The organism is Streptomyces sp. NPDC001858, from assembly GCF_053594615.1.
In genome coordinates this window covers 1-57,671 of sequence record NZ_JBSFEV010000026.1, presented here as the reverse complement: position 1 = coordinate 57,671, position 57,671 = coordinate 1, and the positions used below count along the sequence as shown (strand labels likewise).

The following is a 57,671-nucleotide window of genomic DNA, read 5'->3' as shown; positions in this document are numbered from 1 at the left end:
GCGGCGGTGCCGAGGTTCACGCGCGTGCAGCCGGTGGCGAGGGCGGCGGCCAGGGTGTCGTCGTCGCGGATGCCGCCGGACAGCTCCACCTTGATGTCCATCGCCTTCGCGACCTCGGCGATCAGCGCCCGGTTGTCGCCGGTGCCGAACGCGGCGTCCAGGTCGACCAGGTGCAGCCACTCGGCGCCCGAGCGCTGCCAGGCGAGGGCGGCCTCGAGCGGGGAGCCGTAGGAGGTCTCGGTCCCGGACTCGCCGTGCACGAGCCGGACGGCCTGGCCGTCGCGGACGTCGACGGCGGGGAGGAGTTCGAGCTTGCTCACAGTGTTCCGATCCAGTTGGTGAGGAGCTGGGCTCCGGCGTCGCCGGACTTCTCGGGGTGGAACTGCGTGGCCCACAGGGCGCCGTTCTCCACGGCGGCCACGAACGGCTTGCCGTGCGTGGACCAGGTCACCTTGGGGGCGCGGATGGCCGGGTTCAGCACTTCCAGGGACCAGTCGTGGACGGCGTAGGAGTGCACGAAGTAGAAGCGCGCGTCCGCGTCCAGTCCGGCGAAGAGCTCGGAGCCCTCCGGCGCGTCCACGGTGTTCCAGCCCATGTGGGGCACGATGTCGGCCTGGAGCGGGCCGACCGTGCCGGGCCATTCGTCCAGGCCCTCGGTCTCCACGCCGTGCTCGATGCCGCGCGCGAACAGGATCTGCATGCCGACGCAGATGCCCATCACCGGACGCCCGCCGGACAGCCGCCGGTCGATGATCCAGTCGCCGCGCGCCTCCCTCAGGCCCTTCATGCAGGCGGCGAAGGCGCCGACGCCCGGCACCAGCAGCCCGTCGGCGTTCATGGCCGTGTCGAAGTCCCGCGTGATCTCGACGTCGGCCCCGGCGCGGGCGAGGGCGCGCTCGGCGGAGCGGACGTTGCCGAAGCCGTAGTCGAAGACGACGACCTTCTTGGGTGCGGTGCTTTTGCTCAATTCCACACCTCCAGCCTCATCACGCCGGCGACGAGACACATCGTCGCGCCGATCGAGAGCAGCACGATCAGGTTCTTCGGCATCTCCTGCTTGACGAAGGAGTAGATGCCGCCGGCCAGGAAGAGGCCGACGACGATCAGGATGGTCGACAGTCCGGTCATGGCTTAGAGCGCGCCCTTCGTGGAGGGGAGGATGCCGGCCGCGCGCGGGTCGCGCTCGGAGGCGTAGCGCAGGGCTCGGGCCAGCGCCTTGAACTGGCACTCCACGATGTGGTGCGCGTTGCGCCCATAGGGCACGTGCACGTGCAGCGCGATCTGCGCCTGGGCGACGAAGGACTCCAGGATGTGCCGGGTCATCGTGGTGTCGTACTCGCCGATCATCGGCGCGATGTTCTCGGGCTCGGTGTGCACGAGGTACGGGCGGCCGGAGAGGTCGACGGTGACCTGGGCGAGGGACTCGTCCAGCGGGACCGTGCAGTTGCCGAAGCGGTAGATGCCCACCTTGTCGCCGAGGGCCTGCTTGAAGGCGGCGCCCAGCGCGAGGGCGGTGTCCTCGATGGTGTGGTGGGAGTCGATGTGCAGATCGCCGTCGGTCTTGACGGTCAGGTCGAACAGACCGTGCCGGCCGAGCTGGTCGAGCATGTGGTCGTAGAAGCCGACGCCGGTCGACACATCGACCTTGCCGGCGCCGTCGAGGTTGATCTCGACGAGGACCGACGTCTCCTTCGTCGTGCGCTCTATGCGTCCTACGCGGCTCATGCGCTCTGCTCCTTCTTGACTTCACGGACCGCGTCCAGGAACGCGTCGTTCTCTTCGGGGGTGCCGGCGGTGACCCGCAGCCAGCCCGGCACGCCGTTGTCCCGGACCAGGACGCCCCGGTCGAGGATCTGCCGCCAGACCGCGTGGGCGTCCTCGAACCGCCCGAACTGTACGAAGTTGGCGTCCGACGCCGTGACCTCGTACCCGATCGCGAGCAGCTCGCTGACCAGCCGGTCCCGCTCCGACTTCAGCTGCTCGACGTACTTCAGCAGCGTGTCGGTGTGCTCCAGCGCGGCCAGGGCGGTCGCCTGGGTGACGGCCGAGAGGTGGTACGGCAGCCGGACGAGCTGGACGGCGTCCACCACCGCCGGGTGCGCGGCGAGGTAGCCGAGGCGCAGTCCCGCCGCGCCGAAGGCCTTCGACATCGTGCGCGAGACGACGAGATTCGGCCGACCTTCGAGCAGCGGCAGCAGCGAGTCGCCGTGGCTGAACTCGATGTACGCCTCGTCGACCACGACCATCGACGGCTTCGCGGCCTGGGCGGCCTCGTACAGCGCGAGGACCGTCTCGGCCGGGACGGCGGTGCCGGTGGGGTTGTTGGGGGTGGTGATGAAGACGACGTCCGGGCGGTGCTCGGCGATCGCCTGCTCGGCGGCCGCGAGGTCGATGGTGAAGTCCTCGTTGCGGGGGCCCGAGATCCAGCCGGTTCCGGTGCCGCGTGAGATGAGCGCGTGCATCGAGTACGACGGCTCGAAGCCGATCGCGCTGCGGCCCGGCCCGCCGAAGGTCTGCAGCAGCTGCTGGAGGACCTCGTTGGAGCCGTTGGCGGCCCACACATTGGCCGCGCCGACCTGGTACCCGGAGGTGTCGGTCAGGTATTGCGCGAGCCGGGTGCGCAGTTCCACGGCGTCCCGGTCGGGATAGCGGTTGAGGTTGCGGGCGGCCTCGCGCACCCGCTCGGCGATCCGCTCGACCAGCGCCTCGGGCAGCGGGTAGGGGTTCTCGTTCGTGTTCAGCCGTACCGGCACGTCCAGCTGGGGCGCGCCGTAGGGGGACTTGCCGCGCAGCTCGTCCCGTACGGGGAGGTCGTCGATTCCGAAATTCACTTGCTCGCCGGCACCTTCCACTCGAACCGGGCCTTGATCGCCGCGCCGTGCGCGGGCAGGTCCTCCGCCTCCGCCAGCGTCACCACGTGGTGCGCGACCTCGGCCAGCGCCTCGCGCGTGTAGTCGACGATGTGGATGCCCCGCAGGAAGGACTGCACGGACAGCCCGGAGGAGTGGCAGGCGCAGCCGCCGGTGGGCAGTACGTGGTTGGACCCGGCCGCGTAGTCGCCCAGGGACACCGGCGCCCAGGGCCCGATGAAGATCGCGCCCGCGTTCTTCACCCGGTCGGCGACGGCGGCGGCGTCGGCCGTCTGGATCTCCAGGTGCTCGGCGCCGTACGCGTCGACCACCTTGAGGCCCTCTTCCACGCCGTCGACCAGCACGATCGCCGACTGCCGGCCGGCCAGCGCCGGGAGGATCCGGTCCTCGACGTGCTTGGTGGCCGCGACCTGCGGCTGAAGCTCCTTCTCGACCGCGTCCGCCAGCTCGACGGAGTCGGTGACCAGGACTGCGGCGGCCAGCGGGTCGTGCTCGGCCTGGCTGATCAGGTCGGCGGCCACGTGCACCGGGTCGGCCGTGTCGTCGGCGAGGACCGCGATCTCGGTCGGGCCGGCCTCGGCGTCGATGCCGATCTTGCCGGTGAAGTAGCGCTTGGCCGCGGCGACCCAGATGTTGCCTGGGCCGGTGACCATGTTGGCGGGCGCGCAGGACTCGGTGCCGTACGCGAACATCGCGACGGCGGTGGCGCCGCCGGCCGCGTAGACCTCGTCGACGCCGAGCAGCGCGCAGGCCGCGAGGATCGTCGGGTGCGGAAGGCCGTCGAACTCGGCCTGTGCCGGGGAGGCGAGCGCGATGGACGCGACGCCGGCCTCCTGCGCGGGCACCACGTTCATGATCACGGAGGACGGGTACACCGACCGGCCGCCGGGCGCGTACAGCCCGACCCGCTCGACGGGCACCCACTTCTCGGTCACCGACCCGCCGGGCACGACCTGGGTCGTGTGCGTCGTACGGCGCTGCGCGCGGTGGACGAGACGGGCGCGGCGGATGGACTCCTCCAGGGCCGCGCGCACGGCCGGGTCGAGCTGCTCCAGCGCCTCGGTGATCGCCCGCGCCGGGACCCGGACGGATTCCAGCCGCACTCCGTCGAACCGCTCGGCGAAGTCGATCAGCGCCGCGTCGCCCCGATGATGCACGGCCTCGCAGATCGGACGCACCTTCTCCAGGGCGGCCGAGACGTCGAAGTCGGCTCGGGGCAGCAGGTCGCGCAGGGCGGGGCCCTCGGGGAGGGCGTCGCCGCGCAGATCGATTCGGGAGATCACGCGGTCAATTCTCTCAGACCGGATTCGGGCGTCGTCCGCGCGTATCAATGGCTGATACAGAACGTGGCCGGAACCCGGAAGACGACGTTCACCTCTAAGCAGGTCGGGCGAAGTCGGCAGCGGTTCGGCAGCACCCCTTTAGGGGCGCGAGGCGCTGACATATGCGGCTCCGCCGCGATGGGGGTCCCCCCGCTCGAGCGCAGCCGAGGGTGGGGGAACGACCGGCCACGACGGCGCCGCAGCGGAACGACGGCACCTCGCGGCACGTCCAGCGGAGCGCTTAGCGTTCGGGGGCCGCCCGGCGGGCATGAACAGCCGTGCGAAACCGGTGAGCGACGAAGAGGGTGAACAGCGTGACGGAGGGGGCGGGCAACCCTACGGGAGACGGCACGGGGGAGCTGCCGGACGACCTGACCGCCGCCGAGGCCGGCATGTGGCAGGCCTTCCGCAACGGCAGCGTGTACGACCTGAGCAGCGGGGACACGGTCGTCGACGATCCGCACGGCGGGCATCCGTGGGGCGCGGCGCGGACCGTGCGGGCCCGGATCGTGGCCTGGCTGCTGCTGGCCGGACCGCCCGCGCTGGCCGGCCGGGTGGCGTCCCTCAAGCTGTCCGGCGTGCAGATCAGCGGCACCCTGGACCTCGCGGGCGGCGCGGTGGTGCCGTACGTGGAGCTGAAGCGCTGCCGGTTCGAGCGCGAGGTGCTGGTGCCGGAGGCACGGTTCACGACCCTGCGGATGGTGGACTGCTCGGTGCCGCGCCTGGAGGCGGCCCGGGTGCACACCGAGGGCGATCTGCATCTGCCGCGCTGCCGCTTCCACAACGGCGTGCGGCTCACCGACGCGCACATCGGCACGGATCTGCTGCTCAACCAGGCGATCGTCTACCGAGACCGCACCGGCCGCTCGATCGCCGCCGACGGCCTGACGGTCGGCCAGGACCTCCAGGCCGAGCTGCTCGAATCGCACGGCGAGCTGAGTCTGCGCAGCGCCAAGATCGGCGTGTCGCTGAGCCTGCGCGGGGCGCGGCTGGCCAACCCGTACACGCGGCTCGCGCTGAACGCCCCGCAGCTGACCGTGGAGCGCTCGCTGTATCTGACCCCGGCGGGCGTCGGCGGCCAGGCGCTGAGCGGCACGACGCCCGCGCGCGGGACGCGCATCCAGCGCTTCGAGTGCCGGGGCGGGATACGCCTGGACGACGGCCGGTTCGGGGACGCCGTGGACCTGGAGCGGGCCCGGTTCACCTTCACGGACGACCAGGAGCTGTCGCTGCGCCGGGTGCAGACGTCCGAGCTGCGCTTTCTCGGGGAGCCGCCGGGGCGCGGCAAGGTCGTGCTGTCCGGGGCCCGGGTGATCAACCTCGTGGACCGGGCGAGCGCCTGGCCGGCCCCCGGCAATCTGCACATGGGCGGCTTCGTGTACGAGAACCTGGTGCCGCAGGGCCCGTTCCCGCTGGCCGAGCGGTTGCGCTGGGTGGCCGCGGCGACCGCCGAGTACGCCCCGGAGCCGTACGAGCGGCTGGCGGCCGTGCTGCGGGCCGGCGGGGAGGACGAGGACGCCCGCGAGGTGCTGCTGGCCAAACAGCGCCGCCGCCGCGAGACGCTGCCGCCGGCCGCGAAGCTCCTGGGGTATGTGCAGGACTGGACGGTCGCGTACGGCTACCGGCCGGGCCGGGCGGCGGTGTGGATGGCGGTGCTGTGGGCGGCGAGCTCGCTGGCGTTCGCGCACGCCGCGCATCCGCCGGTCGACGGCGGCGACGGACAACCGCCCTGGAACCCGGCCCTGTTCGCCCTCGACCTGCTGCTGCCGGTCATCGACCTGGGACAGGTCGGCCAGTGGCAGTTGCACGGCGGCTGGCAGTGGCTGTCCACGGCGCTGATCCTGCTCGGCTGGATCCTGGCGACGACGGTGGCGGCGGGGGCGACGCGGCTGCTGCGCCGGGGGTGACGGGCCCTGCCGCCCGCGGCGGGGGGGCGAGCCTGCTACGCCGAGCCGAGGACCGGCGTGCCTGCCCTCACGCAATCAGCACACGATCAGCGCACATCCGCCCCACGTCACCCCACCAGAAGTCGTTGAACGATCACCTTTTTACTGTCCCTTGACCGTGGGTCGTACAACTTTCCGCAGGTTGCGTGAAGGCTCTGGCGCAATCTGAAGCTGCGGCTTTTCAATGGCGACACCATGGCTCTGCTGCCCCCGTTCATCCGCACCCCCCGGGCCTCCCGGGCGGCACGGAACGCCGCGCCCCACAGCACCGCCGCCGGGCTCCCCGCCGACGACGAGGTGCTCCTCGACGTGCCCGACGAACGTCTCGGCCCCGTGCTCGTCGCCGCCGGCCTCGGCGCCTACGCGCCCGCCGCCGAGCTGATGGCCGAGACCCGGGAACAAGCCCAGTGGGAGTACCGCGACCGGTACGCGACCCGGCTCGCGTCCTTCGCGCTCTCCCGTTCGGAGTGGTTCGAGGACTGGCGTGCCGCCGCCCCGCGCGACCCCGACGTGCTGCTCGTCTCCGCCCAGCTCGCGGTGGACCGCGCCTGGCGCTCGCCGGCCCGCGCGGAACTGCTGCGCGAGGTGAGCCCGCTGATCACGGCCGCCGCGCAGAGCGACGTCCGCGACCCCGTGCCGTGGCGCATCGCCCTGGACCACGCGCGCGGCGCCCGGGCCGGGCACAAGTACTTCGGCGAGCTGTGGGCGGCCGCGGTCCGCCGCGCCCCGCACCACTACGGCTGCCATGTGGCCGCCAAGCGCTATCTGGCCGCGTCCTGGCACGGCTCCCACCGCGAGTGCTTCGACTTCGCCGACCGGGCCGCCCAGGACGCGCCCGCCGGCTCCCTCGTCCAGGCGCTGCCCGCCCGAGCGGCCTTCTCCTACCTGACCGACGGCTGCGGCCCCGACGTGCCGCGCGAGCGGCTGGACGCGGCCGCCGACCGCGCCATCGCGCTCTCCGTGCGCTTCCCCGGCCTCGACCCCTGGCCGGCCGAGATCCGCAACCTGCTGACCTACGTCCTGGCCCGTCTGGACCGCCGCGACGAAGCCCTCGCGCAGCTGCGCCTGATCGGCCCGTACGCCACGTCGTTCCCCTGGGACCGGCTCTCGGACGACCCGCTCGGCCACTTCCTGGCGGTACGCGAGGAACTGGCCTCGGGGCCTTCCGGGCAGCCTCCCCGGCATCCAGGGAATGGGCACGGCGGACGAGCCCGCCCGCCGGACCACTAGGCTTCTGCGTCGTGACCACCGTCCGCCTGCCGCTCTTCCCCCTGAACTCGGTGTTGTTCCCGGGACTCGTGCTCCCGCTCAACGTCTTCGAGGAGCGTTATCGCGCCATGATGCGCGACCTGTTGAAGACTCCCGAGGACGAATCGCGCCGGTTCGCCGTCGTCGCCATCCGCGACGGCCACGAGGTGGCGCCCAGCGCGCAGGGCCTGCCCGACCAGACCGCCGTGCCCGAGCGCGGCCCCGCGGCCGGCTTCGGCGACGACCCGGTCAAGGCCTTCCACGGCGTCGGCTGTGTGGCCGACGCGGCGACGATCCGCGAGCGCGCCGACGGCACGTTCGAGGTGCTGGCCACCGGCACGACCCGCGTCAAGCTGCTGTCGGTGGACGCCTCGGGCCCCTTCCTGACCGCTGAGCTCCAGGAGCTGCCGGAGGACCCGGGCGACGAGGCGGGCGCCCTCGCCGAGGGCGTGCTGCGGGCCTTCCGCCAGTACCAGAAGCGCCTGGCGGGCGCCCGCGAACGCTCCCTGGCCACCGGCGCGGAGCTCCCGGACGACCCGTCGGTGGTGTCGTACCTGGTGGCGGCCGCGATGATGCTGGACACCCCCACCAAGCAGCGCTTCCTCCAGGCCCCCGACACGGCCTCCCGGCTGCGGGACGAACTGACGCTCCTGCGCGCGGAGACGGCGATCATCCGCAATCTGCCCTCGCTGCCCGCGGCGGACCTGACCCGCGGCCCGACGAGTCTCAACTGAAGGTCGAGCATCGAGCATGGCGAAGAAGCAACGGCAGCAGTCCGGGGGCACCCCCGCGACGGTGGCCCTGACGGCGGCGGGCGTGGAGTTCACGGTCCACGCCTACGACCACGACCCGAGCCACCCGTCCTACGGCGAGGAGGCGGCCGAGGCGATGGGCGTCTCCCCCGACCGCGTCTTCAAGACCCTGGTGGCGGACGTGGACGGCGCCCTGACGGTGGCGGTGGTCCCGGTGGCCGGCTCCCTGGACCTCAAGGCCCTGGCCTCGGCGGTCGGCGGCAAACGGGCCGCGATGGCCGACCCGGCCCTGGCCGAACGCACCACGGGCTATGTCCGGGGCGGGATCTCACCGCTGGGCCAGCGCAAGAGGCTCCCCACCGTGCTGGACGCCTCGGCGACGACCCACGCGACGATCTGCGTCTCGGCGGGCCGAAGAGGCCTGGAAGTGGAACTCTCCCCGACCGCCTTGGCGACGCTCACGGCAGCGGTGCTGTCACCGATCGCCCGCGGCTGAGTTCGCTCCGCCCGACAGGGGGTCTCACCCCAGGGGCGGCCCGTACCCGTCCTTGGGCGCGGTGCCCTGCATCGCGTACGGATCGGGATCCCGGGGGCCGAACAACGACGTGAGCCCCAGATGCATCAACAGGGCGGCCAGCGGCCACGCGAGCAGGGCCCCCTTCGCGGCCAGCTTCAGCGGCGCCGAGAACGTGACCCCCTTGCCCGCCGACTGCGCATGCGCGATCACATCGGAGTCGGGCCCGAGCCACACCCCGAGCCGCCAGGCCAGCAGCGATCCCAGGAACCCGCCGAGCGCGAGCGCGACCACGGCCGGCACTCCACCGCGCCGCCGCCAGAGGAACACCGCCACCGCGCTCACGGCGCCGCACGCGAGGGCCAGCAGCGTGAACGTCCCGTCCACCCCGATCGCCTGCTCGCCCTCGGTGTCCTTGAAGTAGACGACCCAGTCGCCCTCCACCACATCGCCGACGAGCGGCACCTTCGGCGCCAGCCACACCCACAGCAGCCCGAGCACCACCCCGACGAGCGTGACGGCCACCGTGATCACGGCGGCTTCCCGCAGTTCGGTCTTCATCCCGGGCCCGTCCTGTCCGTACGAGACGTCGTGGGGCGCGGCGGCCACCCCCGCGTACCCCCCGGACGACGGCGCCGGAGCCGACGACGGCGGCCAGGCCCCCTGCGGAGACGGTTCGTGCGGCGGTGGCGGCGGAGTCAGCGGTGCGGTCACCCTGACATCGTGCCAGGCCCGGCTGTGCGGCGCGTCACCGGACGGCGGCCCGGCGGTACGCCCAGGTGGCGACGGCCAGCGACACCACGCCGACACCCGCGCAGACGGCGAGGTCGCCCAGCACGAACGCCCAGTCGGGGCTGGCCCGGAAGGTCCGCGCGAACGCCTCGACGCCGTAGGTGGACGGCAGCAGATCACGGGCGAAGCGCACCACCTCCGGCATCCGGTCCGGCGGCAGCACGCCCAGCAGCAGCGCGGCGGACATACCGAGCTGCCCCAGCACGGTGGCCAGCTCCGGCCGCGGCGCGAGCAGTCCGAAGGCCGCGCCGAGCCCGGACAGCGCGGCGCCCGCCAGCGGAATGACGAGGGCGAGCACCCACAGATGCGTCAGCGGCAGCCCGAACAGCACGCAGCCGAACACCGCGGTCACCAGGGTCCCCGGCACGGTGAACGAGGCGTACGCCCCCGCCGCGCCCAGCACCACGGCCGCGGGCGGCACCGGCAGCGTCGCGTAGTGGTCGAGCCCTCCGCTGGCCCGCAGCTGCCCGAAGTACTGCGCGAGCAGGTTCAGCGCGACGAAGGCGACGACGAGGACGGCGGACCCGGCCACCACGGCCTCCGCCTCGCGCCCGCCGTCCACGACGCCCCGCATCATGATCAGGATGCCGACCGACTGAAAGGTCGCCACGAACAGCAGCGGGATACGGGCCACCCGCGCGCGGGACAGCTGGGCGCGGTAGACGGCCACGAGCGACGGCCACAGCCGCGCGCGGGGCGCCAGCTCGGCGGCGGGGCGGCGGACCGGCTCCGTCACGGTCCGGGCGGCCCCCGGCAGAACCTCGGCGGGTACGACACTCACGTGGCGCTGCTCCTCTTCCCTACGGTTCTCATACCGTCCCATACGGCCCCGGCGGCCCGCCCACTCACCTCGGCGCCTCTCGGTCCCGCCGCTCGTGCCCGGATCATCGTCGCGATCATCGCCCCACCCGTCGCTCCGCTCACGCCCGCACCAGCCCCTGCCGTGCCGCCCCGCCCAGCGCCAGGTAGACGTCCTCCAGGCTCGGCGTGGCCAGGGTGAAGTCGTCCAGGGCGGCGAAGGCGGCGCCGCCGGTCACGGTGGCGACGATCGCCCGCGCCTCGTCCGGGGCCAGCCGCAGCGTCCAGCGGCGGCCGGACTCCACCGCCCGCTCGCGCAGCGCGGCGACCTCGGGCACGTCCAGCGGCGCGCGCTCGCGCCACACCAGCTCGACCCGCACCTCGCCGGCGACCTGCTCCTTGAGCCCGGTGGGGGTGTCGCAGGCGATGACCCGGCCCTGTTCGAGGACGGCCACCCGGTCGAGGACGGTCTCGGCCTCGATGACGTTGTGGGTGACGAGCAGCACGGTGGTGCCGCGTTCGGCGCGCCGTCGGTCCACGGCGGCCCACACGGCCCGCCGCGCCACCGGGTCCATGCCGGTCGTCGGCTCGTCCAGCACCAGCAGGGGCCGCTCCCCCACCAGCACGGCGGCGAAGCAGGCCAGCCGCCGCTGCCCGCCGGACAGCTTGCGCAGCGCCCGTCCGGCGAGCGGGGTGAGGCCGAGCTCGTCGAGCACCTCGTCCCGCTCCCGGCGCGCCGCGCGGACGTCGAGGCCGCGCAGTCTGCCGGTGGTCTCGGCGGCGAGGGAGACGGTGAGTTCGTCGAGGGCGGAGGACTCCTGCCCCAGGTAGGCGAGAATGCGCGCCGCCCGCTCGGGGTGGCGCACGATGTCGTGCCCGAGGATCTCCACGCTGCCCGAGTCGGGCCGCATCAGACCGGTCATCTGGCGTACGAGGGTGGTCTTGCCCGCGCCGTTCGGCCCGAGCAGACCGAAGATCTCACCGCCCCGAATGTCCAGCCGTACGCCGTCGGTGGCCCGGACCTCGGGTGTCGCGGGAGTGCCGCGCCGGCCGCGGACCGCCGGATACGACTTGGTCAGCCCGCGTACGGCACACACGACCTCGTCCCGGTGCCGCATTGCCGGTGCCACGCGCGTACTCACAAAGGACGAGACTACGGGGTCCGGGACCCCCGCTCGCCGTCGGGGGCGCTCCCGAAGCCCGGTTCAGTCCGCGGCCGGAGCGTGTTCGGCGGCCGTCCGCACATCGATCTCGCGCCAGAAACCCGCCCGGATGGCGTACCGGTCGTGCTCGTCGATCTGGTCGTCCTTGTGCGCGAGCAGTCCGAAGCGGGCCGCGTAGCGGAGCAGCTCGCCGTCGATGCGGTGCGGGATCCGCGGGTACATGCCGGACAGCTTCTGCAGATGGCCCTGGTCGCCGAGGCGGCCCATCCACCGGCGCGCGAAGACCTGGCCCACCTCGTAGGGGTCCCCGCCGACGGTCGTGATGTCCTCCTCGCGGTCGGCCCACCGCTGCTCCGCCGTGGTGACCTGGGCGAGCGTCGGCATCGAGGCGACCTCGGAGGGCTCGGGGGCGACCCCGGGGCGGTCGACCCAGCCCTTGTCGGAGGACCAGCGCAGGGTCGCCGTGGTGGGGTGCTGGACGGCCTGGGCGCCGGGCGCGCGCAGGGCGGCCAGGTCCTTGGGGGTCGGGACGCCCTTGGGGGCGGGGACGCGCTCCTGCGCGCCGTTCTGCGCGGCGGCGGCGGAGGCGTGCTCGGCCTCCTCGGCGGTCCGCTCGGCGGCGGGGGCGAGCCCGGAGTCGGGCAGCGGCGCGGAGAGGATCGCGGCGATCTCGGGCCGGGGCACCGGCGGCGGCGCGCAGATCCCGCCGAGGTCTTTCGCGCGGACGGCCTTGGTGATCCAGGTGCGGTCCAGGACGCGTCGTTCGTCGGCCTCGGCGACGAGGTCCTCGGACTGGTTGTAGTCGCCGTCGGCGGCCTGGACGGCCCACAGGTGGACGGCGACGCCGTGCTCCTTGGCGGCCATCATGCCGGGCAGCAGATCGCCGTCGCCGGTGACGAGGACGACGTCGGAGCAGGCGCGGTTGCGGGCCAGCTCGGTCAGCTCGGCGTGCATCGCGGCGTCGACGCCCTTCTGCGCCCAGCGGCCGTCACTGCGGGTCAGCGCGCCGAGGCGGACCGTGACCCGGGGCATCACGCGCAGCCTGCGGTGTTCGGGCTGGGGGACGCGGTCCGGGGCGCCGTCGAACCAGTAGATGCGCAGCAGCGGCCGTTCCGTCTCGGACTCGGCCTGTTCGCGCAGGCCCTGGACGAGAGCGGCGTGATCGACGGTGATCCGGGATCGCGAGGGCTCTCCGGCGAGGAGACTTGCGGCGGCCCCCAGCAGATACCCGGCGTCCACCAGGACGATGCAGCGGTCCACACGACTCACCCTCTTTCCGGGAGGTTTGCTTCGGGCTTCCTTCGAGTCTGCCCGACCACGCGGAGGTTAACGGCCCGAACTCGATCTTCGGCGTGGCGTTTCGGGAGGTTGCGCTCCGACAACCCCTGTTACAGACGGTAATTATCCAAAATGCGCTGTAAGTCAGCCTATGTGAATCTGGTCGCGGAGCTGGCCCCTCGATCCCCCACAGGAGGCAGATCACCATGGCCAAGAACAAGAAGCAGGAACGCAAACAGCCGCAGTCCGAGCGCGGTCAGCAGGCCGCGCAGCAGTCGTCGATGCAGGAGCAGGCCGAGCAGCGCATCTCCCAGGTGACGCCCGCCGATGTCGCCCGCAAGGGCCGGCAGAAGCGCTTCGGCCACAACTGACGTCCGCACTGCGGGCTGTTGCAGCCCAGGCACACCGAGGGGCGCATCCGATACCGGATGCGCCCCTCATGGTTCTCGGGTCCGTGCGGACTCAGCCCGCCAGGCAGGACGGGCCGAGCAGCACCTTCAGATCGCCGAACAGAGCGGGGTCGGGCTTGACCCGGTGCCGGTCGAGGCGCAGGACGGTGGTCTTCGTCGGGCCCTGGAGCCTGATGCGGACCTCGCTGTCGCCCCGGTGGTGGGTGAGGATCTCCCCGAGGCGGTTGATCATCGGCGGGGTGACCCGGGTGGCCGGGATGGTGAGGATCACGGGCGCGTTGGTGCCCGCGTTCGACAGGTCCGGGACCTGCATCTCCATCGCGACGAGCCGCGGCACGTCCTCGCGCTTGTCGAGGCGGCCCTTGACGAAGACCACGGCGTCCTCGACGAGTTGGGTCGACACGAGCTGGTAGGTCGCCGGGAAGAACATGCACTCCAGGGAGCCCGCGAGGTCCTCGACGGTGGCGATCGCCCAGGCATTGCCCTGCTTGGTCATCTTGCGCTGGAGACCGGAGATGATGCCGCCGATCGTCACCACCGCGCCGTCCGCGTGCTCGCCTCCGGTGAGCTGGGCGATGCCGGCGTCGGCCTTGTCGGACAGCACGTGCTCCAGGCCGAACAGCGGGTGGTCGGAGACGTAGAGGCCGAGCATCTCCCGCTCCTGGGCGAGCAGATACGTCTTCTCCCACTCGTCGGTGGTGAACTCGACGTCGAGTCCGAAGCCGGGCTCGCTGCTGTCCTCCTCGCCGCCGCCGAAGAGGTCGAACTGGCCCTCGGCCTCCTTGCGCTTGACCGCGACCACGTTGTCGATCATCGGCTCGAACTGCGCGGTGAGGCCCTTGCGGGTGTGCCCCAGGGTGTCGAACGCGCCCGCCTTGATCAGCGACTCCGTGGTGCGCTTGTTGCACGCGACCGCCTCGACCTTGTCGAGGTAGTCGGGGAACGAGCCGTACTTGCCCTTGGCCTTGCGGCTCCTGATGATCGACTCCACCACGTTCGTGCCGACGTTGCGCACCGCTTCGAGGCCGAAGAGGATCACGTCGTCGCCCTGCGCGGCGAAGTTGTGCACCGACTCGTTGACGTTCGGCGGGAGCACCTTGATGCCCATGCGACGGCATTCGTTGAGGTAGACGGCCGACTTGTCCTTGTCGTCCTTGACCGAGGTCAGCAGCCCGGCCATGTACTCGGCGGGGTGGTTCGCCTTGAGATAGGCGGTCCAGTACGAGACCAGGCCGTACGCGGCGGAGTGCGCCTTGTTGAAGGCGTAGCCGGCGAACGGGACCAGCACGTCCCACAGGGCCTGGATGGCCTCGTCGCTGTAGCCGTTCTTCTTCGCGCCGGCCTGGAAGATGGTGAAGTTCTTCGCCAGTTCGTCGGGCTTCTTCTTGCCCATCACGCGGCGCAGGATGTCGGCCTCGCCGAGCGAGTACCCGGCGATGATCTGGGCGGCCTTCTGCACCTGCTCCTGGTAGACGATCAGGCCGTAGGTGACGGCCAGGACCTCTTCCAGGGGCGCCTCCAGCTCCTTGTGGATCGGGGTGATCTCCTGGAGCTTGTTCTTGCGCAGCGCGTAGTTGGTGTGCGAGTCCATGCCCATCGGGCCCGGACGGTAGAGCGCGGAGACGGCGGAGATGTCTTCGAAGTTGTCGGGCTTCATCAGGCGCAGCAGCGAGCGCATGGGGCCGCCGTCGAACTGGAAGACGCCGAGGGTCTCACCGCGCTGGAGCAGTTCGAAGGTCGTCGGATCGTCGAGCGGCAGGGCCAGCAGGTCGAGGTCGATGCCCTTGTTGGACTTCACCATCTTGACGGCGTCGTCCATGATCGTCAGGTTGCGCAGGCCGAGGAAGTCCATCTTCAGCAGGCCGAGCGACTCGCACTGCGGGTAGTCCCACTGGGTGATGGTCACGCCGTCCGTGTGCCGCACCCAGATCGGGGCGTGGTCGACGATGGGCTCGCTGGACATGATCACGCCGGCCGCGTGCACGCCCATCTGCCGGACCAGGCCCTCGACGCCCTTGGCGGTGTCGATGACCTTCTTGACGTCCGGCTCGTTCTCGTACATCGAGCGGATCTCGCCGGCCTCGCTGTAGCGCGGGTGCGAGGGGTCGGTGATGCCGTTGAGGTCGATGCCCTTGCCGAGGACGTCGGCGGGCATCGCCTTGGTGAGGCGGTCGCCCATCGCGTACGGGTAGCCCAGCACGCGCGCGGAGTCCTTGATGGCGTTCTTCGCCTTGATCTTGCCGTAGGTGCCGATCATGGCGACCTTGTCGGCGCCGTACTTCTCGGTCACGTACCGGATCACCTCGACGCGCCTGCGCTCGTCGAAGTCGATGTCGACATCGGGCATGGAGACGCGCTCGGGGTTGAGGAACCGCTCGAAGATCAGGCCGTGCGGGATCGGGTCGAGGTCGGTGATGCCCATCGCGTAGGCGACGATCGAGCCGGCCGCGGAGCCTCGGCCGGGGCCGACCGCGATGCCGTTCTTCTTCGCCCACATGATGAAGTCGGCGACGACGAGGAAGTAGCCCGGGAACCCCATCTGGATGATGACGTCCATCTCGTACTCGACCTGCTTCTGGCGGTCCTCGGGGACGTTGCCGTTGAAGCGGCGGTTCATCCCGAGGCGGACCTCCTCCTTGAACCAGGTGACCTCGGTGAAGCCCTCGGGGATGTCGAACTTCGGCATGAGGTTCTTCGCCTCGAACATGCCGGTGGTGTCGATCTGCTCGGCCACCAGGAGGGTGTTGGCGCAGCCCTCCTGCCAGGCGTCCGAGGAGTCGACGGCGTACATCTCGTCCGTGGACTTCAGGTAGTAGCCGGTGCCGTCGAAGCGGAAGCGGTCCGGGTCGGAGAGGTTCTTGCCGGTCTGGATGCACAGCAGCGCGTCGTGCGCGGTCGCCTCGTGCGCGTACGTGTAGTGCGAGTCGTTCGTCACCAGCGGCGGGATGCCGAGCTTCTTGCCGATCTCCAGGAGGCCGTCGCGGACCCGGTGCTCGATCTCGATGCCGTGGTCCATCAGCTCCAGGAAGTAGCGGTCCTTGCCGAAGATGTCCTGGTACTCGGAGGCCGCCTTCAGCGCCTCGTCGAACTGGCCGAGGCGCAGCCGGGTCTGGAGCTCGCCGGAGGGGCAGCCGGTGGAGGCGATGAGCCCCTCCGACCACTGGGAGATGGTCTCCTTGTCCATCCGGGGCCACTTCTGCAGCCAGCCCTCGGCGTACGCGTCCGACGAGAGCCGGAAGAGGTTGTGCAGGCCCGTCGCGTTGGCCGCCCAGATCGTCTTGTGGGTGTAACCGCCGGAACCGGAGACGTCGTCGCGCTTCTGGTGCGGCTGGCCCCACTGGATCTTGCGCTTGTTGCGCCGCGACTCGGGGGCGACGTACGCCTCGATGCCGATGATCGGGGTGACTCCGGCCTTCTTCGCGGTGTGGAAGAAGTCGTACGCCCCGTGCAGGTTGCCGTGGTCGGACATCGCGATGTGGGTCATGCCCATCTCGTTGCACGCGTCGAACATGTCCTTCAGCCGCGCGGCACCGTCCAGCAGCGAGTACTGGGTGTGGACGTGCAGGTGCGTGAACGGCGGCTTTGACACGGCGTGGCCTCCATGGAAAACAATCGGCGACGGGCTGGCGGACAGTCCGGGGGTCAGCGTCGAAGTCTAAGCCTCGCCACTGACACATCAGGTGAACACTGCGGCGCGAAGCGCCTCGATGAGGGGTGGTGGCCGGGTGACGGGCGGGCCGCTTCACCGCGTACGTTCACCGGAGGGAAACGGGCACTCCCGCGTACCGTCGACCGTTGGAGACGGCAGAGACGCTGTCGTACATGCACTGCACCAGGAGGCACCCAGCGATGTCGGTTCCGCAGCTCAACGACGAGCACCGCGGCGAGGAGATCCTCGCCGTCTTCGACACCGCGTTCGGCGAGCTCCTGGCCGCCGACCCGGCCGCGTTCCGCGTGAAGTTCCGGAAGATGGCGGCCTCGGCGTTCGCGTTCTACCGGGGCACGGCGGGCCTCTTCTACCACGACCTGGACGCGGAGAAGCGGGGCGGCCCGTTCCTGGACGAGCGCACCTCGCGCGTGTGGATCCACGGCGACCTGCACGCGGAGAACTTCGGCACGTACATGGACGCCACGGGGCGGCTGATCTTCAACGTCAACGACTTCGACGAGGCCTACGTCGGCCCCTTCACCTGGGACCTCAAGCGGTTCTCCGCGTCCATCGCGCTCATCGGGTACGCGAAGGCGCTCAGCGACGAGCAGATCAGCGAGCTGGTCGAGGTGTACGCGGGCGCGTACCGCGAGCGCATCCACGCGCTGGCCACCGGCGCCAAGAGCGACGAGGTGCCGCCGTTCACCCTGGACACCGCCGAGGGCCCGCTGCTCGACGCGCTGCGCGACGCCCGCTCGCTGACCCGCTTCGGGCTGCTGGACTCGATGACCGAGATCCGCGACTTCGAGCGCCGCTTCGCGGCCGGCGGCGGCTCCATCGAGCTGGACGCGGCCACCCGCTACAAGGTCCTGGCCGCCTTCGACGGCTATCTGGAGACGCTGCCGGAGACCTCGCTGGCCCGCCCCGACTCCTACCGCGTGAAGGACGTCGTCGGCCGCCGCGGCATCGGCATCGGCTCGGCCGGGCTGCCGTCGTACAACATCCTCCTGGAGGGCCACAGCGACGCCCTGGAGAACGACGTCGTGATCTACATCAAGCAGGCCCAGACGCCGGCCGTCTCCCGGCACATCACCGACCCGGCGATCCGCGGCTACTTCCGGCACGAGGGCCACCGCACGGTGATCTCCCAGCGCGCCCTGCAGGCCCACGCCGACCCGTGGCTGGGCTGGACCGAGCTGAACGGCACGGGACAGCTCGTCGCCGAGGTCTCGCCCTACGCGGTCGACCTGGACTGGTCCGACATCGACGACCCCGACGAGATCGCGGGCGTCGTCGCCGACCTGGGCCGGTCCACGGCCACGATGCACGCGGCGGCGGACGACACCTCCGGCGAGTCCCTGGTCCCGTTCTCCACGGAGCGGGCCATCGACGCGGCGATCGCGGCCGACGAGGAGGGCTTCGCGCCGCTCCTGGTCGACTTCGCGCACTCCTACGGCGCCCGCGCGCGCGGCGACCACCAGATCTTCCTCGACCTCTTCCGCAACGGCCGGATCCCCGGCCTCTGACCACAGGCCTCCGAGAGGAGTCCTTCCACAACAGGTCGCTAACAGTCGGCGTTCTCACAGGCGACCTTTAGGGGTCTCTTACAGGAGCGCGTGACAGACTTCCTCCGCTATGGACATATCCGGGACCCGCCTCAGAGCCGCGCGCGCGGCGCTGTTCACGGCACTCGTCGTGACGCTCAGCACCGCGTCGCACGTGCTGCTGTCGCGGGCCCCGCTGCCGCTCAACACGGTGGCCGCCGTCGCGGCCGCCGTCTTCGCCCTCGCGTACGCCCTCGCGGGCCGCGAGCGCGGCTTCGGGCGGATCGCCGCCCTGCTGATCCCGCTGGAGCTGGCGGCCGACACCGTCTTCACGACCGGGCAGCACGTCTGCTACGGCCGGGCGGGCGGACCGGTCGCCGGCCCGCTGGCCTCGGTCGGCTGGGACGTGCTGTGCGGCGACGGCACGCCCGTCGGCACACCGCTCGCCCAGGTCACCGGCGCCGACACCGACCAGCTCGGCGGGGTCCTCGCGCACGCCGACCCGGCGACCGCCTGGCTGCTGCTGGGCGCGCACCTCTGCGTCGGCCTGATCGCCGCCGCCTGGCTGCGCCGGGGCGAGCGGGCGCTGGCCCAGCTGCTGCGCGCGGCGACCGCGACGACCTTCCGGCCGCTGCTGCTGGCCGTCGCCGCCGTGACCGTACGACGCGCCCCGGCCGTCCGCCGCCTGCCGCGCCCTGTGCGCCGTACGCCCACCGTCCGCGAGCGGATCCTCGTGCACTCCCTGGGACGGCGTGGACCGCCGTGCTCGGCCGCCACGGCCTGAACAGGCCGCCTGAGCACGTAGCACCCCCATCACCCAGTCCCCACACGAACTTCCGCGCACCCGTGTGCGCGTCCCCCTTTGGAGAACACCGACATGAGCAAGCGGAACAGCGCGGCGGCGAAGACGGCGGCCCGGGAGCGGCTGCGCATCGAGCGCGAGCGCGAGGCCAAGCGGGCCAAGGTCAGGCGGCAGATCATCGTCGCCTGCTCGGCGGTCGGCGTACTGGCCGTGGCCGGCGGCATAGGTTACGCGGTCGTCCAGGGCAACCAGCCGGACTACTGGGAGAAGGCCGCGGACGCCAAGCTGGTCGCGCCGGCCAACACCAGCGGCACGAACGGCACGACCGTCACCATGGGCAAGGCGAGCGCCAAGAAGACCCTCGTGATGTACGAGGACCCGCGCTGCCCGATCTGCGCCCAGTTCGAGCAGACCGTCGGCGCGACGGTGAAGAGCGACTACGACGCCGGCAAGTACAAGATCCAGTTCGTCGGCGCCACCTTCCTGGACCGCACCCTGACCGGCGAGGGCTCCAAGAACGCGCTCAGCGCCCTGGGCGCCGCGCTGAACGTCAGCCCCGAGGCGTTCCTGGAGTACAAGACCGCGCTCTACTCGGCGAAGTACCACCCCGAGGAGACCGACGACAAGTTCAAGGACGACTCCTACCTGATCAAGGTGGCGGACACGGTCGCGGCGCTGAAGGGCAACGCCAAGTTCCAGAGCGCCGTGAAGGACGGCACCTACGACAAGTGGGCGCTGGAGATGTCCAAGACCTTCGACAAGAGCGGGGTCTCGGGCACCCCGACCCTGAAGATGGACGGCAAGGCGCTGACCGACTCCGGCGGGCAGAACGCCCCGATGACGGTCGCCGACTTCACCACGGCGGTCGACGCGGCCCTCAAGGCCTGATCCGAAGCTCAAGGCCTGAGCCGAAGCGCAGAGCGTGATCTGAACCTCAAGGTCTGAGCCGAAGCTCTGACGAAGAGCGGGCGAACTTTTGGGAGTTCGCCCGCTCTTCGATCGTACTGGTCAGTAATCTGATCGCCCGTGACCAGTCGATACAGATCATCAGACAGCGCCGGCACCCCGGCAGAGCGTGCCGGCTCGCTGTCGCCGCGCCGCCGTACGGTCGTCAAAGCGGCCGCGGCCACCGCCGTGCTGGCCGGGCCGCTCGCCGCCGCGCTGCCCGCCCGCGCCGCCGGCGCGCCCGCCTTCCTGCACGGCCTCGCCTCCGGCGACCCGCTGCCCGACGGGGTCCTGCTGTGGACCCGGGTGACGCCCACCGCCGAGGCCACGCCCGGCTCCGGACTGGGCCCGGACACCGAGGTCAGCTGGGTCGTCGCCCGGGACAAGGCGCTGACGGACGTCGTCGCCAAGGGCTCCCTCACCGCCACCGCCGCGACCGACCACACCGTCAAGGCCGACCTGCGGGGCCTCGCTCCCGCCACCGACTACTACTTCCGCTTCTCGGCCGGGGGCGCCGACTCCCCGGTGGCGCGCACCCGCACCGCGCCCGCGGCGGACGCCGCCGTGCCGGGCCTGCGGTTCGGCGTGGTCTCCTGCGCCAACTGGGAGGCCGGCTACTTCTCCTCCTACCGCCACCTCGCGGCCCGCGGCGACCTGGACGCCTGGCTGCACCTCGGCGACTACATCTACGAGTACGGCACCGGCGAGTACGGCACCCGCGGGACCGTCGTCCGGCCGACCGCGCCCGCGCACGAGATCCTCACCCTCGCCGACTACCGCACCCGGCACGGCAAGTACAAGACGGACCCGGACCTACAGGCCCTGCACGCGAAGGCGCCGGTCGTCGCGATCTGGGACGACCACGAGCTCGCCAACGACACCTGGTCGGGCGGCGCGGAGAACCACACCGAGGGCACGGAGGGCGCCTGGACGGCCCGCCAGGCGGCCGCCAAGCAGGCCTACTTCGAGTGGATGCCGGTCCGCCCGGCGATCGCCGGCACCACCTACCGCCGGCTGCGCTTCGGCAAACTGGCCGACCTGTCCCTACTGGACCTGCGCTCGTTCCGCTCGCAGCAGGTCGCCGTCGGCAACGGCACCGTCGACGACCCGGAGCGGACGCTCACCGGGCGCGCCCAACTGGACTGGCTGAAGGCCGGGCTGAAGGCCTCCGACACCACCTGGCGGCTGGTCGGCAACTCGGTGATGATCTCCCCGTTCGCGATCGGCTCGCTCTCGGCGGACCTGTTCAAGCCGCTCGCCAAGCTGCTCGGCCTGCCGCAGGAGGGCATCGCCCTCAACACCGACCAGTGGGACGGCTACACCGACGACCGCCGCGAGCTCCTCGCCCATCTGCGCTCCCACGCCATCGGCAACACCGTCTTCCTGACCGGCGACATCCACATGGCGTGGGCCAACGACGTGCCGGTGGACGCGGGCACCTACCCCCTGTCGGCGTCGGCCGCCACGGAGTTCGTGGTCACCTCGGTGACCTCCGACAACCTGGACGACATCGTGAAGGTCCCCGAGGGCACCCTCACCGCGCTCGCCTCCCCGATCATCCGGGCCACCAACCGGCACGTCCACTTCGTCGACACCGACCGCCACGGCTACGGCGTCCTGGACATCACCGCCGAGCGCGCGCAGATGGACTACTACGTGCTGTCCGACCGCACCAGCGCCACCGCGACCTCCTCCTGGTCCCGCTCGTACCGCACGCGCAGCGGCACGCAGAAGGTGGAGCGCACGTACGACCCGGTGTAGCCGCCTGTCCCAGGGTTTCGCCGGTCACAGGGGTTCGCCCGTCACAAAGTTTCGCCCGTCACAAGGTTTCGAGGAAGCCGAGCGCCACCCGCCAGGTGGCCTCGGCGGCCTCCTCGTCGTAGTCGGGCAGGTCCGGGTCGGTGTACAGGTGCCCGGCGCCCGCGTACCGGTAGATCTCCACGTCGGCGCCCGCTCTGCCCATCTGGAGATACCAGGCGCTCAGCCAGTCGTCGGTCTCGAACGGGTCCGGCTCGGCGACGTGCAGCTGGACCGGCAGGCCGTCCACCGAGACGTTCGGCGCGAGGTCCGAGGTGCCGTGCAGGAGCAGCAGGCCGCGCGCCTTGGCGTCGCCGAGGGCGAGGGTCTGCGCGATCGACGCGCCCAGCGAGAACCCGGCGTACACCAGCCCCCGCTCCGAATAGGGCGCGGCGGCCAGGACGGCTCTCTTCAACAGCTCGTCCTTGCCGATCTTCTCGTTGTGCGCCATGCCCTCCTCGACCGTGTCGAAGGTGCGCCCCTCGAAGAGGTCCGGGGTCCACACCTCGTGGCCCGCGGCGCGCAGCCGGTCCGCCGCCGCGCGCACGGCGGGCCGCAGGCCGTAGGTCGAGTGAAAGAGCATGATGTTCATGCGCCCATGGTGCCAGCCGGCACTGACAACGCCCTGCGCACGGTTCTGCACGGAAGACACATGTTCAAGCCCCCTCGCGCCCGGTTACGTTCCAGGGCATGGAGAACCTGCTCCGCCCCGTGATCGTGGTCGGCGGCTCGGTCGTTGTGACGCTGCTCATCGGCTGGGCCACCGACCTGCTGCTGCGCAAGGCCGACGCCCGGCACGGCCAGGCGTCCCTGTGGGGCCGGCTGCGTCGCGCCCGGATCCCCTACCAGCTGGTGCTGTGCGCGGCGCTGCTGAGAGGCTCGTACGACCAGGCCCAGCTCCTCCAGGACCACCGGGTCGGCGTCGGCAGGCTGCTCACCCTGGTGCTGATCGGATCGGCCGCCTGGCTGGCGATCGGGATCGCCGGGGCGGTCGTGGAGACGTCGTACTCGCGCTACGCGCGCGGCCAGAGCGATCCGGCCCGGGTGCGGCGGGTGCGGACCCAGGTGTCGCTGATCGTGCGGGTGGTGTCGGCCGTCGTCGGCATGGTCGCGGTGGCCGCGATGCTGCTGACGTTCCCCGCCATGCGGGCGGCGGGCGCCTCGCTGCTGGCCTCGGCCGGGATCCTCGGCATCGTCGCCGGCGTCGCCGCCCAGTCGACGCTCGCGAACCTCTTCGCCGGCCTGCAGATCGCGTTCGGCGACATGGTGCGCATCGGCGACACGGTCGTGGTGGACGGCGAGTGGGGCACCGTCGAGGAGATCACCCTGACCTTCCTGACCGTGCGGACCTGGGACGAGCGCCGCATCACCATGCCGGTGTCGTACTTCACCTCGAAGCCCTTCGAGAACTGGTCGCGCGGCACCCCGCAGATGACCGGCATCGTCTACTGGCACGTCGACCACGCCGCGCCGGTGGAAGCGATGCGCGAGCGGCTGCGCGACATCCTGCGCGAGTGCCCGGCCTGGGACGGCCGCGCCTGCGGCCTGGACGTCACGGACACCACCCCGAACACCATGGAGGTGCGGGCGCTGGTCACGGCGAAGGACGCGGACGACATCTGGAAGGTGCGGGTCACGGTCCGCGAGCAGATGATCCGCTGGCTGTCGAAGGAGCACCCGTACGCGCTCCCGAGGGTCAACACCGCGGACGCGGCCCTGCCCCCGGGCCGCGTCCCGGGCCAAGCCCAGTCCCCGTCCTCGTCTCCGTCCCCGTCTCCGTCCTCGTCGTCCGCCGCCCCCGACGGCGCGCCCCGCCGCGCCCACGAGCCGCCGCCGGCGGGCCGCTGAGCGTCAGTTGCCCCGCTCCGCGCCGCCGTTGACCTGGATCACCTGTGAGGTGACGTGCCCGGCGCCCGGGGAGGCCAGCCAGTGCAGCGTGGCGGCGATGTCCCCGGGGGTCCCGGCCCGCCCGGTCAGGGTCTCGCCGACGAGCCGCTCGCGCCGCGCGGGATCGATGGCCTCCCCGAAGAATCCGGTGTCCTCGACATACCCGGGGGCGACGACGTTCACGGTGACGCCCCGCGGCCCCAGCTCCCGGGCGAGATCACGGGCGTACGGGTGCAACGCGGCCTTGGCGCCGCCGTACGCCCCGCTGCCGGACCCCCGGTAGGCGGCGATGGAGCCGACGAACAGGATCCGGCCGCCGGGCGAGGCGAGCCGGTCCTTCAGGGCCTCGGTGAGCAGGGCCGCGGAGAGGGTGTTGCTGCGGAAGTTGACCGTCCAGTCGTGCGCGACCCGGTCGAGCGGATCCTCGCTGTCGCTCGGGGGCTCCAGATGGCCCGCGCCCCCGGCACTGTGGACGAGCACGTCGACGGTCCCGAGCTCCTCCCGGACGAACCGGGCGACCCCCCGCACCGCTTCCGGCTCGCTCAGGTCGGCGGCGTAGGCCAGCGCCCCGTCCACCCCGGCCCTCGCCAACACCTCCGCCCGCCGCCCGAGGAGCAGCACCCGGTCCCCGTCCGCCGCGAAGGCGTGCGCCGCGGCCAGCCCGATCCCCGTACCGCCACCACTGATCACCACATTGCGTGCCATGCCCCGAACGTAACCCGAGGCGTCGGCGGAGCCCACCGCGGTTTACGAGACCGCCATGAAAGCCGGCTCAGCGCAGGCTGCGCACGTCCAGATGGCGCAGCACCCGGTCCACGATCTCCGGATCGGCGCCCGGCTCGCTGCGCGCCGCGACCACCTCGTGGCGGGCCGCGCTGAGCATCTCCGCCTGGATGCGGCGCACCCGCTTCAGTCTGCGCACGCGGTGCTCGTGCCCCTCCAGCCGCTCGTCCTCCGCGACGTCCGGGCTGATCCGCAGCCCGATGTCGAAGGCCCTGCGCAGCATCTCCCCGGAGAGCTCCTCCGACAGGTCCTCCTGGGCCTCGATCTCCCGCAGCCGGCGCTTCGCCGCCTTCGCCGCCCGCACCGCCAGTTCCTTCTCGAACGCCTTCTCCCGGTCGGTGTCCGCCTGCACGCCGAGCCGCTTCACCAGCCACGGCAGGGTCAGTCCCTGGAGGACCAGCGTCGCCATGATCACGCCGAAGGCGATGAAGACGATCTCGTTCCGGTCGGGAAAGGGCGCGCCGTCCTCGGTCTTCAGCGGAATGGCCAGCGCCAACGCCACCGAGGCCACCCCGCGCATCCCGGCCCACCACATGACGACGGTCTCCCGCCAGTTCGTCGGAATGTCCTCGAGGTGGTCCTTCCTGGCGTGCAGCTGTTGTGTCAGCCAGGTGGCCGGCAGCAGCCACAGCAGCCGTACGACGACGACCACGGCCACGATCACCGCCGCCCAGCCGAGCATCTCCGTCCACCGCCCGGACGCCGTCCGGATCGCGATGTGCAGCTCCAGGCCGATCAGTCCGAACGCGACGCCCGTGACCAGCGTGTCGATGATGTCCCAGAAGGTGTGACCGGCCAGTCGGGTCAGCACGTCGTCGGGGTCGGTGGCGTACTCGGCGAGGAACAGCGCGGTGGTCAGGACGGCCAGCACGCCCGACCCGTGGAACTCCTCCGCCAGCACGTAGGAGGCGTACGGCACCAGGAGGGTCAGGCCGATCTGCAGCGTCGTGTCCCCGAGGACGTCCAGCAGCTTGTTCGCGCCCCAGCCGAGCACCACGCCCACGGCCAGCGCCACCACGGCGGACAGCACGAGGTCGAGCCCGGCCTGCCACGGCGAGAACGAGCCGCTCACCGCCGCCGCGATCGCGACGTGGTAGAGCACGATGGCCGTCACGTCGTTGAAGAGCCCCTCGCCCTCCAGGATGGACACCAGCCGGCGGGGCAGCCCCAGCTGTCCGGCCACGGCGGTGGCGGCCACCGGGTCGGGCGGCGCCACGAGCGCCCCCAGCGCGACGGCCGCGGCGACCGGCAGCCCCGGCACGATCGCATGGGCCACGGCGGCCACAGAGACCGTCGTCACGAACACCAGCGCCACGGCGAGCAGGAAGATCGGCCGCACGTTGGACGCGAACTGCCGCCACGAAGTGCGCCGCACCGCCGCGTACAGCAACGGCGGCAGCAGGAGCGGCAGGATCAGGTCCGGCGGGATCTCCACATTGGGCACGAAGTCGAGCACCGCGAGGACGATGCCGAGCAGCGTCATCAGCACCGGCGCGGGCAGCCCCAGCCGGTCCCCGACCGGGACGCTCACGACGGCCCCGAGCAACAGGACGAACAGCAGGGCCAACTGGTCCACGGTCAGCGCTCCGGGTCTGGACGATCAAGGACATCCGGACCTCCAGCGTCGCACGCGGCGCAGTCGGCTAGAGAGAACGCCGCATGGACCTGTGCGGAATACCAGCGTCCGGGAACTCCGGCCCGTACGCCTCGTACCCGAGCCGCTCGTAGAAGCCCAGCGCGTGCGTCTGCGCGTGCAGATCGACGGCCGCGAGGCCACGCGCGCGTGCCGCCTCCTCGATCGCCCGCACCAGCGCCGCCCCGACGCCCAGTCCGCGCGCCTCGCGCGTCACGGCGAGCCGCCCCAGCGAGCCCACCGACGGATCGCCGTCGGTCCTGGCCGCGGCCGCCTCGCCGAACAGCAGCCGCCCGGTCCCGAGCGGCGCGCCGTCCTCGCGGACCGCCAGCACGTGCACCGCGCCGGCGTCGTGCGCGTCGTACTCCAGGTCCTCGGGCACGCCCTGCTCGCCGACGAAGACCTCCTTGCGCACCGCGAAGCAGGCCTCCCGGTCGGCGAGGTCGTCGGCGACGCGCACCGTGTACGCGCGCGTGCCGCCCGTCCGACTCGTGCCGCTCATCCGTAGGTCTCCTCGCGGACCTGGTCCAGGGCCTGCTGCAGGTCCTCGGGGTACTCGCTGGCGAACTCCGCCCACTGTCCGTCCCCGGGGTGCTCGAAGCCCAGCCGCACGGCGTGCAGCCACTGCCGGGTCAGCCGCAGCCGCTTGGCCAGCGTCGGGTCCGCGCCGTAGGTGAGGTCGCCGACGCAGGGGTGGCGGTGGGCGGCCATGTGGACGCGGATCTGGTGGGTGCGGCCGGTCTCCAGCTTCACGTCCAGCAGCGAGGCCGCGCGGAAGGCCTCGATCAGGTCGTAGTGCGTGACCGACGGCTTGCCCTCGGCCGTGACCGCCCACTTGTAGTCGTGCTGGGGGTGCCGGCCGATGGGCGCGTCGATGGTGCCGCTGGTCGGGTCGGGGTGGCCCTGCACGAGCGTGTGGTAGCGCTTGTCGACCGTGCGCTCCTTGAACTGGCGCTTCAGCGACGTGTACGCCCGCTCCGACTTGGCGACGACCATCAGCCCGGACGTGCCCACGTCAAGCCGGTGCACGATGCCCTGGCGCTCGGCCGCGCCGGAGGTCGAGATGCGGTAGCCGGCCGCGGCCAGCCCGCCGATGACGGTGGGGCCGCTCCAGCCGGGCGACGGGTGCGCGGCCACGCCGACCGGCTTGACGATCACGACGATGTCGTCGTCGTCGTGCACGATCTCCATTCCCTCGACCGGTTCGGCGACGATTCTCACGGGCGCCGGGGCCTGCGGCATCTCGACCTCCAGCCAGGCCCCGCCGCTCACCCGCTCGGACTTTCCGACCACCGAGCCGTCGACCGAGACCTTCCCCGCCGCGGCGAGCTCCGCGGCCTTGGTGCGGGAGAAGCCGAACATGCGGGAGATGGCGGCGTCTACGCGCTCGCCCTCCAGGCCGTCCGGCACGGGCAGGGTACGGATCTCGGGAATCGTGCTCACCCGTCGAGTATGCCGGACGGCTCCGACACGCCCGTCCACCCGCCCGTCCAGCCGTCCGCCCGCCCGTCCAGCCGTCCGTCCAGCCGTCAGCCCGCCCGTCCAGCCGTCAGCCCGGCCGTCGGCCCGCCGGCTCACGGGCCCTCAGTCCTTGTGGACGGTCCCGTCCGGGTCCAGTCCCCTGAAGGACAGCAGCACGATCAGGATGCCGCCGCAGACGATCGCCGAGTCCGCGAGGTTGAAGACCGCGAAGTGCTTGGGCGCGATGAAGTCCACGACCGCACCCTCGAAGACGCCCGGCGCACGGAAGATCCGGTCCGTGAGGTTGCCCAGCGCGCCGCCCAGCAGCAGCCCCAGCGCGATCGCCCAGGGCAGGCTGTAGAGCTTGCGGGCCAGCCGGGCGATCACCACGATCACGGCCGAGGCGATCACCGTGAAGATGATGGTGAAGGCCTCCCCGAAGCCGAAGGCCGCGCCCGCGTTGCGGATGGCCTCGAACCTCAGCCAGTCCCCGATGATCTCGATCGGCTCGTGGTGCTCCAGCTTGGCGACCACGATCATCTTGCTGACCAGGTCGAGCACGTACGCGAACGCCGCCACGGTGAACAGCACGGCGATACGGCGCTTGCCCTTGGGCCGTGCCCCGTCGCTCTCCCGCCCGCCCGCGCGGGACGACTCCCCGGACGACTCCTCCGGCTCGGAACCCGCCCCTGGGGTGTCCGGCGTACCGATGACGCGCTCCGCCTCTGCCACGTAAGTCCCTCAACCTAGGTACCTGACTGAGGACGAGGGTACGGCACACTCCCCGGCCGCCAGGAGATCAGTACCGGCGCTCCTGCTTCTGCTTGCACTCGACGCACAGCGTGGCCCGCGGGAAGGCCTGCATCCGGGCCTTGCCGATGGCGTTGCCGCAGTTCTCGCACAGCCCGTAGGTGCCCGCGTCCAGCCGCTCCAGGGCGTGCTCGGTCTGGATCAGCATCTCGCGCGCGTTGGCGGCCAGCGCCAGCTCGTGCTCGCGCGTGATGTTCTTGGTGCCGGTGTCGGCCTGGTCGTCGCCTGCGCCGTCCCCCGAGTCCCGCATCAGGCCGACCAGAGCCGTCTCGGACGAGGCCAGCTCCGCCCGCAGCCGCTCCATCTCGGAACTCAGCTGGGCGCGGGCCTCCTCGACCTCCTCCGGCGTCCACGGCTCCTCGCCGGGGCGCACCGCGAGCTCGCCCGGCTCCGCCGCGGCGAGGCGTGCCTTGGGGACGGCGGACTTCGCCGCCGTGGCCGTACCCGGAGTCTTCTTCGCAACCACTGATCGGGCTCCCGTCTGCTCCGCGGCCGAGGCCGCGCCCACCTTCTTGGCCGTGTTCTTCCTGCCCGCACCCGTAGCGGCCACGCCCTTGCCACCGGCGACCTTCGCGGCCGCCGCCTTCCGGCCGGTGGCCTTCGCGGCCGCCGCCTTCTTCCCGGCCGCCTTCTTCGCAGCCGCATCCTTGACGGCCGTCTTCTTCGCGACGGCCTCCTTGGCGCCTGCCTTCTCGGCGCCGCCCGCCTTCTGCGCGACCGGCTCCTTGTCGACGGTCTCCTTGACGACGGTCTTCCTGGCGACCGCCGTCTCCTCGCTCGCCTGCTCCTCGCCTGCCCTTTTCGCCGCAGTCTTCGTCGCAGCCGCCTTCTTCGCCGCGGCCTTCTTCACGGCGGTCTTCTTGCCCGTGGCCGCCTTCTCGGCCTTGGCCCGCTTTCCCGGGTTCCCGGCCGTCGTTTCCCTGGCCGCGCCGCCGGAGGCACTCGTGGACCTGCCGGACGCCGACTGCTGTACGGCGGTCTTCTTCGCCACCATGGCCGCGGCCCCTTCACATATTGTGATCTTGCACGCGAATCGTGCTGGGACGATAAATCGACTTGGGGCCCGCGGCAACGGGGCACACCGCCCGATTCGCCCGCCTCGCGCACGCGACGCGGCAAGCCTGCATCCGTTGTGCCCAGCTCCCCGCCGGGTAATCCGCCGGGCCGGACGTCCCGGAATGCGAACGCGCGTACCTCCGCATCCAACCACCATTCGGGTCATCTCGACCCCTGCCGCCCGCCCCGCCCGGAGGCCCCGAAAACCGGTCGGCCGCCGTCGCCCCGGAGCCTTACACTGGGCGCAGCGAAAAGCATGGATGGGGACGAGTAGCGGCGCACGCAGCCCAGAGCGACCCGGGGACGGTGGAAGCCCGGGGGCCGGCACGACGCGAAGATCACCCCGGAGCCGCCGGAAGAAGACCCGCCGAGGGTTGGTAGAACCGGCATCGCGACCCCAATGAGGGGGCTCACCGGCGCGCAGGGCGCACCGGAGGGCCAAGGAGGGTGGTACCGCGGGAGCGCGCCGCAGAAGGCGTAGACAGGCAACACGGCTCTCGTCCCTCCGACGGAAGGCAGTACGTCCGCCGGAGGAAGATCGATGACGCAGTACCGCCAGGTGCCCGCCCAGGTCGACCTGCCCGCCCTCGAGCACGCCGTGCTCGACTTCTGGCGCGAGCAGAAGATCTTTGCCAAGAGCCTGGAGCAGTCCGAGGGCCGCCCCGAATGGGTGTTCTACGAGGGTCCGCCCACCGCCAACGGCATGCCGGGCGCCCACCACATCGAGGCACGCGTCTTCAAGGACGTCTTCCCCCGCTTCCGCACCATGCGCGGCTACCACGTGGCCCGCAAGGCCGGCTGGGACTGCCACGGCCTGCCGGTGGAGCTCGCGGTGGAGAAGGAGCTCGGCTTCTCCGGCAAGCAGGACATCGAGGCGTACGGCATCGCCGAGTTCAACGCCAAGTGCCGCGAGTCCGTGACCCGGCACACCGACGCCTTCACCGACCTGACGACCCGCATGGGCTACTGGGTCGACCTCGACGACGCGTACCGGACCATGGACCCGGAGTACGTCGAGTCCGTCTGGTGGTCGCTCAAGGAGATCTTCGACAAGGGCCTGCTGGTCCAGGACCACCGCGTCGCCCCCTGGTGCCCCCGCTGCGGCACCGGCCTCTCCGACCACGAGCTGGCGCAGGGCTACGAGACGGTCGTCGACCCTTCCGTGTACGTCCGTTTCCCGCTCACCTCCGGTCCGCTCGCCGGCGAAGCCGCCCTGGTCGTCTGGACGACGACCCCCTGGACGCTGGTCTCCAACACGGCCGTGGCCGCGCACCCCGAGGTCACCTACGTCGTCGCGACCGACGGCGAGGAGAAGCTCGTCGTGGCCGAGCCGCTGGTCGCCAAGGCGCTCGGCGAGGGCTGGGAGACCACCGGTCAGAGCTTCACCGGCGCCGAAATGGAGCGTTGGTCGTATCAACGTCCGTTCGAGCTGGTCGAGTTCCCGGCGGAGGTGAAAACCCACTACGTGGTGAACGCCGAGTACGTCACGACCGAGGACGGCACCGGTCTGGTCCACCAGTCCCCGGCCTTCGGCGAGGACGACCTCAGGGTCTGCCGCGCCTACGGTCTGCCGGTCGTCAACCCGGTCCGCCCCGACGGCACCTTCGAGGAATCCGTCCCCATGGTCGGCGGCGTCTTCTTCAAGAAGGCGGACGAAAAGCTCACCGAGGACCTCCAGCAGCGCGGGCTCCTGTTCAAGCACATCCCGTACGAGCACAGCTACCCGCACTGCTGGCGCTGCCACACCGCGCTGCTCTACTACGCGCAGCCGTCCTGGTACATCCGCACGACGGCCGTCAAGGACCGCCTCCTCCAGGAGAACGAGAAGACCAACTGGTTCCCGGACACGGTCAAGCACGGCCGCTTCGGCGACTGGCTGAACAACAACATCGACTGGGCGCTCTCCCGCAGCCGCTACTGGGGCACCCCGCTGCCGATCTGGCGCTGCGAGGACGACCACCTCACGGTCGTCGGCTCGCGCGCGGAGCTCACCGCGCTGACCGGCGAGGACCAGTCCGAGCTGGACCCGCACCGGCCCTACGTCGACGCCGTCGTCTTCGACTGCCCGCAGGAAGGCTGCGGAAAGACGGCCACGCGCGTGCCGGAGGTCATCGACGCCTGGTACGACTCGGGTTCGATGCCGTTCGCGCAGTGGGGCTACCCGTACAAGAACAAGGACCTGTTCGAGTCCCGCTACCCGGCGCAGTTCATCTCCGAGGCCATCGACCAGACCCGCGGCTGGTTCTACACGCTGATGGCCGTCGGCACGCTGGTCTTCGACAAGTCGTCCTACGAGAACGTCGTCTGTCTCGGTCACATCCTCGCCGAGGACGGCCGCAAGATGTCCAAGCACCTGGGCAACACCCTGGATCCGATCCCGCTGATGGACCGGCACGGCGCCGACGCCGTCCGCTGGTTCATGGCGGCCGGCGGCTCCCCCTGGGCGGCCCGCCGGGTGGGCCACGGCACCATCCAGGAGGTCGTCCGCAAGACGCTCCTCACGTACTGGAACACCGTCGCCTTCCAGGCCCTGTACGCGCGCACCTCCGACTGGGCGCCGAGCGAGGCCGACCCGGCCCCGGCCGACCGCCCGGTCCTGGACCGCTGGCTGCTCTCCGAGCTCCACGCGCTCACCGACCAGGTGACGCAGGCCCTGGAGGCGTACGACACCCAGCGCGCCGGCAAGCTGCTCTCGGCGTTCGTGGACGACCTGTCCAACTGGTACGTCCGCCGCTCCCGGCGCCGCTTCTGGCAGGGCGACAAGGCCGCGCTGCGCACCCTGCACGAGGTCGTCGAGACGGTCACCAAGCTGATGGCCCCGCTGACCCCGTTCATCACCGAGCGGGTCTGGCAGGACCTCGTCGTGCCGGTCACCCCGGGCGCCCCGGACTCCGTCCACCTGGCGGCGTGGCCGGAGGCGGACCTGTCCGCGATCGACCCGGAGCTGTCGCGGCAGATGGTCCTGGTCCGCCGTCTGGTGGAGCTGGGCCGCGCCACGCGCGCGGAGTCGGGCGTCAAGACCCGCCAGCCGCTGCGCCGCGCCCTGATCGCCGCCACGGGCTTCGACGGCCTCGACCGCGAGCTGCACGCGCAGATCACCGAGGAGCTCAACGTCGAGTCCCTGGCGTCCCTCTCCGAGGTGGGCGGCAGCCTGGTCGACACGACCGCCAAGGCCAACTTCCGCGCCCTGGGCAAGCGGTTCGGCAAGCGCGTCCAGGACGTCGCCAAGGCCGTCGCGAACGCCGACGCGGCCGCGCTGTCCCTCGCCCTGCGCGAGGGCACGGCGTCGGTGGAGATCGACGGCGAGACGATCGCCCTCGCCCCCGACGAGGTGATCATCACGGAGACCCCGCGCGAAGGCTGGTCGGTCGCCTCCGACTCCGGCGCCACGGTCGCGCTGGACCTGGAGATCACCGAGGAGCTGCGCCGCGCGGGCCTGGCCCGGGACGCGATCCGGCTGATCCAGGAGGCCCGCAAGAACAGCGGCCTGGACGTCGCCGACCGCATCGCGCTGCGCTGGACCGCGACCGACCCGGGAGCCGTCGACGCCCTGTCCGGCCACGCCGGCCTCATCGCCGACGAGGTCCTCGCCACGGACTTCGCCCAGGGCGAGGCGGACGACAGCTACGGCGCCCCGTTCACGGACGAGGGCCTGACGCTGACGTTCCGCCTGCGCAAGGCGTAAGCAGGCGCCAGGAGGGCCCGGTTCCCCCGAGGGGAGCCGGGCCCTCCGCGCTGTGCCGCGGGCTCCCCTGCCCCACTGGACACCGCCGCCGACCCTGTCAACATCGTCAACACGCGTAAAAAGGGCGGGACCCCGGATCGAAAATCCGGGGTCCCGCCCTTTGAACGCTGCCGACGCCTAAGGCGTACTAGTGGCCGTCAGTTGTCATCCTCGTCGATGAGGAAGCCGCGCATCGGCGAGGGGGCCTGGCCCATCGGCGACGGGCCCTGCGGCCGCACCGGAGCCATCGGCTGGGTCATCGCCGGGGACATCTGCTGCTGCTGACCGCCGTAGGACGGAGCGGCCGGGCTCGGGGCGCCCATGCCCGGGTTGCCGCCGTAGGACGGGGCGCTCGCGCCGGCCGGAGCCATGGAAGGCGCCGGGGACGGCGGCAGCGAGGCCGCGGCCGGAGTGCGCGGCGGAGCGAGCGAGTCGTCGGCCTGGGTCTCCAACTGACGCAGCTGGGACTCGAGGTAGGACTTCAGACGCGTCCGGTACTCGCGCTCGAAGCCACGCAGGTCCTCGACCTTGCGCTCCAGCGTCGCGCGGGCGGACTCCAGGGAGCCCATGGCCACGCGGTGCTTTTCCTGCGCGTCCCGCTCCAGGGCGTCGGCCTTGGCACGGGCGTCACGCTCGAGACCCTCGGCACGCGAACGAGCCTCGCCGACGATCTTGTTGGCTTCGGAGCGGGCCTCGGCGATCGCCTGGTCGGCGGTCTGCTGGGCCAGCGAGAGGACACGGGCGGCGCTGTCGCCACCGGGGCCCTGACCGGGGCCGCCCATCGGACCGCCCATGGGGCCGCCCATCGGGCCACCCATCTGCTGCTGCATCGGCTGGCCGCCCATCGGACCCTGACCCATGGGGCCCTGCCCCATCGGACCCTGACCCATGGGGCCTTGGCCCATCGGACCCTGACCCATAGGACCCTGGCCCATCGGACCCTGGCCCATCTGGCCGGGACCCTGCGGACCGCCCTGACCACCGCTGGGACCGGCAGGCAGCTGCGGCGCACCGCTCGGCAGCTGGGGCGGGCCACCCATGGGGCCACCCATCTGCTGCTGCGGCGGGCCCGATATGCCGGCGGGCACCGGAGCGCCGGGACCGCGCATGCCCTGCGGAGGCATGCCCTGGGGAGGCATCCCCTGCTGCGGCATGCCCTGCTGGGGCATTCCGCCCTGCTGCATCCCGCCCTGCTGCATGCCGCCTTGCTGCATGCCGCCGCCCTGCTGCGGCATGCCACCCTGCTGCATGCCGCCGCCCTGCTGCTGGTCCTGCTCCGGCGGCTTGCGCATGTTCTGCTGGTTCTGGGCAGCAGCACGCGTGGCCGCGGCCAGTTTGGCGCGCAGGTCCTCGTTCTCGCGGAGCAGGCGGGTCAGCTCGGCTTCGACCTCGTCGAGGAAGGCATCGACCTCGTCCTCGTCATAGCCTTCTCGGAGGCGGACGGTCGTGAACTGCTTGTTCCGCACGTCCTCGGGGGTCAACGGCATCTCTTCACCTCAACGTAGTCGTCGGCATCGGCAAGACGGTAGTTCACATCGCTCACAGCCGGCTCACGATCGAGATCAGGATGTAGACGATGATCATCAGTACGAAGAAGGACAGGTCGAGCGCCACGCCCCCGAGACGCAACGGCGGGATTACCCGCCGCAGAAGCTTGAGCGGTGGATCGGTGACAGTGTAGGTGGCCTCCAGAACGACCACCATCGCCTTGCCTGGCTGCCATGAGCGGGCGAACTGGAAGACGTAGTCCATGACCAACCGGAAGATGAGCACGATGAGGAAGACCATCAGCGCGATGTAGATGACATCAAGGACCACGCTCATGTTCGGTGTTTCCCTCTCCCCATGTTCCGTGCTGCTCTGTACTGCTCTGTACTGCTTTCCGGTCTTGCGTCTCAGCTCTGGTTGAAGAACCCGCCCTCTGCGATGCGGGCCTTGTCCTCCGCCGTGACATCGACGTTAGCAGGCGACAACAGGAACACCTTCTGCGTCACCCGCTCGATGCTGCCGTGAAGACCAAACACCAAACCGGCCGCAAAGTCGACAAGTCGCTTCGCGTCCGTGTCATCCATCTCGGTCAGATTCATGATCACCGGGGTGCCCTCACGGAAGTGTTCCCCGATGGTACGGGCCTCGTTGTAGGTCCGGGGGTGGAGTGTGGTGATCCGGTACGGCTCTCGTTCCGACACGACCTTGGGCATGATCACCGGTGCGTTCTTCTCCAGGGACTGACGTTCTTGTGTGATGGATGCCACGGGCGCGATGCGCGCCGGACGCCCGGATTCCGCGGCTAGCGAAGCGGATCGGGCCACCGGCTCACGCGGAGCGGGCGGCTGCACGATTCGCACCTCTTCGTCCCTTTGGGACTGATGTGCACCGTGGGACTGGTGCACCGGCTCGTGACGCCGGTGGTCCCGCTCGGGCTCAGGGTCGAGCTCGGGTTCGAAGTCGTCGTCGGGGTCGAAGCCCCGGCCGTCGTACCCATCGTCCTCCACGAGGCCGAGGTAGACCGCCATCTTGCGCATCGCGCCGGCCATGCTCTGAGTCCTCCGCTCTGTGGTGGATCGACTTTCGACTGCCAAGTCCCGCGATCCACGTGGCCCTTGTGCCGTCTCTCGACGGTAATGACCATATTTTCTGCTGTGGTCCGACTTCCTGGCGACGTTACCCGAGCCTGGGGCGGACGCCGAGTACCGCGGTGCCGACGCGTACATGTGTCGCTCCGGCCGCCACGGCCTCCTCGAGGTCCGCACTCATCCCTGCCGACACCATGTTCGCAGCCGGACGGTCTCTGCGCAGGTCGGTCGACAAATCCATCAACCGCCCGAAGGCTGCCCGTTGACGCCCGGCGTACTCCCCGGTCAGAGGTGCGACGGTCATCAGTCCGTCAAGCCGCAGCCCCGGGGAGCCGGCGACCAGCTCGGCCAACTCCCCGATGCCGCCCGGGGCCACTCCGCCGCGCTCCCCCCGCTCGCTCAGCCCGGCGTCCAGGGCCACCTGGATCAGGCAGCCCAGCTCCCGGCCGGCCCGCACGGCCTCCTTCGACAGGGCCGTCACCAGCCGCGCGCGGTCGACGGACTGCACGACGTCCGCGTAACCGACCACGGAGCGGACCTTGTTGGTCTGCAGCTGGCCGACGAAGTGCCAGCGAAGCGGCAGGTCGGAACAGTCGGCCGCCTTGGGCGCCGCGTCCTGGTCCTTGTTCTCGGCGACATCGCGCACGCCGAGCTCCGCGAGGATCCGCACATCGCTCGCCGGGTAGGTCTTGGTGACCACGATCAGGGTCACCTCCTCCCGCTTGCGGCCGGCGGCCGCGCACGCGGCGGCGATGCGCTCCTCCACCTTCGCCAGGTTCGCGGCGAGTTCGTCCCTGCGGTCCGTCATGCCCATCAGCCCAGCCAGACATATCCCGCGAGTCGCCCGGTGGAGCGGTCGCGGCGATACGAGAAGTGATCCTTCGACTCCCGGGTGCACACCGGCGAGTGCTCCCGGTCGTGCACCCCGAGCCGGTCGAGCTGCGCGTGCACCCCGGCGGTCACGTCGACCGCGGGAGTGCCCCAGCTGGTCTCGGCGTGCGCCGCGGGCTCGACGGCGGCCACCTCGGCGCGCATCTCCTTGGGCACCTCGTAGCACCGGCCGCACACGGCGGGTCCGGTGCGGGCGACGATCCGGGCGGGGTCGGCGCCGAGCGCCTCCATCGCGTCGACGGCGGCGGGCACGATCCCCTTGACCATGCCGGGCCGTCCCGCGTGCGCGGCGGCGACGACGCCGGCGACGGGGTCGGCGAGCAGCACCGGCACGCAGTCCGCCGTGAGCACGGCGAGGGCGAGGCCGCGGGTCGCGGTCACCAGGCCGTCGACCGGCGGGGTGGACCGGGTGGTCCAGGGTCCTTCGACCTCGGCCACGTCGTTGCCGTGCACCTGGTTCATCCAGACGACCCGGCCCGGATCCAGCCCCAGCGATGTGGCGGCCAGCTCACGGTTGACGCGGACGGCGTCGGGGTCGTCGCCGACCGCCCCGCCGAGGTTGAGCTCCTCATACGGAGCGGCGCTCACCCCGCCCCACCGGTCGGTGAAGGCGAAGTGCGCGCCGCTCACGCTCTCGCGCTGTCCTATCACTTCAGGAAGTCCGGCACGTCCAGCTCCTCGGCCGCGCTGTCCGAGTACGTCCGCGACGGCGGCACCGGCGGGGAGACCGGAAGGTCGGCCACCGGCTCGGGGGCCGGCTCCGGCTCCTCCCTCGGCGTGACGCTGCCGAGGGAGCCGAAGGACGGACGGCTGTCGGACTGCCGTACCGGGGTGGGCTCGTCGCGGCGGGCCGAGGCCGAGGACGAACCGATGACGGTCTCCCGGCGGGCCGGGGGCTGCCCCCCGTCGAAGCCGGCCGCGATGACGGTGACCCGGACCTCGTCGCCGAGCGCGTCGTCGATGACCGCGCCGAAGATGATGTTGGCCTCGGGGTGGGCCGCCTCGCTGACCAGCTGGGCGGCCTCGTTGATCTCGAACAGGCCGAGGTCGGAGCCGCCGGAGATGGAGAGCAGGACGCCCCGGGCGCCGTCGATGGAGGCCTCCAGCAGCGGCGAGGAGATCGCCATCTCGGCGGCGGCCACCGCGCGGTCGTCGCCGCGGGCCGAGCCGATGCCCATGAGGGCCGAGCCGGCCTCGGACATGACCGACTTGACGTCGGCGAAGTCGAGGTTGATCAGACCGGGGGTGGTGATCAGGTCGGTGATGCCCTGGACGCCGGAGAGCAGGACCTGGTCGGCCGACTTGAAGGCGTCGAGGACCGAGACCTGGCGGTCCGAGATGGACAGCAGCCGGTCGTTGGGGATGACGATGAGGGTGTCGACCTCTTCGCGGAGTTCGGCGATGCCGTCCTCGGCCTGGTTGGCCCGGCGCCGTCCCTCGAAGGTGAACGGGCGGGTGACCACGCCGATGGTGAGGGCGCCGAGGTTGCGGGCGATGTTGGCCACGACGGGCGCGCCGCCGGTGCCGGTGCCGCCTCCCTCGCCGGCCGTCACGAAGACCATGTCGGCCCCCTTGAGGACCTCCTCGATCTCCTCGCGGTGGTCCTCGGCGGCCTTGCGGCCGACGGCCGGGTTGGCGCCGGCGCCGAGTCCGCGGGTCAGTTCGCGGCCGACGTCGAGCTTGACGTCGGCGTCGCTCATCAACAGCGCCTGCGCGTCGGTGTTGATGGCGATGAACTCGACGCCCTTGAGACCGACCTCGATCATCCGGTTGATGGCATTGACACCACCGCCGCCGACACCGATGACTTTGATGACTGCGAGGTAGTTCTGCGGTGCTGCCACGTCGAAGGCCTCTCGCCTCGAGTTACGTGTCGTCGCCTCACATGGTGATGCGATCCGACGACTGATGCCGAATGGGACGGTCCGTTTCGCCGACCCGAACCCTAACGCTGAAGTTTAGGGTTACCAGTGTGTCTGTTCCTTGAAGTCTTCTGAACAGGACACTAAGTCGACAAGTGGCGCCCGTTCAACGAACACGCCGAACCTCCCGTTTTTCTTTTCACCCTATGTGATCAGCCGTGTCAGTGCCCAACCAGGGTGCTGGCCTGCGCTGATGTGCGTCAACTCCCGGATGACGCAGGGGCGGTGGGAGCGCTGACATCGAAGTGCCGCGCGCCCGGGGCGGCTTTCATGAGAGCGGTGAGTGCACGCCCCTTCACGGCGCCCCGCTCGGCGCTCCCCCAGGCGACCGTGCGGCCGCCGCTCAGCTCCAGCGAGATGTCGTCGTAGGAAAGGACCTTGACGAGGCGGGTGTCGCGGGCGACGGCGGGCGGGAGGGAGCCGGTCGCGGCGACCGCCTCCCGCACCAGCCGGGCCTCGCCGAAGCGGCGCAGGCTCGCGGCTGCGGAACGTGAGGACGAAACGGCCATTTCCAGAAGAGGGACGCCTTTCGGAGCCACGGAAACCGTGGCGAAACGGACGCCGCCATCGTCCACTTCGATGAACTTCGACCCCTTTTGGACAAGCAGAACCGGACTGCGCTCGGTCACTTTCAGGCCGATTCCATGAGGCCAGGAACGGACCACGTCGACGGAGTCGATTCGGGGCAATTCCGTACGCAATCGCGCTTCGATCGCATCCGTGTCGATGGAAATCATCGGCGATCCGACCGGGACGGCGGCGGCTTCGCGCACCTGCTGCGGGGTCAGCACGCTGGTGCCGGAGACGGCGACGCGCTGAACCCGCAGCCACTGCGAGCCGTACAACACCCAGACGACGCCCGCCCCGAGGAGCACGACGATCAGCGCAAGAACGATGATCACACGAAGCCTGCGCGGCCCCAGGCTGCCCAACCGCCGGACGAGGGGCGGGCCGGAGGACTCCTGCTGACGTGCACCGCGCTCGGCGGTGGCGGATCCGGCCACGCTCCCCTGTCCTTTCGTCAAACGTGCCTATCGGCGTGCACGGGAGGCGGCGATCGCCTCGTACACCATGCCGACGAGCAGGTCGTCGGCGTCACGGCGGCCGAACTCGCTGGCGGCGCGGGACATCTCGTACAGCCGGTGCGGGTTGGCGAGCACGGGCAGGACGGTCTCCCGGACCCACTCGGGGGTCAGTTCCGCGTCGTCGACCAGCAGTCCGCCGCCCGCCTTGACCACCGGCTGGGCGTTCAGCCGCTGTTCGCCGTTGCCGATGGGCAGCGGGACATAGGCGGCCGGGAGCCCGACGGCGGAGAGTTCGGCGACGGTCATCGCGCCCGCGCGGCAGAGCATCATGTCGGCGGCGGCGTACGCGAGGTCCATCCGGTCCACGTACGGTACCGGGATGTAGGGGGGCATCCCCGGCATCTGCTGCACCTGCGGCAGTTCGTTCTTCGGGCCGACCGCGTGCAGGATCTGGATGCCGGCCTGCTGCAGCCAGGGCGCGACCTGCTGGACGACCTCGTTGAGCCGGCGGGCGCCCTGCGAGCCGCCGGAGACCAGCAGCGTGGGCAGGTTCGGGTCGAGCCCGAACAGCGCACGGGCCTCCGGGCGGGCCGCCGCGCGGTCCAGGGTGGCGATGGAGCGGCGCAGCGGGATGCCGATGTAGCGGGCGTCGCGCAGCTTGCTGTCGGGCGTGGAGACGGCGACCCGGGCCGCGTAGCGCGAGCCGATCTTGTTGGCCAGCCCGGGGCGGGCGTTGGCCTCGTGGACCACGATCGGCACGCCGAGGCGCTTGGCGGCGAGGTAGCCGGGCAGGGCCACGTAACCGCCGAAGCCGACGACGGCGTCCGCCTTGGTGCGCTCCAGGATCTGCTCGGCGGCCTTGATCGTGCCGCGCAGCCGGCCCGGGACGGTGATCAGCTCAGGGGTGGGCTTGCGCGGCAGCGGCACGGCGGGGATCAGCGCGAGCTCGTAGCCCCGCTGCGGAACGAGCGTGGTCTCCAGGCCGCGCTCCGTGCCCAGGGCCGTGATCCCCACAGTGGGGTCCTGCCTGCGCAGGGCGTCCGCGAGGGCGAGCGCGGGCTCGATGTGGCCGGCGGTCCCCCCACCAGCGAGTACGACATGCACCGAAATTCACCGCTCTCCGGACGAGCGCGCCGCCGAGGCACGCCGTCGCATCGTGTTCCATCTCCGGGGGCTCCGATCGAACGCAGAGCTCCCGGTCCTCCGCTTTCTACCAAAACGGGGGTGGCGCATGGCAAGCGCCGCCCGCGCAGCGGGCTCGTCGCGTGCGAAGGCGATCAGCAGCCCGATGGCGAACATGGTCGGCAGCAGGGCGGAGCCCCCGTAGGAGAACAGCGGGAGGGGGACTCCGGCGATCGGCAGCAGGCCGAGCACCGCACCGATGTTGATCACCGCCTGAGCGGTGATCCACGTGGTCACGCCTCCCGCGGCAAACCTCACGAAGGGGTCCTCCGTGCGTCCGGCCACGCGGATACCCGCATAGCCTAGAGCCGCGAAGAGGGCGAGTACCGACAGCGTCCCCGCGAGGCCCAGTTCCTCACCGGTCACGGCGAAGATGAAGTCGGTGTGCGCTTCGGGGAGTTGCCCCCATTTCTCCACGCTCGCCCCCAGTCCCGAGCCGAAGATCCCGCCGGAGGCCAGGGCGTAGATCCCGTGCACGGCCTGCCAGCAGGCGTCGCCCGGACCGGGGTCGGTCGCGCCGATGCACTGCAGCCGGGCCATGCGGTTCGGGCTGGTCTTGATGAGGATCACGCCGATCGTGGCGGCGACCGCGAGCACCCCGGCGAACAGCCGGGTGGGCGCCCCCGCCAGCCACAGCAGGCCGAACAGGATCGCCGTCAGGATGATCGCCGTGCCCATGTCACCGCCGAGCATGATCAGCCCGAGCAGCAGGAAGGCGACCGGCACCAGCGGCACCAGCATGTGCTTCCACTGGGCCAGCAGCTTCCTGTCCTGCTTGCGGGCGAGCAGGTCGGCGCCCCACAGCACCAGCGCGAGCTTGCCGAACTCGCTGGGCTGGATCTGGAAGGAGCCGCCGAGCGAGATCCAGTTCTGGTTGCCGTTGACCGACATCCCTATCCCGGGCACCTGCACCAGCGCCATCATGAAGACGGCGCCGGCCAGGATCGGGTAGGCCAGCGCGCGGTGCAGCTTCACCGGCATCCGGGACGCGACCAGCAGCAGCACGCCGCCGATGGAGGCGGCCAGGAACTGTTTGCGGAAGAAGAAGGAACCCGGCAGCGACATCTGCAGCGCGGTGATCTGGGAGGCCGAGTAGACCATCACCAGGCCCAGCACGGTGATCAGCAGGCTGCCGCCGAAGATCAGGTAGTAGGCGGTCAGCGGCCGGTCCCAGGCCTTGCGGGCCCGCGTGTACAGACGTCGCAGCGGGTTGTCGCGGCGCGGCCGGGCGGTGGCGGAGGCGCCCCGGACGGTCCGCTGGACGGGCGGACGCCCGGTGCGGCTACCGGGCATCGGGTGCTCCGCCGCACACGGCTCGTCCGCTGCAGGTCGGCCCTGACGGTCCCACGCGTCCCTCCCAAGGTCGCCCGGCAGGCGGCGGCCGGGTCAGGCGCCGAGTTCGCGAGCCGCAGATGCGAACGCGTCACCGCGCTGGTTGTAGTCGGCGAACATGTCCATGGAAGCGCAGGCCGGGGCGAGAAGCACCGTGTCGCCTTCGACGGCGAGGCGCCGAGCCTCCTGGACAGCCGCGAGCATCGCCCCAGTGTCGGTCCGGTCGAGGTCGACGACGGGTACTTCCGGGGCGTGTCGCGCCAGGGCTTCTCGGATCAGGGCGCGATCGGCGCCGATGAGCACCACCCCGCGCAGTCGCTTCGCCGACTGGGCGACGAGCTCGTCGAAGGTCGCGCCCTTGGCCAGTCCGCCCGCGATCCAGACGATCGACTCGTAGGCCGCCAACGAGGCTTGTGCCGCATGCGTGTTGGTCGCCTTGGAGTCGTCGACGTACGCGACGCCGTCCACGTCCGTCACATGGGCGATGCGGTGGGCGTCCGGGGTGAAGGCCCGCAGACCGTCCCGGACGGCCTTTGCGGGCACCCCGAAGGCGCGGGCGAGGGCCGCCGCGGCAAGGGCGTTGGCGATGTTGTGCGGGGCGGGCGGGTCGACGTCGGAGACCGCGGCGAGCTCCTGGGCGTTCTTCTGCCGGTTCTCGACGAAGGCGCGGTCGACCAGGATGCCGTCGACGACGCCGAGTTGGGAGGGCGCGGGCGCGCCGAGGGTGAAGCCGACGGCCCGGCAGCCCTCCTCGACGTCCGCCTCGCGCACCAGGTCCTCGGTGGCCTTGTCGGCGACGTTGTAGACGCAGGCGACCCGGTTGCCCTCGTAGACGCGCCCCTTGTCCTTGACGTAGGCCTCCATGGAGCCGTGCCAGTCGAGGTGGTCGGGGGCGAGGTTGAGGACGGCGGCCGAGTGGGCGCGCAGGGAGGGCGCCCAGTGCAGCTGGTAGCTGGAGAGCTCCACGGCGAGGACGTCGTAGCGCTCCTCGCCGAGGACCGCGTCCAGGAGCGAGACGCCGATGTTGCCGACGGCGGCCGTGCGCAGGCCGGCCGCCGTCAGGATCGACGCCAGCATCCGGGTGGTGGTCGTCTTGCCGTTGGTGCCGGTGACGCACAGCCAGGGAGCCGCGTCGGGTCCCCGCAGCCGCCAGGCGAGTTCGACGTCGCCCCAGACCGGCACGCCGGCTTCGCGCGCCGCGCCGAAGAGCGGCTTGTCGGGCTTCCAGCCGGGTGCGGTGACGATGAGTTCGGTGCCCGCGGGCAGGGTCGCCCCGTCGCCGAGGCGCACGGCGACGCCCAGGGCCTGCAGCTCGGCGGCCTGTTCACGCGCGCGTGCGTCGTCGCCGTCGTTGACGACCGTGACCTTCGCGCCGAGCCCGTGCAGCACCTTGGCCGCCGGGATGCCGGAGACGCCGAGCCCGGCGACGGTGACGTTCTTCCCCTGCCAGTCGGTCACTTTTCTGCTGCCCATCCCGCGTAGAAGAGACCCAGTCCGACGATCACACAGATGCCCTGGATGATCCAGAAGCGGACCACGACAAGGACTTCGGACCAGCCCTTGAGTTCGAAGTGATGCTGCAGTGGCGCCATCCGGAAGACCCGCTTGCCGGTGAGCTTGAAGGAGCCGACCTGGATGACCACCGACATGGTGATGAGGACGAACAGTCCGCCCAGGAGCGCGATGAGCAGCTCGGTGCGGGAGCAGATCGCGAGGCCCGCGAGGACACCGCCGAGCGCCAGCGAACCGGTGTCGCCCATGAAGATCTTGGCCGGCGACGTGTTCCACCACAGGAACCCGAGGCAGGCCCCCATCAGCGCGGAGGCGATGACCGCGAGGTCCAGCGGATCGCGCACCTCGTAACAGGCGTTGGGGTTGGTCAGCGTCTCGCCGTTGGCGCAGGACTCCTGGAACTGCCAGACGCCGATGAACGTGTACGCGCCGAAGACGAGGACGGAGGCGCCGGTGGCGAGGCCGTCCAGACCGTCCGTCAGGTTCACGCCGTTGGACATCGCGAGAATCATGAACAGCGCCCAGACGACGAACAGCACCGGGCCGATCGTCCAGCCGAAGTCCGTGATGAACGACAGCTTCGTGGAGGCCGGGGTGTTGCCGCGCGAGTCGGAGAACTGCAGCGAGAGCACCGCGAAGGTGATGCCGACGATGAGCTGGCCGGCCATCTTCGCCTTGGCCCGCAGGCCCAGCGAACGCCGCTTGACGATCTTGATGTAGTCGTCGAGGAAGCCGACCAGACCCATGCCCGTCATCAGGCCGAGCACCAGCAGGCCCGAGTACGTCGGGGGCTTGCCGGTGATCACCTTGGACAGGAAGTACGCCGCGATCGTCGCGAAGATGAAGGCGATGCCGCCCATGGTCGGCGTACCGCGCTTGCTGGCGTGCTCGCGCGGGCCGTCGTCGCGGATGTACTGGCCGTAGCCCTTGCGGGCCAGCAGCTTGATCAGCAGCGGTGTGCCGATCAGCGTCAGGAAGAGGCCGATGACGCCCGCGAACAGGATCTGATTCATCATCGGGCGGCGACCTCACCCTCGGCGTCGGTCGCGAGCAGCGCCTGCGCGACGCTCTCGAGGCCGACCGAACGGGACGCCTTCACGAGCACGACGTCCCCCGGGCGCAACTCGCTGCGCAACAGGTCGACCGCCGCCTGTGCGTCGGACACGTGCACCGACTCCTCACCCCACGAACCCTCGTTATATGCGCCCAATTGCAGCCAGGCGGCTTCCCTGCCCCCGACCGCGACGAGCTTGCCGACATTGAGCCGGACGGCGAGCCGTCCGACCGCGTCGTGCTCGGCGAGCGCCTCGTCCCCGAGCTCGGCCATCTTGCCGAGCACCGCCCAGGTCCGCCGCCCGTTGCCCATGGCCGCGAGCGCGCGCAAAGCGGCTCGCATGGACTCGGGGTTCGCGTTGTAGGCGTCGTTGACGATCGTCACGCCGTCCGGGCGCTCGGTGACCTCCATCCGCCAGCGGGAGAGGGAGCCCGCCTCGGAGAGTGCGGTGGCGATCTCTTCCGCGGACATGCCCAGCTCATGAGCGACGGCGGCCGCGGCGAGCGCGTTCGACACGTGGTGCTCACCGTACAGGCGCATGGTCACATCGCTGCACCCGGAGGGTGTGTGAAGGCTGAAGGCAGGCTGTCCGCTGTCCGTGAGTCGCACGTTCTCGGCGCGAACGTCCGCTTCGCCGGACTCTCCGAAAAAGACCACCTTCGCCGTCGTACGGGAGGCCATGGCCCGGACCAACGGGTCGTCGGCGTTGAGGATCGCCGTGCCGCCCTCGGCGGCCGGGGGCAGGCTCTCGACGAGCTCGCCCTTTGCCTGTGCGATCTGTTCGCGGCCGCCGAACTCGCCGATGTGGGCGGTGCCGACGTTCAGCACGAGGCCGATCTTCGGCGGCGTCAGATCGGCGAGGTAGCGGATGTGGCCGATCCCGCGGGCGCCCATCTCCAGCACGAGGAACTTCGTCTCCGCGGTGGCGGACAGGGCCGTCAGCGGCAGCCCGATCTCGTTGTTGAGCGAGCCCGGCGTGAAGACGGTCGGCGCCTTGCGTCCGAGCACCTGGGCGATGAGGTCCTTGGTGCTGGTCTTGCCGGCCGAGCCGGTGAGCGCGACGAGGGTCGCGCCGAGCTTGTGCACGACATGCCGGGCGAGGGCGCCGAGCGCCGTCTGGACGTCGTCCACGACGATCGCGGGGACGCCGACCGGGCGCGAGGCCAACACGGCCGCCGCACCCGCCTCGACGACCGCGGCCGCGTAGTCGTGGCCGTCCACCCGTTCGCCCACGAAGGCGACGAAGAGGCTGCCGGGCTCCACCTCGCGGGAGTCCCGGACGACCGGTCCGGTGACCTCCACGGAGGGATCCGGTATGTCGTGCGTCTGCCCGCCGACGACTGCTGCGATCTCGGCGAGGGAGAGGGCGATCACAAGTTCATCCCTGGGTCTGCTGGATAGCTTCGCGAAGCACCTGGCGGTCGTCGAACGGACGGACGACGCCGGCGATGTCCTGGCCCTGCTCATGGCCCTTGCCCGCGACCAGCACGGTGTCCCCGGCGTGCGCACGGGCGACGACCGCGGCGATCGCGGCGGCCCGGTCCTCGAACAGGAGGACCTCGCCGCGCTCGTGCGCGGGCACGGACGCCGCGCCCTCGAGCATGGTCGCGAGGATCGCGAGGGGGTCCTCGGAGCGGGGGTTGTCGGAGGTCAGCACGGCGGTGTCGGCGAGCCGGGCCGCCGCGGCGCCCATCGGGGCGCGCTTGGTGCGGTCCCGGTCGCCGCCGCAGCCGAGGACGACGTGCAGCCGGCCCTTGGTGACCTTGCGCAGCGCTCTGAGGACCGATTCGACGGCGTCCGTCTTGTGGGCGTAGTCGACGACCGCGAGGTAGGGCTGCCCGGCGTCCACGCGCTCCAGCCGGCCCGGCACGCCCGGCACGGCGGCGACGCCGTCGGCGGCGGTCTGCGGGTCGATGCCGGCGGCGGCGAGGGAGACGATCGCGGCGAGGGTGTTCGCCACGTTGAAGGAGCCCGGCAGCGGGGCCTTGGCGGCGACCCGCACACCGCCGGGGCCCACGACGGCGAACGTCGAGTCCATGGGGCCGATCTCGACGTCGACGGCGCGCCAGTCGGCGTCCGGGTGGCCCTCGGCGGAGAAGGTGACGACCGGAACCGTGGCCTCGCCCGCGAGCCTGCGCCCGTACGCGTCGTCGAGGTTGACCACACCGAGTTTGCTGCGTTGCGGTGTGAACAGCCGCGCCTTGGCCTGGAAGTAGTCCTCCATGCCGGAGTGGAACTCCATGTGCTCCGGGCTGAGGTTGTTGAACACGGCGATGTCGAAGACGCAGCCGTCGACCCGGCCGAGGACCAGGGCGTGGCTGGACACCTCCATGGCGACCGCCTCGACCCCGCGCTCGCGCATGACGGCGAACAGGGCCTGGAGGTCGGTGGCCTCGGGGGTGGTGCGCTCGGACTTGATGCGCGTCTCGCCGATGCGCGTCTCGACGGTGCCGATGAGCCCGGTGGACCTGACGGCCTTCAGGCCGCCCTCGACGAGGTACGCGGTGGTGGTCTTGCCGGAGGTGCCGGTGATGCCGATCTGGAGCAGCTCGCGGCCCGGCCGGCCGTAGATCGTGGCCGCCAGCTCGCCCATCGACCCGCGCGGGTCGTCGGCCACCAGGACCGGCAGTCCGGTCGCGGCGGCGCGTTCGGCGCCGGTGGGGTCGGTCAGCACGGCGACCGCGCCGAGGCCGGCGGCCTGGGCGACGAAGTCGGCGCCGTGCAGCCGGGCGCCCGGGAGGGCGGCGTACAGGTCGCCGGGGCGGACCGCGCGCGAGTCGTGGGTGATGCCCGTGACCTCGACGGCGGCGCCCTGCGGGTGCTCGACGCCCAGCTGATCGGCGAGCTCCGCGAGGGGTGTGGCGGAGACCTGGGCCGGTCGTGGCGGTCCCGGATAGGTCACGGAAGCGCCCTTCTGGGTGGTTTGGGACTGATCAGCGTGTGGCACGGCGGTGAGCGTACCGGGCGCACCCGCCCGCGGGCCAAGCGAGGGCGAGGGCGGGGGCCCGGGCGGCGGAGACGCGGGCGGTGCGGTGGTCCCGGGGTCGGGAGTGATCATGGTCACTGGCTTGGTTCCTGGCTTGTTCGGCGCTGAACAGTGGCGGACGGGGGTCGTGGGCGGAGGGGTGGTCGGGGCTGGGCGGTCGGAACTGAGCGGTCAGGGCTGGGCGGTCGGGGCTGTGCGGTCAGGGCTGGGCGGTCGGGGCTGGGCGGTCAGGGCGAGAAGGTGACCGGGAGGCTCGGGGCCTTCGCGCCGGTCGGCGGGACCTGCAGGGTCTTCAGGGCGAACTCCATGACCTGCTTGAAGACGGGACCGCAGATCTGGCCGCCGAAGTAGCTGCCCTGGGTGGCGTTCTGGATGGCGCAGTACACGGTGACCCGGGGGTTGTCGGCGGGCGCGAACCCGGCGAACGACGAGGTGTAGCCCTTGTAGGTGCCGGTGGCCGGATCCACGCGGTTGGCGGTGCCCGTCTTGCCCGCGACGCGGTAGCCGGGGATGCGCGCCTTGCCGCCCGTGCCCTCCTCGTCGTCCACCACCGACTCCAGCATCTGGGCGAGGGTCTTCGCCGTCTTCTGGCTGACGACCCGGGTCTTCGCGGGAGTTTCGGCGGGCGTGAAGCGGCCGTCCGGTCCCTTGGTGCCGCGTACCAGGGTGGGCTCCACGCGGACCCCGCCGTTGGCGATCGTCGAGTACACGGAGGCCGCCTGGAGTGCGTTCAGGGACATGCCCTGGCCGAAAGGGATCGTGTACTGCTGCGAGGTCGACCACTTGTCGGGCGCGGCGAGGATGCCCTTGGTCTCGCCGGGGAAGCCGAGCCCGGTGTGGCTGCCGATGCCGAACCTGCGCAGGTAGGAGTAGAGGACCTGGTTGGCCTGGGGCTGCGTCTTGCCGAGCTGGCCGGTGGCCAGGATGGTGCCGATGTTGCTGGACTTGGCGAGCACGCCGTTCAGCGTGAGGTACCAGGTGGCGTGGTCGATGTCGTCCTGGAAGAGCCGGTCGCCGCGGTGCAGCCGGTTGGGCACGGTGACGTGCGTCTGCGGGGTGGCGGCGTTCTCCTCCAGGACGGCGGCCATCGACATGACCTTGGCGGTCGAGCCGGGCTCGTAGGCGTCCTGGACGGACGGGTTGCCCAGGTCCGCCGAGTTGGCCCGGGAGAGGTCGTTGGGGTCGAAGCCCGGCGAGTTGGCCATGGCGAGGATCTCGCCGGTCCGGGTGTCCTGGACGATGACGTAGCCGCGGTCCGCCTTGGACTCCTTCACCTGCTCGGTGATGGCGTTCTGCGCGGCCCACTGGATGTCGCGGTCGATCGTCAGCTCGACGTCGGAGCCGGGCACCGCCGGGGTCTCGGTGGAGCCCGCGGTGGGCACCTGACGGCCGCCGGACTGGGCGTAGCGGATCTTGCCGTCCTGGCCGGCCAGGGTCGCGTTCAGCTGCTGCTCGATGCCGCCGCCGCCCTTGCCGTCGGCGTTGACCCAGCCCAGTATCCCGGCGGCGAGCTCGCCGTTGGGGTACACGCGCTTGCTGCTGGGCACCGCGAACAGGCCGGCGAGGACGTTGACGGTGGTGCGGTCCGTCTCCGCCTTGGTGGACAGGGCGGAGCGCAGGTCCCTGATCTGCTTCCAGACCTGCGGGGTCTGCCGTCCGGCGAGCTTGACGTAGCGCAGGCTCTTGTCCTTGGGCCGCAGCTTCGTGACGAGCGCGGACTGCTCCTGGCCGAGGATCGGCGCGAGGAGGGCGGCCGCCCGCTCGGGTCCGTCGTCGATCTTCAACTGCGTGCGGGTGAACATCGTCGGGTCGGCCGTGATGTCGTAGGCGTCCTCGCTGGTCGCGAAGGCCACGCCGGTGCGGTCGGTGATCTCGCCGCGCTCGGCGGCCAGCACCTGGCCGACGTACCGGTTCTGCTCGGCCTTGGCGGTGTAGGTGCTCGCGTCGACGGCCTGCACCTGGAGGAGGCGGACGACGAAGGCGAGGAGCACCAGCGTCAGCGCCAGGCCGACCATGCGCAGCCGGGGCCGGGGGCTGCCGAGCCGGATGACGCGCGGGGCGGCGGCCCGGGGGGCGGGCGCCGACAGGCGGCGGGCCGGGCGGGCGCCGGGCCCCGGGCGCCGCTGGGCGGACGCGGGGCGGGAGGGCCGGGCGGGGCCGGGCACGCGCCGGCGCGGCTGTTCCCTGTCGGACACTTCCGTCACCTGCCGGGGGTCTCGGGGTCGGCCGCGGTCGGGGCGAGGGCGGCCGGGTCCGGTACGGGAGAGTCGCCCGGCACCGGATCGGCGTCGGGTACGGGTGCGTCGTCGAAGGCGGGTGCGTCGTCGGGTCCGGGCGAGGCGCTGGGCTCGGGCGTCGTCGAGGACTCGATCGTCTGGGAGAACAGGACGGCCTCGGGCGGCCGGACGACGGCGGGGGCGTCCTGGACGGGCTGCCGGGCGGGCGACGGGACGCCCTTCACGCTGCCGTCGGGGTTCAGGAAGGCCGGGTCCCCGCCGGGGACCATGCCCAGTTCCTGTGCGCGGCGCTGCAGGGCGTCGGGGGCCGAGTAGGAGTCGATGTCCCGCTGGAGGGCCTGCTCCTCGTCGGTGAGGCTCTTGGTGTCCTTCTGGAGGTCGTCCATCTTGAACGAGCCCTCGCTGAGCGCGGAGTTCAGCACGAGCAGTCCGATGAGGCCGCCGCCGAGGAGGAGGACCACGAGGAGGACGAACGGTGTGCGGGCCGCCTGCCGTGGGCCGGCCGGGAAGAGCCGCGCGAGCCGGGCGGCCCTCCCCTTCAACTCGGGTTTCCCGGCCACACGCCCTCCCCCAGGTGGAATTCCGGACCCTCGGCTCACGCCCGTCATTCGATGGACTCCCTGATTCGCTCGGCCCCGCGCAGCCGCGCCGGGGCGGCCCGCCGGTTCTCGGCGACCTCTTCCTCGGTGGGAAGTTCGGCACCACGGGTGAGCAGCTTGAGCCGCGGCTGGTAGCGCTCGGGGACGACCGGCAGCCCGGGCGGCGCGGTGTTGGCGGCGCCGGCCGCGAACACCTGCTTGACCAGCCGGTCTTCGAGCGAGTGATACGACAGGACGGCGATCCGCCCGCCCACGGCGATCGACTGCACCGCGGCCGGGATCGCCCGCTCCAGGACGGAGAGTTCGCCGTTGACCTCGATGCGCAGCGCCTGGAAGGTGCGCTTGGCGGGGTTGCCGCCGGTGCGCTTCGCGGCCTGCGGAAGGGCGTTACGGATCAGCTCGACGAGCCGTGCGCTGTTGGTGAACGGCTCCTGGCCGCGCTCGCGCACCACCGCCGAGACGATGCGCTTGGCCTGCTTCTCCTCGCCGTACGCCCGCAGGATCCGGACGAGTTCGCCGGGCGGGTAGGTGTTGAGGACCTCGGCGGCGCTGACGCCGGTCGTCTGGTCCATGCGCATGTCGAGCGGGGCGTCCTGGGCGTAGGCGAAGCCGCGGTCGGCCTCGTCGAGCTGCATGGAGGAGACGCCGAGGTCGAACAGGACGCCCTGCACGCGCGCGATGCCGAGCCGGTCCAGTACCTCGGGGAGCTCGTCGTAGACGGCGTGCACGAGGGTGGCGCGGTCGCCGAAGGGGGCGAGGCGCTCGCCGGACAGGCGCAGGGCCTCCTTGTCCCGGTCCAGGGCGACGAGCCGGGCCTCGGGGAACTGTGTCAGCAGGGCCTCGCTGTGCCCGCCGAGACCGAGCGTGCAGTCGACGACCACCGCTCCCGGTTCCTGGAGCGCGGGGGCCAACAGGTCCAGGCACCGCTGGAGCATCACCGGGACGTGTCGACTCTGGCTCAAGGGGCCCTCTCAGATCCGGCGGGAAGACGCACCGCCGGGTCCCCGCCCTCTCGTATGGGGAAGGCCTGCCGCGGCACGCGGGGAAGTTCAGTCCAGCAGGGAGATCGTCGCCTCCCGCTTCGCGTCACTTTAGTCCACGCTGTCTCGCGGTCAATCAACCGGCCTGCGCGGCGCGGCCCGGCCCGCGCGACCCTCCCACACCCTTGTGGCTTACCTCACAAACGGGACGTGATGACGCTCTTTTTCCCTTCTCACACCAGGACCGGAACGGCCGTGACCAGTACCGTCTTGGATATGACGACTTCCGCATCCGTACCCACCGAGTCCGCGAGCGCCATACGCGGCGGCACCGTGACCGACCGTCTGGTGGAGGCGAACGCGCGGTATGCCGCCGCCTTCTCCGACCCGGGCATGGATGCCCGCCCCGTCCTGCACGTCGCGGTCGTGGCCTGCATGGACGCCCGGCTCGACCTGCACGCGGCGCTCGGTCTGGAGCTCGGCGACTGTCACACGATCCGTAACGCGGGCGGTGTGGTCACCGACGACGTGATCCGCTCGCTCACCATCAGCCAGCGCAAGCTGGGCACGCGCAGCGTCGTTCTCATCCACCACACCGGCTGCGGTCTGGAGGCGATCACCGAGGACTTCCGCACCGAGCTGGAGATGGAGGTCGGCCAGCGTCCGGCCTGGGCGGTGGAGGCCTTCCGGGACGTCGACCAGGACGTCCGGCAGTCGATGCAGCGGGTGCGCACCTCGCCGTTCCTGGTGCACACCGACGACGTGCGCGGTTTCGTCTTCGACGTGAAGACGGGCCTGCTGCGCGAGGTCGACCCCGCGTAGTCGCCCCCCCCGAAACCCTCACAGTCGCCCCCTGAACCACGCGTCATCACTCCCGAAACCCCGCGTAACCGCTCGCGTACGGTGTCGTTCACTGTCGTTTCGCTGTTGATTTCCGCCTCCGGGATACCCAAATGCCCATAACACCGACATATCGCGGACAGTTGTCCACAGGCGAGTGACACGAATCGGTAACGGCAGCAAGAATGCGGGTGTGGCGTCGCGCTGAGCAGTTCGCGACTGGCGTCCGTGATTCGGGGTGGGCCGGTTTGCCAGAGCGACGGCCCGGAGAAAGTTTTGGGCCGAGGAGGGCCGGGTGACGACCTATGACGAGCGAGCGAGCCTCACAGATCTGACCGCCACTGTGGAGCGTGTCCGCAGTTCGGTGGAGGGAGTGATCGAGGGCAAGCCCGAGGTCGTACGGCTTTCGCTGACCGTGCTCCTCGCCGAGGGGCACCTGCTGATCGAGGACGTGCCGGGCGTCGGCAAGACGATGCTGGCCAAGGCGCTGGCGAAGTCCATCGACTGCTCGGTGCGCCGGATCCAGTTCACGCCCGACCTGCTGCCCTCGGACATCACCGGGGTGTCCATCTGGGACCAGCAGCGCCGGGAGTTCGAGTTCAAGCCGGGCGCGATCTTCTCGCAGATCGTGATCGGCGACGAGATCAACCGCGCCTCGCCGAAGACGCAGTCGGCGCTGCTGGAGTCGCTGGAGGAGGGCCAGGTCACCATCGACGGGCAGACCTACGAACTGCCCAGCCCGTTCATGGTGGTGGCCACGCAGAACCCGGTCGAGATGGAGGGCACCTACCCGCTGCCCGAGGCCCAGCGCGACCGCTTCATGGCCCGTGTCTCCATCGGCTACCCGAGCCCCGAGGCCGAGCTGCAGATGCTCGACGTGCACGGCGGGATCAGCCCCCTGGACGACCTCCAGCCGGTCGCGCACGCGCACGAGATCGTCAAGCTGATCGACGCCGTCCGCGGGGTCCATGTCGCCGACTCGGTGCGCCGCTACGCGGTCGACCTGGTCTCCGCCACGCGCACCCACCCCGACCTCAGACTCGGCGCCTCCCCGCGCGCGACGCTGCATCTGGTGCGCGCGGCGAAAGCGACGGCGGCCCTCAGCGGCCGGGACTACGCGCTGCCGGACGACGTGCAGAACCTCGCCGTGGCCGTCCTGGCCCACCGGCTGCTGCCCACCGCGCAGGCCCAGCTCAACCGCCGCACGGCGGAGCAGGTCGTCGAGGAGATCATCCAGCGCACCCCGGTACCCTCCTCCCCCCAGCAGCACGGGTACGCGCTGGGCCACGGCACGCAGGCGTACGGCCAGCAGCAGTCGCGGAGGCTGTGATGACGACCGGGGCGGCCGGACAGCCGTTCACCGCCCGGGGCGAGCAGAGCGAGAAGGGCGGCGTGCGCACGGCCCTGGCCGGTCTGACCACCCGCGGCCGCTCCTTCCTGGCCGCCGGCATCGCGGCCGCCGTCTGCGCCTATGTGCTCGGCCAGCCCGACCTGCTGCGGGTCGGACTGCTGCTGGCCGCCCTGCCGCTGATCTGCGCGGCCGTCGTCTACCGCACCCGCTACCGGGTCGCCGGCAGCCGCCGGCTCTCCCCCGCGCGCGTGCCCGCCGGCAGCGAGGCCCGCGTCCATCTGCGGATGGACAACGTCTCCCGGCTGCCCACCGGCCTGCTGATGCTCCAGGACAAGGTGCCCTACGTCCTCGGCCCGCGTCCCCGCTTCGTGCTGGACCGGGTCGAGGCGGGCGGCCGTCGCGAGGTGTCCTACCGGGTGCGTTCCGACCTGCGCGGCCGCTACCCGCTCGGCCCGCTCCAGCTGCGCCTGAGCGACCCGTTCGGCATGTGCGAGCTCACCAGGGCCTTCTCCACGTTCGACACGCTGACGGTGATACCGCGCGTGGAGCCGCTGCCCCCGGTCCGCCTCACCGGCGAGGCCAAGGGCTACGGCGACGGACGGCAGCGCTCACTGGCCCTGGCCGGCGAGGACGACGTGATCCCGCGCGGCTACCGCTACGGCGACGACCTGCGCCGCGTGCACTGGCGTCTCACCGCCCGCTACGGCGAGCTGATGGTGCGCCGCGAGGAGCAGCCCCAGCGCTCGCGCTGCACGGTACTCCTGGACACCCGCGCCCTGGCCTACCAGGGCGCCGGCCCGGACGCCGCCTTCGAATGGGCGGTCTCGGGCGCCGCGTCCGTGCTGGTGCACATGCTGGAGCGGGGCTTCTCCGTACGGCTGCTGACGGACACCGGCGACTCGGTGCCGGGCGAGGGCTCCGACGGGTTCGCCGGGCCGAGCCAGGAGTCGGCGGACGCGGCCGGGCTGATGATGGACACCCTCGCCGTGGTCGACCACTCCGACGGCACGGGCCTGTCCCGGTCGTACGACGTGCTGCGCGGCGGCAACGAAGGGCTGCTGGTGGCCTTCCTCGGCGATCTCGACGAGGAGCAGGCGGCGGTGGCCGCGAAGATGCGCCAGCGCAGCGGAGGCGCGGTCGCCTTCCTGCTGGACGGCGACAGCTGGGTGCGTGAACCGAACGCCGTGCCCGATCCGATGAACAGGCAGGAGGAGCGGCTGCGGATGCTGCGCGAGGCGGGCTGGACGGCCGTGAGCGTGCCGCGGGGCGTTTCGCTGAACGAGCTGTGGCGCCAGGCGGACCGCGACGGGGCGGGCATGGTGGCCGCGAGCGGGGCGAGCGGCAGGGAGGGGAGATCATGAGCGGGCGGGCTCGACTGACGCTGTGCTCGGCGGCGGCGACGCTGATGGCGTCGTGCGCCCTGCTGCCCCTGGTGGAACCGGCGACGTGGCTGCTCCAGGCGGCGTTCCTGCTGGCGATCCAGTCCGGGGTGGGCGTGGCGACCCGGCGGGTGCCGCTGGCCCGGCCGCTGACCGTGGCCGTCCAGGCCCTGGTCACGCTGGTGCTGCTGACCCTGGTCTTCGCCCGGGAGCACGCCCTCGCCGGCGTCGTCCCCGGCCCGGAGGCCTTCCGGTACTTCGGCGACCTGCTCCAGACGGGCGCCGACGACGTGGGGCGGTACGCCATACCGGCCCCGCTGTCCGAAGGCATCCGGCTGATGGTGATCGGCGGGGTGCTGGTGATCGGCCTGGCCGTGGACACCCTGGCGGTGACGTATCGCAACGCCGCGCCGGCCGGCCTGCCGCTGCTGGCGCTGTACTCGGTCGCCGCGGGCCTGTCGGACGGGGCGGCCGACTGGCTGTGGTTCCTGGTGGCCGCCGCCGGCTATCTGCTGCTGCTGCTCGCCGAGGGCCGGGAGCGGCTCTCCCAGTGGGGCCGGGTCTTCGGCGGGGCCCCGCGCGGCCCGGGCGAGCAGCCCGGTCCGGTGGCCCCGGTGCGCACCGGCCGGCGGATCGGCGTGGCCGCGCTGGGCGTCGCCCTCGTGGTGCCGCTGCTGCCCCTGCCGGCGATACAGGGCGGCCTGCTGGACGGGACGGGCGCAGGGGTGGGCGCGGGCAACGGCGGCGGGGGCACGATCTCCGCGGTGAACCCGCTGGTGTCCCTGCGCGACAGCCTGAACGTGGACGAGGACCGCACGGTCCTGACCCTGCGCACCAACACCACCAACATCTCCGACATGTACCTGCGGATCGTGTCCCTGGACGACTTCGACGGCACCACCTGGAAGCCGTCCAAGCGCCATATCGTCGCCGTGCCGGACGACTTCCCCTCGCCCACCGGGCTGGGCTCCGCCGTGAAGCGCGCGGAGATCACGACCCGGATCGCGGCGGCCGAGGGGTACTCCCAGGACTGGCTGCCGATGCCGTACCCGCCCAGCGGTGTGCAGATCAACGGCAACTGGCGGTACGAGCCGGTCGGCATGACCCTGGTCGGCGACCACGGCCAGAACACCAGCGGCAAGACGTACCAGGTGACGAGCCTCGACGTGCAGCCGACGGCGGAGCAGCTGGCCTCGGCGCCCGAGCCGCCCGGCTCGATCGAGCGGGACTTCACCAAGGTCCCGGACTCGCTGCCGGCGGTGGTGGCCCAGCGCGCCGAGGAGATCACCAAGGACGCCAAGAGCGACTACGAGAAGGCGGTCGCGCTCCAGGACTACTTCGCGGTGACGGGCGGCTTCGAGTACGACACCGAGGTCGAGGTCGGCAACGGTCCCAACGCGATCGCCCGCTTCCTGCGCGACAAGCAGGGCTTCTGCGTGCACTTCTCGTTCGCGATGGCGGCGATGGCGCGCACGCTGGGCATACCGGCCCGGGTCGCGGTGGGCTTCGCACCGGGTTCCCCACAGGCGGACGGCTCGGTGGCGGTCGGTCTGAAGGACGCGCACGCCTGGCCCGAGCTGTACTTCGAGGGCGTCGGCTGGACCCGCTTCGAGCCGACCCCGACCCGGGGCACGACGCCCACCTACACGATCCCGGAGACCTCGGGCGACGCCCTCCCCGAGCTGCCGCAGGCCACGTCCTCCGCGGACGCCGCGCCGTCGACCGAACCCTCGGCGAGCACCAGCTGCTCGGCGGAGGACAAGAAGCTGGAGAACTGCGCGGGCGCGCTGCCGACGGACCCGACCGAGCAGGCCGGCGATGGCACCCCCTGGTACCAGCTCGCCGGCTGGGCGCTGCTGGGCTTCGCGGCACTCGCCCTGCCCCTGCTGCCGATGCTGTGGCGGCTGAGACGGCGTTCGGTGCGTCTGGCGTCCGCCCAGCACTCCGCGGCGGCCGGTGCGCCCCCGGTCCGGCCGGCGGACGGCTCCGGTCCGGCGGTGCTGCTGGACGTGCCGCCGCAGGAAGCGGCCACGGCGGCCGCCGGGCATGTCCTGGCGGTGTGGCGTGAGCTCACCGACACGGCCTGGGACTACGGCATCGAGCCGGACGAGGCGCTGACCCCGCGGCGGGCGGCGGCACGGATCGTCCGGATCGGCGAGCTGGACGACACGGTGGCCCGTTCGGTGCACCGGGTCGCCGGTGCCGTGGAGCAGGTGCTGTACGCGCCGGAGCCGAGGGCCGAGTCCGGGCTGGCCGACGAGGTCCGCGCGGTGCGGGCGGCCCTGCGGGGCAGGGTCAGCAGGCGCACGCGCCTGCGGGCCGTCGTGGCGCCGCGTTCGGCCATCCGCGCGGTCTGGGACCTCTCCGACCGCTGGACGGCCCTCAAGGCCTCCTGGACGGCCCGGCTGACCGCTCTGGTACGCCGGCCGTCGGGCCAGCAGAGCGGCTGAGGAGAAACAGCTGAGGAGGAACGGCTGAGGAGGAAGGAGCAGCCGACGCGGAACGGCCGTCCGAGAATGGCCGAAGAGCGTCGGCTGCTCCCTCCTCCTCAGCAACGCCCGAGCGACAACGCTTGAAGTGCAAACGCCCGAGGGGGCGACCACCCGGCCGGGTGGTCGCCC

Annotated in this window: 49 protein-coding genes (1 of these 49 running past the window's edge); 15 read left to right on the top strand and 34 right to left on the bottom strand. The window is 71.5% G+C overall.

Features of this window, described 5'->3' with window-relative positions; translation table 11 throughout:
• The 6 genes in view from priA to hisD are tightly spaced (at most 3 nt apart) and all read right to left on the bottom strand, a layout consistent with a single transcriptional unit that may run on beyond the window.
• On the bottom strand, nt 1-320 hold the 5' end (the start) of the coding sequence (gene priA, locus ACWCPF_RS30145) for a bifunctional 1-(5-phosphoribosyl)-5-((5-phosphoribosylamino)methylideneamino)imidazole-4-carboxamide isomerase/phosphoribosylanthranilate isomerase PriA (RefSeq protein ID WP_451048251.1). Its footprint begins 406 nt before the window's first position; the window shows 320 of its 726 coding nt (coding positions 1-320); its start codon is at nt 318-320; its stop codon lies off the left edge, out of view.
• Complete coding sequence (gene hisH / locus ACWCPF_RS30140; RefSeq protein ID WP_451048250.1) at nt 317-967, bottom strand: imidazole glycerol phosphate synthase subunit HisH; 651 nt, start codon at nt 965-967, stop codon at nt 317-319. The genes priA and hisH overlap by 4 nt, the downstream gene beginning before the upstream one ends.
• On the bottom strand, nt 964-1,128 hold the full coding sequence (locus ACWCPF_RS30135; RefSeq protein ID WP_451048249.1) for a hypothetical protein: 165 nt from the start codon (nt 1,126-1,128) through the stop codon (nt 964-966). The genes hisH and ACWCPF_RS30135 overlap by 4 nt, the downstream gene beginning before the upstream one ends.
• Before the next feature lie 3 nt (nt 1,129-1,131).
• Nucleotides 1,132-1,725, bottom strand: coding sequence for an imidazoleglycerol-phosphate dehydratase HisB (gene hisB / locus ACWCPF_RS30130; protein ID WP_451048248.1), 594 nt, complete (start codon nt 1,723-1,725; stop codon nt 1,132-1,134).
• Nucleotides 1,722-2,831 carry a histidinol-phosphate transaminase gene (locus tag ACWCPF_RS30125; protein WP_451048247.1) on the bottom strand — a complete coding sequence of 370 codons (1,110 nt, stop codon included), beginning with the start codon at nt 2,829-2,831 and terminating at the stop codon, nt 1,722-1,724. Before ACWCPF_RS30125 ends, hisB begins: the two co-directional genes overlap by 4 nt.
• Nucleotides 2,828-4,153, bottom strand: a complete 1,326-nt coding sequence (hisD, locus tag ACWCPF_RS30120) for a histidinol dehydrogenase (RefSeq protein ID WP_451048246.1) — start codon at nt 4,151-4,153, stop codon at nt 2,828-2,830. The genes ACWCPF_RS30125 and hisD overlap by 4 nt, the downstream gene beginning before the upstream one ends.
• Before the next feature lie 353 nt (nt 4,154-4,506).
• On the opposite strand from hisD, the gene ACWCPF_RS30115 reads away from it, so the two are divergent.
• From ACWCPF_RS30115 to ybaK, 4 genes are all read left to right on the top strand, one after another.
• Entirely contained in the window at nt 4,507-6,099 is a 1,593-nt protein-coding gene (locus tag ACWCPF_RS30115) for an oxidoreductase (protein ID WP_451048245.1), read from the top strand.
• 234 nt (nt 6,100-6,333) lie between these two features.
• Nucleotides 6,334-7,368 carry a hypothetical protein gene (locus ACWCPF_RS30110; protein ID WP_451048244.1) on the top strand — a complete coding sequence of 345 codons (1,035 nt, stop codon included), beginning with the start codon at nt 6,334-6,336 and terminating at the stop codon, nt 7,366-7,368.
• 11 nt (nt 7,369-7,379) lie between these two features.
• On the top strand, nt 7,380-8,120 hold the full coding sequence (locus ACWCPF_RS30105) for an LON peptidase substrate-binding domain-containing protein (RefSeq protein WP_451048243.1): 741 nt from the start codon (nt 7,380-7,382) through the stop codon (nt 8,118-8,120).
• 16 nt (nt 8,121-8,136) lie between these two features.
• On the top strand, nt 8,137-8,634 hold the full coding sequence (gene ybaK / locus ACWCPF_RS30100; protein ID WP_451048242.1) for a Cys-tRNA(Pro) deacylase: 498 nt from the start codon (nt 8,137-8,139) through the stop codon (nt 8,632-8,634).
• A gap of 24 nt (nt 8,635-8,658) precedes the next feature.
• On the opposite strand, the gene ACWCPF_RS30095 is transcribed toward ybaK, so the two are convergent.
• From ACWCPF_RS30095 to ACWCPF_RS30080, 4 genes are all read right to left on the bottom strand, one after another.
• Complete coding sequence (locus ACWCPF_RS30095; protein ID WP_451048241.1) at nt 8,659-9,366, bottom strand: DUF2567 domain-containing protein; 708 nt, start codon at nt 9,364-9,366, stop codon at nt 8,659-8,661.
• Nucleotides 9,367-9,400: 34 nt separating this feature from the next.
• Nucleotides 9,401-10,225 (bottom strand): ABC transporter permease, encoded by an 825-nt coding sequence (locus ACWCPF_RS30090; protein WP_451048240.1) that lies wholly within the window; start codon nt 10,223-10,225, stop codon nt 9,401-9,403.
• Between the two features lie 139 nt (nt 10,226-10,364).
• Nucleotides 10,365-11,339 carry an ABC transporter ATP-binding protein gene (locus ACWCPF_RS30085; protein ID WP_451048317.1) on the bottom strand — a complete coding sequence of 325 codons (975 nt, stop codon included), beginning with the start codon at nt 11,337-11,339 and terminating at the stop codon, nt 10,365-10,367.
• Between the two features lie 108 nt (nt 11,340-11,447).
• The gene (locus ACWCPF_RS30080; protein ID WP_451048239.1) at nt 11,448-12,665 is read right to left on the bottom strand and encodes an NYN domain-containing protein; all 1,218 of its coding nucleotides are present in this window, start codon (nt 12,663-12,665) and stop codon (nt 11,448-11,450) included.
• A gap of 224 nt (nt 12,666-12,889) precedes the next feature.
• Between ACWCPF_RS30080 and ACWCPF_RS30075 the strand changes: the two genes are divergently transcribed.
• Nucleotides 12,890-13,054, top strand: a complete 165-nt coding sequence (locus ACWCPF_RS30075) for a hypothetical protein (RefSeq protein ID WP_363166718.1) — start codon at nt 12,890-12,892, stop codon at nt 13,052-13,054.
• A 91-nt stretch (nt 13,055-13,145) separates the two neighbouring features.
• Here the strand turns inward: ACWCPF_RS30075 and dnaE are convergent, their stop codons facing one another.
• Nucleotides 13,146-16,682 carry a DNA polymerase III subunit alpha gene (dnaE, locus tag ACWCPF_RS30070; protein WP_451048238.1) on the bottom strand — a complete coding sequence of 1,179 codons (3,537 nt, stop codon included), beginning with the start codon at nt 16,680-16,682 and terminating at the stop codon, nt 13,146-13,148.
• A 260-nt stretch (nt 16,683-16,942) separates the two neighbouring features.
• On the opposite strand from dnaE, the gene ACWCPF_RS30065 reads away from it, so the two are divergent.
• The 4 genes from ACWCPF_RS30065 (at nt 16,943) to ACWCPF_RS30050 (ending at nt 21,794) form a co-directional block, all read left to right on the top strand.
• Nucleotides 16,943-18,268 carry a DUF2252 domain-containing protein gene (locus ACWCPF_RS30065; protein ID WP_451048237.1) on the top strand — a complete coding sequence of 442 codons (1,326 nt, stop codon included), beginning with the start codon at nt 16,943-16,945 and terminating at the stop codon, nt 18,266-18,268.
• A gap of 109 nt (nt 18,269-18,377) precedes the next feature.
• Nucleotides 18,378-19,070 (top strand): hypothetical protein, encoded by a 693-nt coding sequence (locus ACWCPF_RS30060; protein ID WP_451048236.1) that lies wholly within the window; start codon nt 18,378-18,380, stop codon nt 19,068-19,070.
• A 93-nt stretch (nt 19,071-19,163) separates the two neighbouring features.
• Nucleotides 19,164-19,976, top strand: coding sequence for a DsbA family protein (locus ACWCPF_RS30055; RefSeq protein ID WP_451048235.1), 813 nt, complete (start codon nt 19,164-19,166; stop codon nt 19,974-19,976).
• A gap of 138 nt (nt 19,977-20,114) precedes the next feature.
• Nucleotides 20,115-21,794 carry an alkaline phosphatase D family protein gene (locus ACWCPF_RS30050; RefSeq protein WP_451048234.1) on the top strand — a complete coding sequence of 560 codons (1,680 nt, stop codon included), beginning with the start codon at nt 20,115-20,117 and terminating at the stop codon, nt 21,792-21,794.
• A gap of 58 nt (nt 21,795-21,852) precedes the next feature.
• Here the strand turns inward: ACWCPF_RS30050 and ACWCPF_RS30045 are convergent, their stop codons facing one another.
• The gene (locus ACWCPF_RS30045; RefSeq protein WP_451048233.1) at nt 21,853-22,422 is read right to left on the bottom strand and encodes a dienelactone hydrolase family protein; all 570 of its coding nucleotides are present in this window, start codon (nt 22,420-22,422) and stop codon (nt 21,853-21,855) included.
• A gap of 98 nt (nt 22,423-22,520) precedes the next feature.
• Here ACWCPF_RS30045 and ACWCPF_RS30040 point away from each other — a divergent pair, with 98 nt between their 5' ends.
• The gene (locus tag ACWCPF_RS30040; RefSeq protein ID WP_451048232.1) at nt 22,521-23,678 is read left to right on the top strand and encodes a mechanosensitive ion channel family protein; all 1,158 of its coding nucleotides are present in this window, start codon (nt 22,521-22,523) and stop codon (nt 23,676-23,678) included.
• Nucleotides 23,679-23,681: 3 nt separating this feature from the next.
• Here ACWCPF_RS30040 and ACWCPF_RS30035 read toward each other — a convergent pair whose 3' ends face one another.
• From ACWCPF_RS30035 to ACWCPF_RS30010, 6 genes are all read right to left on the bottom strand, one after another.
• Nucleotides 23,682-24,422 (bottom strand): SDR family NAD(P)-dependent oxidoreductase, encoded by a 741-nt coding sequence (locus tag ACWCPF_RS30035; RefSeq protein WP_451048231.1) that lies wholly within the window; start codon nt 24,420-24,422, stop codon nt 23,682-23,684.
• A gap of 67 nt (nt 24,423-24,489) precedes the next feature.
• On the bottom strand, nt 24,490-26,076 hold the full coding sequence (locus tag ACWCPF_RS30030) for a Na+/H+ antiporter (RefSeq protein WP_451048230.1): 1,587 nt from the start codon (nt 26,074-26,076) through the stop codon (nt 24,490-24,492).
• A gap of 67 nt (nt 26,077-26,143) precedes the next feature.
• On the bottom strand, nt 26,144-26,635 hold the full coding sequence (locus ACWCPF_RS30025) for a GNAT family N-acetyltransferase (RefSeq protein ID WP_451048229.1): 492 nt from the start codon (nt 26,633-26,635) through the stop codon (nt 26,144-26,146).
• Nucleotides 26,632-27,576, bottom strand: a complete 945-nt coding sequence (locus ACWCPF_RS30020; protein WP_451048228.1) for an RluA family pseudouridine synthase — start codon at nt 27,574-27,576, stop codon at nt 26,632-26,634. The genes ACWCPF_RS30025 and ACWCPF_RS30020 overlap by 4 nt, the downstream gene beginning before the upstream one ends.
• A gap of 141 nt (nt 27,577-27,717) precedes the next feature.
• Nucleotides 27,718-28,326, bottom strand: a complete 609-nt coding sequence (gene lspA, locus ACWCPF_RS30015) for a signal peptidase II (RefSeq protein WP_451048227.1) — start codon at nt 28,324-28,326, stop codon at nt 27,718-27,720.
• A 67-nt stretch (nt 28,327-28,393) separates the two neighbouring features.
• Nucleotides 28,394-29,398 (bottom strand): TraR/DksA family transcriptional regulator, encoded by a 1,005-nt coding sequence (locus ACWCPF_RS30010; RefSeq protein WP_451048226.1) that lies wholly within the window; start codon nt 29,396-29,398, stop codon nt 28,394-28,396.
• Nucleotides 29,399-30,001: 603 nt separating this feature from the next.
• On the opposite strand from ACWCPF_RS30010, the gene ileS reads away from it, so the two are divergent.
• Nucleotides 30,002-33,145 (top strand): isoleucine--tRNA ligase, encoded by a 3,144-nt coding sequence (gene ileS, locus ACWCPF_RS30005; RefSeq protein ID WP_451048225.1) that lies wholly within the window; start codon nt 30,002-30,004, stop codon nt 33,143-33,145.
• Nucleotides 33,146-33,342: 197 nt separating this feature from the next.
• Here the strand turns inward: ileS and ACWCPF_RS30000 are convergent, their stop codons facing one another.
• From ACWCPF_RS30000 to rsmH, 16 genes are all read right to left on the bottom strand, one after another.
• Nucleotides 33,343-34,671, bottom strand: coding sequence for a DivIVA domain-containing protein (locus tag ACWCPF_RS30000; protein ID WP_451048224.1), 1,329 nt, complete (start codon nt 34,669-34,671; stop codon nt 33,343-33,345).
• A gap of 52 nt (nt 34,672-34,723) precedes the next feature.
• Nucleotides 34,724-35,008: a YggT family protein gene (locus ACWCPF_RS29995; protein ID WP_037668845.1), complete on the bottom strand. Its 285-nt coding sequence runs from the start codon at nt 35,006-35,008 to the stop codon at nt 34,724-34,726.
• A 71-nt stretch (nt 35,009-35,079) separates the two neighbouring features.
• Nucleotides 35,080-35,721 carry a cell division protein SepF gene (locus ACWCPF_RS29990; RefSeq protein ID WP_351910992.1) on the bottom strand — a complete coding sequence of 214 codons (642 nt, stop codon included), beginning with the start codon at nt 35,719-35,721 and terminating at the stop codon, nt 35,080-35,082.
• A gap of 127 nt (nt 35,722-35,848) precedes the next feature.
• Nucleotides 35,849-36,568: a YggS family pyridoxal phosphate-dependent enzyme gene (locus tag ACWCPF_RS29985; RefSeq protein WP_451048223.1), complete on the bottom strand. Its 720-nt coding sequence runs from the start codon at nt 36,566-36,568 to the stop codon at nt 35,849-35,851.
• A gap of 5 nt (nt 36,569-36,573) precedes the next feature.
• A complete protein-coding gene (pgeF, locus tag ACWCPF_RS29980) occupies nt 36,574-37,302 on the bottom strand; it encodes a peptidoglycan editing factor PgeF (protein ID WP_451048222.1) in 729 nt (242 codons plus the stop codon).
• The gene (gene ftsZ, locus ACWCPF_RS29975; protein WP_451048221.1) at nt 37,299-38,495 is read right to left on the bottom strand and encodes a cell division protein FtsZ; all 1,197 of its coding nucleotides are present in this window, start codon (nt 38,493-38,495) and stop codon (nt 37,299-37,301) included. The genes pgeF and ftsZ overlap by 4 nt, the downstream gene beginning before the upstream one ends.
• A gap of 278 nt (nt 38,496-38,773) precedes the next feature.
• Nucleotides 38,774-39,577, bottom strand: coding sequence for a cell division protein FtsQ/DivIB (locus tag ACWCPF_RS29970; RefSeq protein ID WP_451048220.1), 804 nt, complete (start codon nt 39,575-39,577; stop codon nt 38,774-38,776).
• Between the two features lie 27 nt (nt 39,578-39,604).
• Nucleotides 39,605-40,702: an undecaprenyldiphospho-muramoylpentapeptide beta-N-acetylglucosaminyltransferase gene (gene murG, locus ACWCPF_RS29965; protein ID WP_451048219.1), complete on the bottom strand. Its 1,098-nt coding sequence runs from the start codon at nt 40,700-40,702 to the stop codon at nt 39,605-39,607.
• 6 nt (nt 40,703-40,708) lie between these two features.
• The gene (ftsW, locus tag ACWCPF_RS29960) at nt 40,709-42,073 is read right to left on the bottom strand and encodes a putative lipid II flippase FtsW (protein WP_451048218.1); all 1,365 of its coding nucleotides are present in this window, start codon (nt 42,071-42,073) and stop codon (nt 40,709-40,711) included.
• 93 nt (nt 42,074-42,166) lie between these two features.
• Nucleotides 42,167-43,585, bottom strand: coding sequence for a UDP-N-acetylmuramoyl-L-alanine--D-glutamate ligase (gene murD / locus ACWCPF_RS29955; protein WP_451048217.1), 1,419 nt, complete (start codon nt 43,583-43,585; stop codon nt 42,167-42,169).
• Nucleotides 43,567-44,640, bottom strand: coding sequence for a phospho-N-acetylmuramoyl-pentapeptide-transferase (mraY, locus tag ACWCPF_RS29950; RefSeq protein ID WP_451048216.1), 1,074 nt, complete (start codon nt 44,638-44,640; stop codon nt 43,567-43,569). Before mraY ends, murD begins: the two co-directional genes overlap by 19 nt.
• Complete coding sequence (locus ACWCPF_RS29945) at nt 44,637-46,052, bottom strand: UDP-N-acetylmuramoyl-tripeptide--D-alanyl-D-alanine ligase (RefSeq protein WP_451048215.1); 1,416 nt, start codon at nt 46,050-46,052, stop codon at nt 44,637-44,639. Before ACWCPF_RS29945 ends, mraY begins: the two co-directional genes overlap by 4 nt.
• Nucleotides 46,053-46,056: 4 nt before the next feature.
• The gene (locus ACWCPF_RS29940) at nt 46,057-47,742 is read right to left on the bottom strand and encodes a UDP-N-acetylmuramoyl-L-alanyl-D-glutamate--2,6-diaminopimelate ligase (protein WP_451048214.1); all 1,686 of its coding nucleotides are present in this window, start codon (nt 47,740-47,742) and stop codon (nt 46,057-46,059) included.
• Between the two features lie 149 nt (nt 47,743-47,891).
• Nucleotides 47,892-49,859: a peptidoglycan D,D-transpeptidase FtsI family protein gene (locus ACWCPF_RS29935; RefSeq protein WP_451048213.1), complete on the bottom strand. Its 1,968-nt coding sequence runs from the start codon at nt 49,857-49,859 to the stop codon at nt 47,892-47,894.
• A gap of 5 nt (nt 49,860-49,864) precedes the next feature.
• On the bottom strand, nt 49,865-50,461 hold the full coding sequence (locus tag ACWCPF_RS29930; RefSeq protein ID WP_451048212.1) for a septum formation initiator family protein: 597 nt from the start codon (nt 50,459-50,461) through the stop codon (nt 49,865-49,867).
• 44 nt (nt 50,462-50,505) lie between these two features.
• The gene (gene rsmH / locus ACWCPF_RS29925) at nt 50,506-51,462 is read right to left on the bottom strand and encodes a 16S rRNA (cytosine(1402)-N(4))-methyltransferase RsmH (protein ID WP_451048211.1); all 957 of its coding nucleotides are present in this window, start codon (nt 51,460-51,462) and stop codon (nt 50,506-50,508) included.
• A gap of 231 nt (nt 51,463-51,693) precedes the next feature.
• Here rsmH and ACWCPF_RS29920 point away from each other — a divergent pair, with 231 nt between their 5' ends.
• The 4 genes from ACWCPF_RS29920 to ACWCPF_RS29905 all read left to right on the top strand — a co-directional run bounded on the left by ACWCPF_RS29920 (nt 51,694) and on the right by ACWCPF_RS29905 (nt 57,500).
• Nucleotides 51,694-52,302: a beta-class carbonic anhydrase gene (locus tag ACWCPF_RS29920; RefSeq protein ID WP_451048316.1), complete on the top strand. Its 609-nt coding sequence runs from the start codon at nt 51,694-51,696 to the stop codon at nt 52,300-52,302.
• A 313-nt stretch (nt 52,303-52,615) separates the two neighbouring features.
• Complete coding sequence (locus ACWCPF_RS29915; protein ID WP_451048210.1) at nt 52,616-53,650, top strand: AAA family ATPase; 1,035 nt, start codon at nt 52,616-52,618, stop codon at nt 53,648-53,650.
• Nucleotides 53,650-55,032: a DUF58 domain-containing protein gene (locus ACWCPF_RS29910; RefSeq protein WP_451048209.1), complete on the top strand. Its 1,383-nt coding sequence runs from the start codon at nt 53,650-53,652 to the stop codon at nt 55,030-55,032. The genes ACWCPF_RS29915 and ACWCPF_RS29910 overlap by 1 nt, the downstream gene beginning before the upstream one ends.
• The gene (locus ACWCPF_RS29905) at nt 55,029-57,500 is read left to right on the top strand and encodes a transglutaminase TgpA family protein (protein WP_451048208.1); all 2,472 of its coding nucleotides are present in this window, start codon (nt 55,029-55,031) and stop codon (nt 57,498-57,500) included. Before ACWCPF_RS29910 ends, ACWCPF_RS29905 begins: the two co-directional genes overlap by 4 nt.
• The last annotated feature ends 171 nt before the right edge of the window (nt 57,501-57,671 follow it).

Coding starts and splice junctions, on each gene's coding strand:
- ACWCPF_RS30135 (WP_451048249.1), bottom strand. CDS start 1,128: ATGACCGGACTGTCGACCATCCTGATCGTCGTCGGCCTCTTCCTGGCC.
- hisB (WP_451048248.1), bottom strand. CDS start 1,725: ATGAGCCGCGTAGGACGCATAGAGCGCACGACGAAGGAGACGTCGGTC.
- ACWCPF_RS30110 (WP_451048244.1), top strand. CDS start 6,334: ATGGCTCTGCTGCCCCCGTTCATCCGCACCCCCCGGGCCTCCCGGGCG.
- ybaK (WP_451048242.1), top strand. CDS start 8,137: ATGGCGAAGAAGCAACGGCAGCAGTCCGGGGGCACCCCCGCGACGGTG.
- ACWCPF_RS30075 (WP_363166718.1), top strand. CDS start 12,890: ATGGCCAAGAACAAGAAGCAGGAACGCAAACAGCCGCAGTCCGAGCGC.
- ACWCPF_RS30065 (WP_451048237.1), top strand. CDS start 16,943: ATGTCGGTTCCGCAGCTCAACGACGAGCACCGCGGCGAGGAGATCCTC.
- ACWCPF_RS30060 (WP_451048236.1), top strand. CDS start 18,378: ATGGACATATCCGGGACCCGCCTCAGAGCCGCGCGCGCGGCGCTGTTC.
- ACWCPF_RS30055 (WP_451048235.1), top strand. CDS start 19,164: ATGAGCAAGCGGAACAGCGCGGCGGCGAAGACGGCGGCCCGGGAGCGG.
- ACWCPF_RS30045 (WP_451048233.1), bottom strand. CDS start 22,422: ATGAACATCATGCTCTTTCACTCGACCTACGGCCTGCGGCCCGCCGTG.
- ACWCPF_RS30040 (WP_451048232.1), top strand. CDS start 22,521: ATGGAGAACCTGCTCCGCCCCGTGATCGTGGTCGGCGGCTCGGTCGTT.
- ACWCPF_RS30035 (WP_451048231.1), bottom strand. CDS start 24,422: ATGGCACGCAATGTGGTGATCAGTGGTGGCGGTACGGGGATCGGGCTG.
- ACWCPF_RS30025 (WP_451048229.1), bottom strand. CDS start 26,635: ATGAGCGGCACGAGTCGGACGGGCGGCACGCGCGCGTACACGGTGCGC.
- ACWCPF_RS30010 (WP_451048226.1), bottom strand. CDS start 29,398: ATGGTGGCGAAGAAGACCGCCGTACAGCAGTCGGCGTCCGGCAGGTCC.
- ileS (WP_451048225.1), top strand. CDS start 30,002: ATGACGCAGTACCGCCAGGTGCCCGCCCAGGTCGACCTGCCCGCCCTC.
- ACWCPF_RS30000 (WP_451048224.1), bottom strand. CDS start 34,671: ATGCCGTTGACCCCCGAGGACGTGCGGAACAAGCAGTTCACGACCGTC.
- ACWCPF_RS29995 (WP_037668845.1), bottom strand. CDS start 35,008: ATGAGCGTGGTCCTTGATGTCATCTACATCGCGCTGATGGTCTTCCTC.
- ACWCPF_RS29990 (WP_351910992.1), bottom strand. CDS start 35,721: ATGGCCGGCGCGATGCGCAAGATGGCGGTCTACCTCGGCCTCGTGGAG.
- ACWCPF_RS29985 (WP_451048223.1), bottom strand. CDS start 36,568: ATGACGGACCGCAGGGACGAACTCGCCGCGAACCTGGCGAAGGTGGAG.
- ftsW (WP_451048218.1), bottom strand. CDS start 42,073: ATGCCCGGTAGCCGCACCGGGCGTCCGCCCGTCCAGCGGACCGTCCGG.
- murD (WP_451048217.1), bottom strand. CDS start 43,585: ATGGGCAGCAGAAAAGTGACCGACTGGCAGGGGAAGAACGTCACCGTC.
- mraY (WP_451048216.1), bottom strand. CDS start 44,640: ATGATGAATCAGATCCTGTTCGCGGGCGTCATCGGCCTCTTCCTGACG.
- ACWCPF_RS29920 (WP_451048316.1), top strand. CDS start 51,694: ATGACGCTCTTTTTCCCTTCTCACACCAGGACCGGAACGGCCGTGACC.
- ACWCPF_RS29910 (WP_451048209.1), top strand. CDS start 53,650: ATGACGACCGGGGCGGCCGGACAGCCGTTCACCGCCCGGGGCGAGCAG.
- ACWCPF_RS29905 (WP_451048208.1), top strand. CDS start 55,029: ATGAGCGGGCGGGCTCGACTGACGCTGTGCTCGGCGGCGGCGACGCTG.